The 53220-nt window shown below is 70.7% G+C and carries 64 protein-coding genes and 1 tRNA gene (1 of these 65 only partly in view); 35 read left to right on the top strand and 30 right to left on the bottom strand.

Features of this window, described 5'->3' with window-relative positions; genetic code table 11:
• A protein-coding gene (locus tag VEA98_RS13495) for a deoxyguanosinetriphosphate triphosphohydrolase (RefSeq protein ID WP_324815414.1) crosses the window boundary here: on the bottom strand, positions 1-719 show its 5' portion. It extends 511 nt beyond the left edge of the window; 719 of the gene's 1230 nt are visible here — the first part of the coding sequence; the start codon lies at positions 717-719; its stop codon lies beyond the left edge, outside the window.
• Between the two features lie 10 nt (positions 720-729).
• Here VEA98_RS13495 and erpA point away from each other — a divergent pair, with 10 nt between their 5' ends.
• Positions 730-1107, top strand: coding sequence for an iron-sulfur cluster insertion protein ErpA (gene erpA, locus VEA98_RS13490; RefSeq protein ID WP_324815412.1), 378 nt, complete (start codon positions 730-732; stop codon positions 1105-1107).
• Between the two features lie 249 nt (positions 1108-1356).
• Here the strand turns inward: erpA and VEA98_RS13485 are convergent, their stop codons facing one another.
• The 4 genes from VEA98_RS13485 to VEA98_RS13470 all read right to left on the bottom strand — a co-directional run bounded on the left by VEA98_RS13485 (position 1357) and on the right by VEA98_RS13470 (position 4583).
• Positions 1357-3144 (bottom strand): hypothetical protein, encoded by a 1788-nt coding sequence (locus VEA98_RS13485; RefSeq protein ID WP_324815409.1) that lies wholly within the window; start codon positions 3142-3144, stop codon positions 1357-1359.
• Positions 3145-3157: 13 nt separating this feature from the next.
• Positions 3158-3628, bottom strand: coding sequence for a hypothetical protein (locus tag VEA98_RS13480; RefSeq protein ID WP_324815407.1), 471 nt, complete (start codon positions 3626-3628; stop codon positions 3158-3160).
• Between the two features lie 89 nt (positions 3629-3717).
• The gene (locus VEA98_RS13475; RefSeq protein WP_324815403.1) at positions 3718-3963 is read right to left on the bottom strand and encodes a hypothetical protein; all 246 of its coding nucleotides are present in this window, start codon (positions 3961-3963) and stop codon (positions 3718-3720) included.
• Between the two features lie 86 nt (positions 3964-4049).
• Positions 4050-4583, bottom strand: a complete 534-nt coding sequence (locus tag VEA98_RS13470; RefSeq protein ID WP_324815400.1) for a DUF3828 domain-containing protein — start codon at positions 4581-4583, stop codon at positions 4050-4052.
• A 674-nt stretch (positions 4584-5257) separates the two neighbouring features.
• On the opposite strand from VEA98_RS13470, the gene VEA98_RS13465 reads away from it, so the two are divergent.
• Genes VEA98_RS13465 through VEA98_RS13455 form a run of 3 tightly spaced genes read left to right on the top strand, consistent with a single transcriptional unit; the run spans position 5258 to position 7159 of the window.
• Positions 5258-5548 carry a metalloregulator ArsR/SmtB family transcription factor gene (locus VEA98_RS13465; RefSeq protein WP_324815399.1) on the top strand — a complete coding sequence of 97 codons (291 nt, stop codon included), beginning with the start codon at positions 5258-5260 and terminating at the stop codon, positions 5546-5548.
• On the top strand, positions 5545-6207 hold the full coding sequence (locus VEA98_RS13460) for an SdpI family protein (RefSeq protein WP_324815397.1): 663 nt from the start codon (positions 5545-5547) through the stop codon (positions 6205-6207). Before VEA98_RS13465 ends, VEA98_RS13460 begins: the two co-directional genes overlap by 4 nt.
• 25 nt (positions 6208-6232) lie before the next feature.
• On the top strand, positions 6233-7159 hold the full coding sequence (locus VEA98_RS13455) for an alpha/beta hydrolase (RefSeq protein ID WP_324815394.1): 927 nt from the start codon (positions 6233-6235) through the stop codon (positions 7157-7159).
• On the opposite strand, the gene VEA98_RS13450 is transcribed toward VEA98_RS13455, so the two are convergent.
• Genes VEA98_RS13450 through VEA98_RS13440 form a run of 3 tightly spaced genes read right to left on the bottom strand, consistent with a single transcriptional unit; the run spans position 7156 to position 9682 of the window.
• Complete coding sequence (locus VEA98_RS13450; protein ID WP_324815392.1) at positions 7156-7335, bottom strand: hypothetical protein; 180 nt, start codon at positions 7333-7335, stop codon at positions 7156-7158. The two genes, VEA98_RS13455 and VEA98_RS13450, sit on opposite strands and share 4 nt — an antisense overlap.
• 52 nt (positions 7336-7387) lie before the next feature.
• The gene (locus VEA98_RS13445; protein ID WP_324815389.1) at positions 7388-8719 is read right to left on the bottom strand and encodes a dihydroorotase; all 1332 of its coding nucleotides are present in this window, start codon (positions 8717-8719) and stop codon (positions 7388-7390) included.
• Between the two features lie 9 nt (positions 8720-8728).
• Positions 8729-9682, bottom strand: a complete 954-nt coding sequence (locus VEA98_RS13440; protein ID WP_324815386.1) for a glycosyltransferase family 9 protein — start codon at positions 9680-9682, stop codon at positions 8729-8731.
• 83 nt (positions 9683-9765) lie between these two features.
• On the opposite strand from VEA98_RS13440, the gene VEA98_RS13435 reads away from it, so the two are divergent.
• Entirely contained in the window at positions 9766-10554 is a 789-nt protein-coding gene (locus VEA98_RS13435) for a folate-binding protein (RefSeq protein WP_324815384.1), read from the top strand.
• 6 nt (positions 10555-10560) lie between these two features.
• Here the strand turns inward: VEA98_RS13435 and VEA98_RS13430 are convergent, their stop codons facing one another.
• A complete protein-coding gene (locus VEA98_RS13430; RefSeq protein ID WP_324815382.1) occupies positions 10561-10971 on the bottom strand; it encodes a DUF6491 family protein in 411 nt (136 codons plus the stop codon).
• Between the two features lie 158 nt (positions 10972-11129).
• On the opposite strand from VEA98_RS13430, the gene VEA98_RS13425 reads away from it, so the two are divergent.
• The 4 genes from VEA98_RS13425 to VEA98_RS13410 all read left to right on the top strand — a co-directional run bounded on the left by VEA98_RS13425 (position 11130) and on the right by VEA98_RS13410 (position 13952).
• Positions 11130-11780: a cyclase family protein gene (locus VEA98_RS13425; protein ID WP_324815380.1), complete on the top strand. Its 651-nt coding sequence runs from the start codon at positions 11130-11132 to the stop codon at positions 11778-11780.
• A gap of 100 nt (positions 11781-11880) precedes the next feature.
• Positions 11881-12609, top strand: a complete 729-nt coding sequence (locus VEA98_RS13420; RefSeq protein ID WP_324815378.1) for a hypothetical protein — start codon at positions 11881-11883, stop codon at positions 12607-12609.
• A gap of 75 nt (positions 12610-12684) precedes the next feature.
• Entirely contained in the window at positions 12685-13272 is a 588-nt protein-coding gene (locus tag VEA98_RS13415; protein ID WP_324815375.1) for a DNA-3-methyladenine glycosylase I, read from the top strand.
• Positions 13273-13349: 77 nt separating this feature from the next.
• Complete coding sequence (locus tag VEA98_RS13410) at positions 13350-13952, top strand: ribonuclease HII (RefSeq protein ID WP_324815547.1); 603 nt, start codon at positions 13350-13352, stop codon at positions 13950-13952.
• Here VEA98_RS13410 and VEA98_RS13405 read toward each other — a convergent pair.
• From VEA98_RS13405 to VEA98_RS13370, 8 genes are all read right to left on the bottom strand, one after another.
• On the bottom strand, positions 13949-14212 hold the full coding sequence (locus VEA98_RS13405) for a hypothetical protein (protein WP_324815373.1): 264 nt from the start codon (positions 14210-14212) through the stop codon (positions 13949-13951). The two genes, VEA98_RS13410 and VEA98_RS13405, sit on opposite strands and share 4 nt — an antisense overlap.
• 46 nt (positions 14213-14258) lie before the next feature.
• Entirely contained in the window at positions 14259-15299 is a 1041-nt protein-coding gene (locus VEA98_RS13400) for a DNA adenine methylase (RefSeq protein WP_324815371.1), read from the bottom strand.
• Positions 15300-15315: 16 nt separating this feature from the next.
• The gene (pyk, locus tag VEA98_RS13395) at positions 15316-16755 is read right to left on the bottom strand and encodes a pyruvate kinase (protein ID WP_324815369.1); all 1440 of its coding nucleotides are present in this window, start codon (positions 16753-16755) and stop codon (positions 15316-15318) included.
• Positions 16756-16861: 106 nt separating this feature from the next.
• Entirely contained in the window at positions 16862-17440 is a 579-nt protein-coding gene (locus VEA98_RS13390) for an alpha-ketoglutarate-dependent dioxygenase AlkB (RefSeq protein WP_324815367.1), read from the bottom strand.
• Positions 17440-18417 carry an ATP-dependent DNA ligase gene (locus VEA98_RS13385; protein WP_324815364.1) on the bottom strand — a complete coding sequence of 326 codons (978 nt, stop codon included), beginning with the start codon at positions 18415-18417 and terminating at the stop codon, positions 17440-17442. The genes VEA98_RS13390 and VEA98_RS13385 overlap by 1 nt, the downstream gene beginning before the upstream one ends.
• Positions 18414-18986, bottom strand: a complete 573-nt coding sequence (locus tag VEA98_RS13380) for a DNA-3-methyladenine glycosylase (protein WP_324815361.1) — start codon at positions 18984-18986, stop codon at positions 18414-18416. Before VEA98_RS13380 ends, VEA98_RS13385 begins: the two co-directional genes overlap by 4 nt.
• A gap of 38 nt (positions 18987-19024) precedes the next feature.
• Positions 19025-19109, bottom strand: a tRNA-Leu gene (locus VEA98_RS13375).
• Between the two features lie 6 nt (positions 19110-19115).
• Positions 19116-20546, bottom strand: a complete 1431-nt coding sequence (locus VEA98_RS13370) for a M20/M25/M40 family metallo-hydrolase (protein WP_324815358.1) — start codon at positions 20544-20546, stop codon at positions 19116-19118.
• Between the two features lie 150 nt (positions 20547-20696).
• Here VEA98_RS13370 and VEA98_RS13365 point away from each other — a divergent pair, with 150 nt between their 5' ends.
• Positions 20697-21473 (top strand): META domain-containing protein, encoded by a 777-nt coding sequence (locus tag VEA98_RS13365; RefSeq protein ID WP_324815355.1) that lies wholly within the window; start codon positions 20697-20699, stop codon positions 21471-21473.
• A gap of 3 nt (positions 21474-21476) precedes the next feature.
• Here VEA98_RS13365 and VEA98_RS13360 read toward each other — a convergent pair whose 3' ends face one another.
• On the bottom strand, positions 21477-21713 hold the full coding sequence (locus VEA98_RS13360) for a DUF3297 family protein (RefSeq protein WP_324815353.1): 237 nt from the start codon (positions 21711-21713) through the stop codon (positions 21477-21479).
• 141 nt (positions 21714-21854) lie between these two features.
• Here VEA98_RS13360 and VEA98_RS13355 point away from each other — a divergent pair, with 141 nt between their 5' ends.
• The 12 genes from VEA98_RS13355 (at position 21855) to VEA98_RS13300 (ending at position 31365) form a co-directional block, all read left to right on the top strand.
• Positions 21855-22370 (top strand): hypothetical protein, encoded by a 516-nt coding sequence (locus VEA98_RS13355; protein WP_324815350.1) that lies wholly within the window; start codon positions 21855-21857, stop codon positions 22368-22370.
• A gap of 47 nt (positions 22371-22417) precedes the next feature.
• Positions 22418-23266, top strand: a complete 849-nt coding sequence (locus tag VEA98_RS13350) for an aldo/keto reductase (protein WP_324815347.1) — start codon at positions 22418-22420, stop codon at positions 23264-23266.
• Positions 23263-23508, top strand: a complete 246-nt coding sequence (locus VEA98_RS13345) for a helix-turn-helix transcriptional regulator (RefSeq protein ID WP_324815344.1) — start codon at positions 23263-23265, stop codon at positions 23506-23508. Before VEA98_RS13350 ends, VEA98_RS13345 begins: the two co-directional genes overlap by 4 nt.
• Positions 23509-23571: 63 nt before the next feature.
• The gene (locus VEA98_RS13340) at positions 23572-25101 is read left to right on the top strand and encodes a UbiD family decarboxylase (RefSeq protein ID WP_324815339.1); all 1530 of its coding nucleotides are present in this window, start codon (positions 23572-23574) and stop codon (positions 25099-25101) included.
• A 136-nt stretch (positions 25102-25237) separates the two neighbouring features.
• Entirely contained in the window at positions 25238-25570 is a 333-nt protein-coding gene (locus tag VEA98_RS13335) for a hypothetical protein (RefSeq protein ID WP_324815336.1), read from the top strand.
• Positions 25571-25754: 184 nt separating this feature from the next.
• Positions 25755-26306 (top strand): hypothetical protein, encoded by a 552-nt coding sequence (locus VEA98_RS13330; protein ID WP_324815333.1) that lies wholly within the window; start codon positions 25755-25757, stop codon positions 26304-26306.
• A 48-nt stretch (positions 26307-26354) separates the two neighbouring features.
• Positions 26355-28190 (top strand): M14 family metallopeptidase, encoded by a 1836-nt coding sequence (locus VEA98_RS13325; RefSeq protein WP_324815330.1) that lies wholly within the window; start codon positions 26355-26357, stop codon positions 28188-28190.
• Positions 28190-28597, top strand: a complete 408-nt coding sequence (locus VEA98_RS13320; RefSeq protein WP_324815328.1) for an MAPEG family protein — start codon at positions 28190-28192, stop codon at positions 28595-28597. The genes VEA98_RS13325 and VEA98_RS13320 overlap by 1 nt, the downstream gene beginning before the upstream one ends.
• Before the next feature lie 40 nt (positions 28598-28637).
• Positions 28638-29993, top strand: a complete 1356-nt coding sequence (locus VEA98_RS13315; RefSeq protein ID WP_324815325.1) for a TldD/PmbA family protein — start codon at positions 28638-28640, stop codon at positions 29991-29993.
• Entirely contained in the window at positions 29990-30823 is an 834-nt protein-coding gene (locus VEA98_RS13310; RefSeq protein WP_324815322.1) for a 3'(2'),5'-bisphosphate nucleotidase CysQ, read from the top strand. Before VEA98_RS13315 ends, VEA98_RS13310 begins: the two co-directional genes overlap by 4 nt.
• Positions 30820-31074 (top strand): DUF4170 domain-containing protein, encoded by a 255-nt coding sequence (locus VEA98_RS13305; protein WP_324815319.1) that lies wholly within the window; start codon positions 30820-30822, stop codon positions 31072-31074. The genes VEA98_RS13310 and VEA98_RS13305 overlap by 4 nt, the downstream gene beginning before the upstream one ends.
• Positions 31075-31140: 66 nt before the next feature.
• The gene (locus tag VEA98_RS13300; protein ID WP_324815316.1) at positions 31141-31365 is read left to right on the top strand and encodes a hypothetical protein; all 225 of its coding nucleotides are present in this window, start codon (positions 31141-31143) and stop codon (positions 31363-31365) included.
• Positions 31366-31368: 3 nt separating this feature from the next.
• Here VEA98_RS13300 and VEA98_RS13295 read toward each other — a convergent pair whose 3' ends face one another.
• Entirely contained in the window at positions 31369-32034 is a 666-nt protein-coding gene (locus tag VEA98_RS13295; protein WP_324815314.1) for a fused DSP-PTPase phosphatase/NAD kinase-like protein, read from the bottom strand.
• Positions 32035-32116: 82 nt separating this feature from the next.
• The gene (locus VEA98_RS13290) at positions 32117-32866 is read right to left on the bottom strand and encodes an MBL fold metallo-hydrolase (RefSeq protein ID WP_324815311.1); all 750 of its coding nucleotides are present in this window, start codon (positions 32864-32866) and stop codon (positions 32117-32119) included.
• Positions 32867-32974: 108 nt separating this feature from the next.
• Here VEA98_RS13290 and VEA98_RS13285 point away from each other — a divergent pair, with 108 nt between their 5' ends.
• Genes VEA98_RS13285 through lpxK form a run of 5 tightly spaced genes read left to right on the top strand, consistent with a single transcriptional unit; the run spans position 32975 to position 38455 of the window.
• Entirely contained in the window at positions 32975-33571 is a 597-nt protein-coding gene (locus VEA98_RS13285; protein WP_324815309.1) for a TetR/AcrR family transcriptional regulator, read from the top strand.
• A 31-nt stretch (positions 33572-33602) separates the two neighbouring features.
• The gene (locus VEA98_RS13280) at positions 33603-35444 is read left to right on the top strand and encodes an ABC transporter ATP-binding protein (protein ID WP_324815307.1); all 1842 of its coding nucleotides are present in this window, start codon (positions 33603-33605) and stop codon (positions 35442-35444) included.
• The gene (locus tag VEA98_RS13275; protein WP_324815304.1) at positions 35441-36127 is read left to right on the top strand and encodes a lysophospholipid acyltransferase family protein; all 687 of its coding nucleotides are present in this window, start codon (positions 35441-35443) and stop codon (positions 36125-36127) included. Before VEA98_RS13280 ends, VEA98_RS13275 begins: the two co-directional genes overlap by 4 nt.
• 1 nt (position 36128) lies before the next feature.
• Positions 36129-37424, top strand: coding sequence for a 3-deoxy-D-manno-octulosonic acid transferase (locus VEA98_RS13270; RefSeq protein ID WP_324815303.1), 1296 nt, complete (start codon positions 36129-36131; stop codon positions 37422-37424).
• Positions 37421-38455, top strand: coding sequence for a tetraacyldisaccharide 4'-kinase (lpxK, locus tag VEA98_RS13265; protein WP_324815300.1), 1035 nt, complete (start codon positions 37421-37423; stop codon positions 38453-38455). Before VEA98_RS13270 ends, lpxK begins: the two co-directional genes overlap by 4 nt.
• 106 nt (positions 38456-38561) lie before the next feature.
• Here lpxK and VEA98_RS13260 read toward each other — a convergent pair whose 3' ends face one another.
• A complete protein-coding gene (locus VEA98_RS13260) occupies positions 38562-39878 on the bottom strand; it encodes a metal-dependent hydrolase family protein (protein ID WP_414642183.1) in 1317 nt (438 codons plus the stop codon).
• A 122-nt stretch (positions 39879-40000) separates the two neighbouring features.
• Here VEA98_RS13260 and VEA98_RS13255 point away from each other — a divergent pair, with 122 nt between their 5' ends.
• Positions 40001-40702 carry a murein L,D-transpeptidase catalytic domain-containing protein gene (locus VEA98_RS13255; RefSeq protein WP_324815298.1) on the top strand — a complete coding sequence of 234 codons (702 nt, stop codon included), beginning with the start codon at positions 40001-40003 and terminating at the stop codon, positions 40700-40702.
• A gap of 110 nt (positions 40703-40812) precedes the next feature.
• Here the strand turns inward: VEA98_RS13255 and VEA98_RS13250 are convergent, their stop codons facing one another.
• The 3 genes from VEA98_RS13250 to purD all read right to left on the bottom strand — a co-directional run bounded on the left by VEA98_RS13250 (position 40813) and on the right by purD (position 43919).
• The gene (locus tag VEA98_RS13250; protein ID WP_324815295.1) at positions 40813-42129 is read right to left on the bottom strand and encodes a sorbosone dehydrogenase family protein; all 1317 of its coding nucleotides are present in this window, start codon (positions 42127-42129) and stop codon (positions 40813-40815) included.
• The gene (locus VEA98_RS13245; RefSeq protein WP_324815293.1) at positions 42126-42563 is read right to left on the bottom strand and encodes a DUF2231 domain-containing protein; all 438 of its coding nucleotides are present in this window, start codon (positions 42561-42563) and stop codon (positions 42126-42128) included. The genes VEA98_RS13250 and VEA98_RS13245 overlap by 4 nt, the downstream gene beginning before the upstream one ends.
• 63 nt (positions 42564-42626) lie before the next feature.
• Entirely contained in the window at positions 42627-43919 is a 1293-nt protein-coding gene (gene purD, locus VEA98_RS13240) for a phosphoribosylamine--glycine ligase (protein ID WP_324815290.1), read from the bottom strand.
• Positions 43920-44113: 194 nt separating this feature from the next.
• Between purD and VEA98_RS13235 the strand changes: the two genes are divergently transcribed.
• Positions 44114-44338 (top strand): hypothetical protein, encoded by a 225-nt coding sequence (locus tag VEA98_RS13235; RefSeq protein WP_324815288.1) that lies wholly within the window; start codon positions 44114-44116, stop codon positions 44336-44338.
• A 99-nt stretch (positions 44339-44437) separates the two neighbouring features.
• Here VEA98_RS13235 and VEA98_RS13230 read toward each other — a convergent pair whose 3' ends face one another.
• The gene (locus VEA98_RS13230) at positions 44438-44944 is read right to left on the bottom strand and encodes a response regulator (protein WP_324815286.1); all 507 of its coding nucleotides are present in this window, start codon (positions 44942-44944) and stop codon (positions 44438-44440) included.
• 115 nt (positions 44945-45059) lie between these two features.
• Here VEA98_RS13230 and xseA point away from each other — a divergent pair, with 115 nt between their 5' ends.
• The 4 genes from xseA to VEA98_RS13210 all read left to right on the top strand — a co-directional run bounded on the left by xseA (position 45060) and on the right by VEA98_RS13210 (position 48259).
• The gene (xseA, locus tag VEA98_RS13225; protein WP_324815284.1) at positions 45060-46535 is read left to right on the top strand and encodes an exodeoxyribonuclease VII large subunit; all 1476 of its coding nucleotides are present in this window, start codon (positions 45060-45062) and stop codon (positions 46533-46535) included.
• Between the two features lie 48 nt (positions 46536-46583).
• On the top strand, positions 46584-46784 hold the full coding sequence (locus VEA98_RS13220; protein ID WP_324815282.1) for a DUF2093 domain-containing protein: 201 nt from the start codon (positions 46584-46586) through the stop codon (positions 46782-46784).
• A complete protein-coding gene (locus VEA98_RS13215) occupies positions 46781-47614 on the top strand; it encodes a M23 family metallopeptidase (protein WP_324815277.1) in 834 nt (277 codons plus the stop codon). Before VEA98_RS13220 ends, VEA98_RS13215 begins: the two co-directional genes overlap by 4 nt.
• 114 nt (positions 47615-47728) lie before the next feature.
• The gene (locus VEA98_RS13210) at positions 47729-48259 is read left to right on the top strand and encodes a response regulator (protein ID WP_324815275.1); all 531 of its coding nucleotides are present in this window, start codon (positions 47729-47731) and stop codon (positions 48257-48259) included.
• On the opposite strand, the gene VEA98_RS13205 is transcribed toward VEA98_RS13210, so the two are convergent.
• Together VEA98_RS13205 and VEA98_RS13200 are read right to left on the bottom strand one after the other, a co-directional pair.
• Positions 48256-49098, bottom strand: coding sequence for a lysophospholipid acyltransferase family protein (locus tag VEA98_RS13205; RefSeq protein WP_324815542.1), 843 nt, complete (start codon positions 49096-49098; stop codon positions 48256-48258). The two genes, VEA98_RS13210 and VEA98_RS13205, sit on opposite strands and share 4 nt — an antisense overlap.
• Before the next feature lie 79 nt (positions 49099-49177).
• Complete coding sequence (locus VEA98_RS13200) at positions 49178-49948, bottom strand: SDR family oxidoreductase (RefSeq protein WP_324815271.1); 771 nt, start codon at positions 49946-49948, stop codon at positions 49178-49180.
• A 107-nt stretch (positions 49949-50055) separates the two neighbouring features.
• Between VEA98_RS13200 and VEA98_RS13195 the strand changes: the two genes are divergently transcribed.
• On the top strand, positions 50056-51324 hold the full coding sequence (locus VEA98_RS13195) for an EAL domain-containing protein (RefSeq protein ID WP_324815268.1): 1269 nt from the start codon (positions 50056-50058) through the stop codon (positions 51322-51324).
• 70 nt (positions 51325-51394) lie between these two features.
• On the top strand, positions 51395-51571 hold the full coding sequence (locus VEA98_RS13190) for a hypothetical protein (protein WP_324815266.1): 177 nt from the start codon (positions 51395-51397) through the stop codon (positions 51569-51571).
• Between the two features lie 22 nt (positions 51572-51593).
• Here the strand turns inward: VEA98_RS13190 and VEA98_RS13185 are convergent, their stop codons facing one another.
• The 3 genes from VEA98_RS13185 to VEA98_RS13175 all read right to left on the bottom strand — a co-directional run bounded on the left by VEA98_RS13185 (position 51594) and on the right by VEA98_RS13175 (position 52465).
• Complete coding sequence (locus tag VEA98_RS13185; RefSeq protein WP_324815263.1) at positions 51594-51725, bottom strand: hypothetical protein; 132 nt, start codon at positions 51723-51725, stop codon at positions 51594-51596.
• Between the two features lie 114 nt (positions 51726-51839).
• Positions 51840-52076 (bottom strand): hypothetical protein, encoded by a 237-nt coding sequence (locus VEA98_RS13180; RefSeq protein ID WP_324815261.1) that lies wholly within the window; start codon positions 52074-52076, stop codon positions 51840-51842.
• 44 nt (positions 52077-52120) lie between these two features.
• Positions 52121-52465, bottom strand: coding sequence for a glycine zipper 2TM domain-containing protein (locus tag VEA98_RS13175; protein WP_324815259.1), 345 nt, complete (start codon positions 52463-52465; stop codon positions 52121-52123).
• Between the last annotated feature and the right edge of the window lie 755 nt (positions 52466-53220).

Here is a 53220-nt window from a genome sequence, read left to right as displayed (position 1 = left end):
TCCTCCAGGGTGAACAGCCCCGCCTGCACCCCGTCGTCGACGTCGTGGTTGTTGTAGGCGATGTCGTCCGCCAGCGCCGCCGCCTGCGCCTCCAGCGAGGCGAAGCTGTCCAGCCGCAGGTCCCAGTTCGGGGCGTAGTCGGCGATCGCCTTCCACGCCGGCTCGTCCAGCCGGTGCGACACCGGGCCGTTGTGCTTGACCACCCCCTCAACCGTCTCCCAGCTCAGGTTGAGGCCCTCGAACTGGGGATAGCGATGCTCCAGCTTGGTCACCACGCGGAAGGTCTGGACGTTGTGGTCGAAGCCGCCCCACGGCTCCATCCGCGCCTGCAGCTCGTCCTCGCCCGAGTGGCCGAACGGCGGATGCCCCAGGTCGTGCGCCAGCGCCACCGTCTCGGCCAGGTCCGTATCCAGTCGCAGCGCATGCGCCAGCGACCGCGCGATCTGCGCCACCTCCAGCGAATGCGTCAGCCGGGTGCGGTAGTGGTCGCCCTCGTGGGCCACGAAGACCTGGGTCTTCTCCTTCAGCCGGCGGAAGGCTGTGGCATGGATGATCCGGTCGCGGTCGCGGGCGTAGGCGTTGCGCGTGCGGCTGATCGGCTCGGGCGTCAGCCGGCCGCGGCTGTGCTCGGGGTATTCGGCGTAGGGCGCGCGTTCGGGGACCAAGGTCGGTTGCTCATTCGCTCGCCGGGCCTTTGCGATCGCCCGTCCGCGCCTCATATAGAGCCCCGTGAGCAGCGTCCAATCCGCCCCCGCCTTTCAGATATCGCCGGCCACCGGCGGCCATGGCCTCAGCCTGTCCGAAACCGCCGCCCGCCGCCTGGCCAAACTGGCCCAGGCCGAGGGCCGTCCCGTCCTGCTCCGCGTCGCCGTCGACGGCGGCGGCTGCTCCGGCTTCCAGTACCGTTTCGAACTGGTCGAGGCCGCCGAGCCCGACGACATCCGCATCGAGGCCGACGGCCAGGCCGCCCTCGTCGACCCCGTCTCCCTCCCCTTCCTCAAGAACTCCGAGATCGCCTTCGTCGACGACCTTGCCGGCGCCCAGTTCGTCGTCCGCAACCCCAACGCCGCCTCCAGCTGCGGCTGTGGCGTCAGCTTCTCGATCTGAAGGCGGCCGCAACCCAACCCCGTCATCCTCGGGCTTGACCCGAGGATCAGACTATCCGGTGCTCCGTCGAGCGTCCCACGGTCACGCTCACTGGGCCGTCACCGACGCCCAGCCCGCCCCTCCCTCTGATCCGCGGATCAAGTCGGGGGATGACGGCGCGGCTGAAAGCGGCGGAACGGACACTGTGTAGGGCTGCAACGGGTGGAATGCGGTCGTTCCGGAATATGCCGAAGTGCCGGCCGGCGGGTTTCAGGACGCCGCAACTTGGCGCGATCCGGCCCGAAGAGGACGGGGACTCTTCAGACGCCTGAGCTCGGCCTCAAGACGGTCGATCTCAAGGGCGTGGAGATCCATGCCGATGCGTTGCGCCGCGCCTGCCAAGGCTTCGCGCTCGTCCGGTCGGTAATCCTCGCCGGACGGTTTGGCGCCAATGAGCACGAAGCCGCGGATTTCGGTCCGCAGGATCATTGGCAGGACCAGAGCGGCGCCGAGCCTCTCAGGCAGGTCGTCGTGGAGGATCTCGCGATCGGCTCTCAGCCGCACCATCACGGAATGGTCCGGCTCGACGCGCGAGGGCAGGTCATGGCCTGCCTGGAGGCGGGCGGATCCATCGTCGGCCACAGCGTAGACACCGACCAGGGCGCCGCCCGTGTATCGTGTGAATTCCGCGAGCGCGGTCTGCGTGAGGGCGTCGGCGCGGGTCACAAAGGCGGCGTCCTTGAGGAAGCGGCCGAGCCGGGCATCATTGTCGCGCCATGAGCGGAAAAACAGGGTCTCCACGCCCTTCTCGACCCAGTCGCGCACCCTGTGGAAGACGAGGAACAGGCCGAAGGCGATCCCCGCGCTCATCAGGATGTTGGCCTCGCGCATCTCCGCCGGGACGATTTGCTCCGCGCCCCACTCCAGGAAAAAGAAGGCGAGCAGCAGGGTGGTCGACAGGACGCCGTAGATCAGGGTGCGGTTCACCGCGAAGCCCAGGTCCACGACCCGATGGCGCAACATGGCATAGAGGAAGATCCCGACGCCTGCTGCCGAGGCCGCCAAGCCCAGGGCCGCGACAGGATTCCCCAGCGAAAAATCGTTGCCAGTCATATTAATGAAGAGCCCGATGAAGAACTTTCCGAAGAAATAGAGGCCGAGCGCCGCCGCCAAGAAGCCGAAGCGGGTGCGGTCCTGGGCGGTTGTTTCGGAAGCCGCCTTGATGAGCAGACCGCAGGCGACGATCGGACCGACCCAGTAAAGAAGGACCAGCGACGCCAGGTGCCCGAGGACGGGGACGTCGCGGAAGGCGTGCGCTGTGTAGACCTCCGCAAGCCAAACCCCCGCGTGGGCCGCCAAGTAGAGGGCGAATATGATCCGCCAAGGGGCTTTCACGGCACGTCCGGTGACGTTGGCGCGCTGGACCAGGGCGAAGGCGAGCATGCCGGCGGGAGCCAGCATCATGATCAGCGACCAGACCAGGCTGATCGGGAACAATGGCTCCAGCAAGTTTTCCCACTCATAGGGGAAGGATCCGGGCATCCCCATCGTCACCATGGCGGCGCCGAGCAGCACGCCGGACGCCTGCCGCGCGCGGGTCGCTATCAAAGCACCGGCCAAGACCATGAAGAGCCCAAGCAAGGCGTTCGCGAGGACTTGGGCGCTCCACAACGATGTCGTGGAGGGGGGCAACCGCATGACCGCGCGGATGGTCCGACCCTCCCTGACGATCGATAGTCCGAGCAGTTCTTCGCTTCGGAAGGCTCCGCGTCGAAGGTCGCCAGGACGGTCGAACCGAATGGCATCTCCGACGCGGACGCCCGCAGTGTGCAGTGGGCGGTCGGGCGCGGCCTTGACCACGCGGACGTATCCGGGCGGGGCCGTGTCATCCAGCTTGATGTTGTCCCCTACGGAGCCGTAACTGAGGCCGGTGTTGATTGGCAGCGCCCCTAGCCCGAACATCGTGCTGTGCGCGCCCACCAAGGCGGCCAAAACGAGCACTAGCGCCTTCCAGCGCCGGAGGCGGGGCGACGTCGTCCGTAAGTTGTCGTCGCCCATGCCGCCCCCCGTGTCAAAAGAGCAGTGTTACGGCGAACCCGCCGCAGTGGAAAGGCGGGGCGGTCATTCCAAGGGGACCTGGGGTTGTTCCCTCGTCGCAGGCGGTCGGGGCGTATTCAGAGAAGAAGTTCAACCTGACGGTCGTGGGCCACAGCCGCCCACTCGGGTCACGGCAGGCGCGTGCTGCGATTTCCACGGCATACCGACGGGTGTCTTCCTCTACGAGCCCGGCGATGACGTACAGGCGGAGCAATTCTCCCTCAATCCGCAGGTCGGCGCCTTCCGAAAGCAGGGCCGGCGTCGAACCATTGTACTCGAGGGTTTCGCGCCCCACGCGCTCGCGGAGACGGACGGAATCCGTGGTGATGCGCAACTCCCACCCGTCGCCCTGGGCTTCATAGAGGACGGGATCGAGCCCGGCGTCCGTTGTCGCACAGGCAGCGACGAATACTGCTCCCAATGCCGCCCATCCCGTGCGCTTCACGACGATTGCTCCGCCCGCTCTCGAGGCGAGCCTGGATGGACCTAACGACTTCCGCAAGGTGTCGGAAGCCGACCGTCACCCAAGGGTGGTTAGCCGACCTGACGCTGTCGAGGTTTCGCTACCAGTTTGTTGAACAAGGCGGCGACGCCCCATCCCGCGAACAATCCCGCCAGGCAGGTCGCCAGAACGGCTCCGGTGAACTTGAGACCTTCGTGTGGCTCGCACCCCTGTTCCCAAAAGCAGTCGCCCAGAAAGAGCTCGATCATGGGGGTTCCGAGCAGGAACGCCGTGAAGAGGCCCGCGGCCACGCCGAGCACGACGCCAACAATCTTCATCAGGCTTCTCCCCGATCGGCGGAGGGCGCAGCATCCGTCACGGCCCGAAACTCCGCAATGGGCCGAAAGCGGCCTTCCAACGCCGTCTACCCCCGCGCCCGCGCCTCCGCGATCCAGCCGTTCAGCCGCTCCACCATCGGCTCGTACGGGAACTCGCCCATCGACTCATAGTGCTGGTCGTCGATGCGCCACTGGCCGCCTTCGAGCACCAGATTGTAGGTCTTGCGATGCACGTCGTTGCCCGGCTCGGCGAACCCCTGCACGACGGCGACGTCGGCGCGACCCTCGCCGGCGGCGACCGCGGTCACCGACTGCAGCACCGGCGTGCCGTCCTGGCAGTCGCAGAACGGCTGGGCGTCGAAGAAGCCGATTTCATCGGCCGGCGTCAGCCGCGCGGCCTCGGCCATCAGGCGCCTCGTGCGCGCCGACCACACCGGCAGCGCCTCATAGCTTTCCGCCCCGGTCCCCGGCCCCCCGTCCTCGTACAGCGAGCGCACGAAGGCCTCCGGCGTCACCGCGGCCGGGGCGGCGGCGACCTCGGGCGCCTCGGTCCTCGCGGCGGGCGCGGAGCAGGCGGCCAGCGCCAGCGCGACGGCCGAGGGGATCAGGGTGCTGCGCATGGTCGTCCTGTCATGGATCGCCGGGAACGGCGTTCGCCCAGGCTCACACGCCGCGCGCCCCTCCGCAATGATCCCGCCCGCATATCCTGCGGCCGGCTGGTTCATCACCAGGACCCCGAAGAAAGCACAAGGGACACGAAGGGACCGAGCCCGGCCGCCTCGTTCCGCGGGCCCTTGCCCGCCTTCCCTCCGACGGCGCTTCCCCGCCGGGGAGCCGCTGACCCTCCGGCCCCGTCGTGTCCTTCGCGCCCTCTTCTTTGTATCCTTCGTGATGAACCTCGGCTCTCACCCATGACGCTGTGCTGACAATCGGCGAATCCATAGTCGGGTTCGGCCGACAATCTCACGCCACATCAACGACATCGCCGATTCCCGATCCCGTCTTCCCGCCGCATCAGATCGCGGGCGCATACTGTCGGCGAGTCCCCGCCCCGGTCTTTGACAATCCAATCCCGCCCCGGCCCGCACCACGGCCTGAACTCGACCGGGGCTACAGACGGATCGGACGCTACGGACGCTTCGGACGCTACGGACGCTTCGGACGCTTCGGACGCTTCGGACGCTTCGGACGCTTCGGACGCTTCGGACCCGATTTTTTCGAATAACACCCGGGTAGAAACCGCCCCGTCCGAAACTTCTTGCTATTAGCCGTCTTCCTAATTAGGCTTCTCCCTATGAACACTCTGTTCAAGGCCCTGTCGCATCCGGTCCGGCGCCGCATCATCGAGATGCTGCGCAAGGGACCGATGGCGTCGGGCGACATCGCCGCCGCCTTCGACATGAGCTGGCCGACCATCACCGGCCATCTCAACGCCCTGAAGGAAGCCGGCTTGGTCTCGCCCGAGCGCGACGGCGCCTCGATCCGCTACCGGCTCGAGATTTCCGCCGTCGAGGAGGCCCTCGCCTTCCTGCTCTCCATGACCGGCGCCCGCGCCCCCGATCCCGACAAGGAGGACCCCCGATGACCCTGTCCGCCGCCGACCGCGCCACCGTCGCGGTCACCCTGATCATCGTCGCCGCCGGCGCCGCCGTCTTCCTCGCCGGCCCGCTGGAAGTGATGCCCTACCATTTCGGCCCCGACGGCGAGGCCGACGCCTGGGCCGGGCGCGAGGCGATCGGCGCCGGCGTCGTCGGCCTCGGCCTGCTCACCGGCGTCCTCGCCGGCGGCATGGGCGCCGCCGCCGGCCGGGCGGGGGACCCCGCCCGCGCCCGGGCCCTGCGCTTCGGCCAGGTGCTGATCCTGCTGAGCTTCTTCGGCCTGACCCTGTTCTTCGGGGTGGCCAGCCTCAGCGGCCTGACCTCCCTGGGCGCCGCCGTCCCCATGGCCGCCCTCGCCGCCCTGTTCCTGCTTATCGGGGCCGTGCTCGGCCGCGTCGGGCCCAATCCGATCGCCGGCGTGCGCACCCCCTGGTCCTACAAGAGCCGCCTCGCCTGGGACCGTTCCAACCGCCTCGCCGGCCGGCTGTTCTTCCTGATCGGCCTCGTCGGCCTCGCCGCCGCCCCGGTCGCGCCCCAGCCGCTCGGCTACCAGGTCCTGGTCGGCGCCGTCCTCGTCGCCGCCCTCCTCTCGGTCATCGAGAGCTGGCGCGTCTGGCGCACGGATCCCGACCGCCAGCCCTTCTGAACCCTTCGCCTCCAAGGAGACCGCCATGCTCAGCCTGATCCTCGCCGCCGCCCTCGCCGCCGGTCCCACGTCCTCGCCGGTGTCGCTGGCGTCCGAGCCCGCGCCCCTGCAGGGAAGCCTGCTGGTCCCCGAGGGCGAGACCCGCGCCGCCGCCCTGATCATCGCCGGCTCCGGCCCTACGGACCGCGACGGCAACAGCCCGCTCGGGGTCTCCGCCTCCAGCTATCGCCTGCTGGCCGAGGGCCTCGCCGCCCACGGCGTCGCGACCGTCCGGACCGACAAGCGCGGCGTCGCCGCCAGCGCCTCATCCCTGATCTCTGAAGCCGAACTCGAGTTCACCGATTACGCCGATGACGCCCGCGCCTGGGCCGCCGAGACCGCCCGCCTGACCGGCCAGCCCTGCGCCTGGCTGATCGGGCACAGCGAAGGGGCCCTCGTCGCCCTGACCGCCGCCTCCCGGGCCGACGACTCCATCTGCGGTCTGGTTCTGCTCTCCGGCGCCGGCCGGCCGATCGGCGCCGTGCTGCGCGAACAGCTGGCCGGCGCGCCTGAACCCTTCCTCGGCCAGGCCATGACCATCCTCGCCGAGCTCGAGGCCGGCCGTCCCGTTGCGGAAGTACCGCCCCAGCTGGCCGCGCTGTTCCGGCCATCGGTCCAGCCCTACATGATCTCATGGCTGCCGCTCGATCCGGCGGCGCTGGTCGCGGCCTACGACGGTCCGGTGATGATCGGCCAGGGCACGACCGACATCCAGGTTGGCCTGACCGACGCCCGCGCCCTGGCCGCGGCGCGGCCGGATGCCCGGCTGACCATTTGGGAAGGCGTCAACCACCTGCTCAAGATCGCGCCCGCCGACCGCGCCGCCAACGCCGCGACCTACCGGGACCCGAACCTGCCGCTGGCGCCGGGCGTAGTCGACGACGTCGCCGGCTTCATTCTCGAAAGGCGCTAGTGGCGGCGGTCGCCGCGGTCGCCCTGGCCCTTGCCGGCGTCCGACTTGGCCTGCCGCTTCTGGTCCTGCGCCGACGACTTGCCGACATCGACCATCTCAGTGAACCGGCCCTCGTCGTCGCGGCGGGCGTAGCGCTTGTCGCCGGGATTCGGCTCGATCAGTTCGCGTTTGCTCATGGCGTAACTCCTTCCGTGAAAAGAGAATCCGGCAGGAGTCATCCGGTTCCCGTCAGGCCAGCGTCTCCTGGAACCGCACCGGCCGGCCGTGGGCGCTGCCGATCAGGTCGCCGTCGCGCATCACCACCCGGCCGCGCACGAGGGTCGCCATCGGCCAGCCGGTCGCCTCGAAGCCGTCGAACGGCGTCCAGCCCGCCCGCGTGGCCATGTCCTCATGCCGGATGACCCGCTTCGCCTTCAGGTCGACCAGCGTCAGGTCGGCGTCATAGCCCTCGGCCATCCGCCCCTTGCCGGCGATGCCGAACACCCGGTTGGCCCCATGGCTGGTCAGGTCGATGAACCGGTCCAGGCTCAGCCGTCCATTGGCCACATGCGTCAGCATCACCGGCACCAGCGTCTGCACCCCCGGCATGCCCGACGGCGAGGCCGGATAGGGCCGGGCCTTCTCCGCCAGCGTATGCGGCGCGTGGTCCGAGCCCAGCACGTCCGCCACGCCCTGCTCGATCCCCCGCCACAGGCCGGCGATATGATAATTGTTGCGGATCGGCGGGTTCATCTGCGCCAGACCCTTCAGCCGCTCATAGGCCTCGTCGCCGTCCAGCGTCAGGTGCTGCGGCGTCAGCTCCATCGTCGCCACATCCTTGTGGTCAGCCAGGAACTCGACCTCCTCGGCCGTGGTCACGTGCAGCACGTGGATGCGCGCCCCCGTCTCCCGCGCCAGCCGCACCAGCCGCCGCGTCGAGAGGATGGCGCTCTCGGGATCGCGCACCTCCGGATGGCTGGTCCAGTCGCCCGCCCGCGCCAGCGGCCGCCGGTCGGCCAGCCGGTATTCGTCCTCGGAATGGAAGGTCGCCCGCCGCTTCACATGGCTCAGCACCTCGCGCACCCCGTCGTCGTCGGCGACCAGCAGGGTCCCCGTCGAGGCGCCCATGAACACCTTGACCCCGCAGCACCCCGGCAGCCGCTCCAGCTCGCCCAGGAACCGCGCATTCTCGTGCGTCCCGCCGATGTAGAAGGCGTGATCGGTCCACATCCGGTCCCGCGCCCGCGCCAGCTTGTCGGCCAGCGCCTCAGGGTCCGTCGTCGCCGGCTCGGTGTTCGGCATCTCGAACACTGCGGTCACCCCGCCCAGGGCGGCGGCCCGGCTGCCGGTCTCGAGGTCTTCCTTCCACTCCAGCCCCGGCTCGCGGAAATGGACCTGGGTGTCGATCACGCCGGGCAGGACCGTCAGCCCCGCCGCGTCGACCGTCTCGCCCGCCGAGGCCCGCGACAGGTCGCCGATGAAGGCGATCCGGCCATCGATCACCCCCACATCGGCCATGCCGCGCCCGGCGTGATTGGCCACCTCGCCGCCGCGGACGATCAGGTCGTATGTTTGGGTCATGGCCCGGCCCTATACCCGCTCGGCCAGCACCTTGCGAGCCGCCTTCAGCACCCGCTCCGCCGGCAGGTCGTTCATGTGCTCGATGGCCTGATCCAGCCGCGGATCGATCTTGCGATACTCATCCACCGAGCGCGGCCCGCGCACGGCTGCCCCGCCCCACGGTCCCCGCTCGACCTCGTCCGACGGGCCATAGGCCGCCACCACCGGCACGCCCGACGCCACCGCCAGGTCCGTCCACAGCGAGTCTCCGCCCAGATACAGGGCGCAGCGGCCGATCGCCGCCACCGCCTGCAGCGGGCTCAGCCGCCCCTGCAGCTCAAGGGTGCGGCGGCGCGGCAGCGACAGGCGGATGACATGGGCCGCATCGCGGTCGGCCTCGGACCCGACCACCAGCACCCGCCCGCCCTCCAGCGGACCGCCCTCGCCGACCAGCGTCGAGGCCACCTTGGCGAACCGTTCGGCCGGCCAGCGCCGCCCCATCCATTCCGCCCCCGGCCCGACCGCCAGCAAAGGCCCCGCCTCGGCCGGGATCAGCGCCTCCGCGGAGGCCTCCGTCGCCTCGGACACGAACAGCTTCGGGGCCGGGATTTCATCCAGCTGCAGCACCCGCGCCGCCAGCTCGACCGCGTGAACGCCCGGCTCGCGCTCGCCGCGCACGGCCCGCTTCTGCCGCTTCAGCTTGCCCGACAGGGCCGAACCGCGCAGGTCGACCACCAGTCCCCAGTTCGTCGCCCGCACCTGGTTCCACAGGCCGATCCAGTCGAGCCGGCTCTCCTTCTCCAACACGATCAGCCGGTCCAGCCGCGGCGTGTCGGCGAACAGCGGCGCGCTGGCGGGCGATCCGACCACGGTGAACCGCGCCTGCGGCATGGCTTCCACCAGATAGGCCAGCACGCCCGAGGACAGCACCGCGTCCTGCGCGCCCGCCTCGGCGATGTACAGGATAGGAAAACGGCCCGTCATGACTGGACCGTATACGGATTCTCGCGCTCCAGCAGTGGCGAACAGCTGTGGCCCACAAGCGCCCGCCGCCCTATCTAGGCCGTATGACCTGCCGCATCGCCCGCCTCGAAAGCCGCGCCCTGATCCGGGTCGCCGGTCCCGACGCCCGGCCCTTCCTCCACAACCTGCTGACCCAGGACGTCGAGACCCTGTCGGACGGCGAACTCCGCTTCGGCGCCCTGCTCTCCCCACCCGGGCGCCTGCTGTTCGACCTGTTCCTGATCGGCGAAGCCGACGGGGTCCTGCTCGACGTCGCCGCCGACCGCCGCGAGGCGCTGCTGCAGCGCCTGTCGATGTACAGGCTCCGCGCCCAGATCGCCGTCGAGGCCGACGAGCGCCCCGTCTTCGCCTCGTGGCCAGACGCCGCCGACGGCTTCGCGGCCGACCCGCGTGCGCCGGGGCTGGGCGGCCGCCGCTACGGCGGCGAGGTCTCCCTGAACGCTGCCGAGACCGACTGGCAGACCCATCGCCTCGCCGTCGGCGTGCCCGACCCGGCCGCCGACGCTCCCGCCGACAAGACCTATCCGATCGAGGCCAATTTCGACCTGCTGAATGGCATCGACTTCCAGAAGGGCTGCTTCGTCGGCCAGGAGACCACCTCGCGCATGAAGCGGCGCGGCAGCATCAAGAACCGCATGCTGCCCCTCGTCTTCGACGGCCCGCCCCCCCCCTTCGGCGCCGAGGTGCTGAACGGCGATCTGCGCGCCGGCGAGGTGCTCAGCGGCCTCGACGGCGCGGCCATGGCCCTGCTGCGCCTGGATCGCCTTGACGGCCCGCTCACCGTCGACGGTCGGCCTGTGTCGGTGCGGCGGCCGGGCTGGCTGTCGGACTGAACCCGCTCAGGGCTGCAGACGGTCCGGCAGGGCGGCGACCTGTTCAGGCGTCAGCTTGCGAGTGACCCGCACCGCGCAGACGACGCCCGCAGTCCCGGCCCCTGAGGGCATGAAGCGGCCGCTGTCGCCGACGCAGAACTGGTCCGAGGCGCCGTCGGGCCGCAGGTTCAGGCTGTTCGCGAAGTTGAATCCGGGACAGCCGGCGGTGGCCAGCTCGAACACTTCCGAGACCCGGGCGCGAACATAGATCGGACCGCTGTCGTCGCCGCGGAAATTGTGAACCTCCGAGGCCGCGAAACAGGGCCGCCCGCCTTCCGCCGCGTAGGAGGACGGGCCCGGCGCCGGGGACGGCGCACAGGCGGCGACGGCGGCGAGGCCGAGGCTGGCCAGGGCGGTGCAGGTCAGAGGCTTGGCCATGGTGTTTTTCCGTTGAGAGTTCGACCGGAGGTTGGACCAGATGCAAACTAGACGCCCAACATCGCAAGAATACCAGCGGTTCCGCACCGCGCCCGCTGCAGGAGACGCCGGGCGGGCGATAGCCTAGGCTCCGGGTCCCGCCGCCGCAGGAGCGCCCCGTGCCGCTGATCGACCTCAGCCACACCATCGAAGCCGGCATGATCACCTACAAGGGCCTGCCCGCCCCGCTGATCTGCGACCATCTCAGCCGCCAGGCGTCACGCGCCAACTACGACCCCGGCACGGAATTCCAGATCGGCCGCCTTGAGATGGTCGGCAACACAGGCACCTATCTGGACAGCCCCTTCCACCGCTATGCCGATGGCGAGGATCTGAGCGACCTCGGCCTTGAGCGCCTGGTCAGGCTCCCCGGGATCGTGATTCGGGCGGAGGGCCTGCAGGCCGTCGACGCCGACCACTTCCGGGACCGCGACCTGCGCGGCCGGGCGGTGCTGGTCCATACCGGCTGGGCCCGTCACTGGCGCACCGACGCCTATTTCGAGGACCACCCCTTCCTCACCGAAGCCGCCGCCGCCGTCCTCGTCGAAGCCGGCGCGGCCCTGGTCGGCATCGACTCCCACAACATCGACGACACCCGCACCCGCGCCCGCCCCGCCCACACCCTGCTGCTGGGCGCCGGCGTCCCCATCTGCGAGCACATGCGAGGGCTTGAACGACTGCCCGACCAAGGCTTCCGCTTCACCGCCGCCCCTCCGAAGATCAAGGCGTTCGGAACCTTCCCGGTGCGGGCCTTCGCCGAGATCGACTGAGGCGGCGACCGCGCTCCGGCGAGCGGCGCCGGACGGCGGGCCGGAACAACCGCGACCGTCCGACATTGAGGCTGGCGAGCTTCAACCACGAGGGCTGTCCATGACCGACACCACAATTTACCCGACGCACGCGCATCCGCCGCACAACCTGATCTCATGGCCGGCGGTGCTGGCCGGCGCGATTGTCGCCGCCGCTGTCGGAGCCATGCTCAATCTGCTGGGCATCGCCCTCGGCGCGGCCTCCTTCAACCCGTACGATCTCGACGGCGGCGACGCCTCCGACTTCACCGCCGCGGCCGGCATGTGGATGGCCATCGCCAACTCCATCGCCCTCTTCGTCGGCGGCGTGGTGGCCAGCCGGGCGGCGAAATACTCCGATCACCACAGGGGCGGGCTGCACGGCGTCAGCGTCTGGGCCGTGGCCTTCCTGCTGGCCCTGGTGATCACGGCCTCCGGGCTCGCCGGCGGCGCCGCGGCCATCGCCGGCGGCGAGGCGAGCGAGCCTCCGACGCCTCGTGAAGTGGTGATCACCGACGGCACGGTCGGGCCGAACGGCGCCGTGGAGGGTCAGGTGATCCTGCCGCCGCAAGCTCAGGAAGTGGCCGACGAGACCGCCGACGCCACGGCCACCCTGGCGCTGTGGGGCTTCCTCACCATGCTGCTGGGCGCCGTCGCCGCGGTCCTCGGCGGCATGTACGGGACCCGCAACCACCGCTGGATGACCAAGGCCGGCATCGGCGGCGACGGCCGCGACCACGACCACGGTCGCGTCGTCGAACCCGCCGCGGCGGCCGAGCCGCACCGGGTCTATCCGACGCCGCGCACCTGACGATCCGTGGGCGGCGCCGGACCGGCGCCGCCCGTCTCGCGCGACGGCGTCTGGTCCCTGCGCTAGCCTGCAGCGATGACCGACTCAGCCCACCGCTGCGCCTGGTGCGGGACCGATCCGCTCTACGTCGCCTATCACGACGAGGAGTGGGGCGTGCCGGAGTACGACCCCCGCGCCCTGTGGGAGAAGCTGGTGCTGGACGGCTTTCAGGCTGGCCTGGCGTGGATCACCATCCTGCGAAAGCGCGAGGGGATGCGTGACGCCTTCGACGGCTTCAATCCCGTGAAGGTCGCGGCCTATGGCGAGCCGGACATCGAGCGTCTCCTCGGCGACCCCCGCATCATTCGCTCCCGCGCGAAGATCAACAGCGCCATCAAGGGCGCGAAGATCTGGCTGGAGATGCAGGAGAACGGCGAAAACTTCAGTGAATGGCTGTGGTCCTTCGTGGGCGGCGCCCCGATCCAGAACCACTGGCCCGACAGCGGCGCCCGCCCTGTCGCCACGCCGGAGTCCGAAGCCATGGCAAGGGCGCTGAAGAAGCGTGGCTTCACCTTCTGCGGCCCCGTGATTGTGTATGCCTTCATGCAGGCTGTGGGCATGGTCAACGATCACGGGATCGAGTGCTTCCGTCACCGGCAGGTTCGTGCGATGGCGGCCGGGTGAAGTCCCCCACGAAAAAGCCGATCAAGGGCAAGGCCGCCGCCAAGGCGCCGCCGAAGGTCGCGCGCGCCTTCCCGACGCTGGCGCTCGAGACCGTGCTGATCCAGTCGTGCGGCGGCCCGGTCTGCGGCGTCGACGAGGCGGGGCGCGGGCCATGGGCCGGGCCGGTCGCGGCGGGCGCGGTGATCCTGAACCAAGCCGATCTGCCCGAGGGCGTAGACGACTCCAAGGTGCTGACCGCTGAACGGCGCGAAATCCTCGAGATTGAGATCAAGGCCCGCGCCGTCGCCTGGGGCGTCGGCTTCGCCTCGGTCGAGGAGATCGCCGAACTCAACATCCTGCACGCCACCGGCCTGGCCATGTGCCGCGCCATCGAGGCCATGGCGGTGCAGCCCGTCGCCGCCCTCGTCGACGGCAACTACCGCTTCAAACTGCCCTGCGACGTGCAGACCGTGGTCGGCGGCGACGGCCTGTCCCTGTCGATCGCGGCGGCCTCGATCCTCGCCAAGACGGCGCGCGACCGGCTGATGATCGCCATGGACGCCGAATACCCCGGCTACGGCTTCGCCTCGCACAAGGGCTACAACGCTCCGGTGCACCAGCAGGCGCTGAAAGACCTGGGCCCCTGCCCCGCCCACCGCCGCGGCTGGGCCCCGATCCGGGCCCTGCTCGAACAGGCCTAGATGTGCAGGGCGCCGCCGAGGAAGGCGCCCGTCAAGGCCGCGACGAGGCCGCCGAGCACGACAGTGACCCAGCCGGGGACGCCATCGACCATCTCCGACAGCGTCGGCTCGGGTTCCGACACGCCATCATTGGCGACGCGGGTGTCGAAGCGCGCGGGCGACGGCGGTCGCCAGGCCACGGGCTCGAAGGCGTCCACCGAGCGGCCATAGGCGCGATGGGCCTGCAGGCGGCGGGAGGGGGTGATCGTCATCTGTTCCATGCCCGACACAACGAGCCGGACTCGGGGGCGTTCCGTACGCTCGCGCTCACGCCGCGTCGGCGAGATTGACGCGGCGGTCGCTGACCACGAACAGGTATTCGACGTTGCGCAGCCGACCCACCGCCCCGACTTTCTCGCCCTTCGGATTGTGGATGCCGATGCGCGCTCCGACGTAGCGCGGACGGGCGATCTCGATGACCTGCACCTCGCCCCGGCCGGACAGCATGCCGACCAGTTGGTCCCGCCCCAGATAGCCCTCGTCGTTGAAGGACACGATCAGGTTCGGCGCCTTCACCCCCTCGATCACCGCCTGCAGGGCCGGGGCGATGCCCGGCCGGCTGTTGAAAGCGCTCTTGCGGGTCCGGACGTCGATCCGCTTGTTGGCCACGCCGTAGGTCTCGGGCTTGTCCCACAGCACCAAGCTCTCCCAGCAATGGTAGTTCCCGAGGTAGGAATGCTGGTTGTAGGGCGGATCCAGATAGACGAGATCGACCTCGACCGACGGGGCCAGTTCGACCGCATCGGCCCGGGTCGCCCGGCACGGTCCCGCCGCCACGCCGGGCAGCACATCCGGCATGCGCAGCTCCAGCGGCTTCAGCGCCCGGCTGGCCCAGGACTTCATATAGGCCATCTGCAGACCGGCGGTGGAATCGACCCGGTCCGCCGCCTCCATCAGGCTCACGAGCGCGATGGCCTCCAGCTCCGGCTCCAGCGCCATGGCCGCGATCCGGTCGCGCATGGCGTCGATGCGCGCCCCGTTTTCCGGCGTGAAATAGCGGGCGTCCTCGCAGAAGGTCTTCGTGAACCAGCCTGCCTCTGGCGTCACCGCCCGCAGCTCCGCCAGCACGGCTTCCGCCTTCTCCAGCCACCGCTCCCTGTCGGCCTGCACATAGGCGGTGGCCAGCACATGGGCGTAGGCGTTGTGGTCGTTGGACCAGACCCGGAAGCCCTGCTTCTTCAGCGCATGGCCGACGCGCGCCGACCCCGAGAACAGGTCGCACACCGTCCCGCCGTCGGGCAGCACGCCCGAGATCGCCCGGACGATCTCCGCCAGCAGCGCGCGCTTGGAGCCGATGTATTTGATCATGCCGACCTTCGCGGGGTCAGCCCGTGCGGCCGCGCCCCTTCATCGGAACATGCGCCAGTCGCAGCAGATTCGCAGCCCCCGGCGCGCCGAACGGCGTCCCGGCGAGGATCAGCAGCCGCTGCCCCGGCTCCGCCAGACCGAACTCGACCGCCTTCTCGACCGCGTCGTCGGTGACCTCCTCCAGCGAGGCCGGCTCCCGGCTCAACCGCGGCTCCAGCCCCCAGACCAGCGCCAGCCGCCGCGCCGTTTCCGGCTTGGGCGTCAGCGCCAGCACGGTCTGCAGCGGCCGTTCGCGCGACATCCGCCGCGCCGTGCCGCCGAGGGTGGTGAACACCACCACGCAGGCCGTCGACTGCGCCTCCCCGGCCTTCCGGGCCGCGGCGACCAGGGCGTCGACGTCATGCTCGTCCATGCCCGCGTGCTCGGCGTCCATCAGGCCCGGCCACAGCGGATCGTTCTCCACCCGCTCCATGATCCGGTTCATGATGGCGACCGACTCGAGCGGATAGTCGCCCGACGCCGTCTCGGCCGACAGCATCAGGGCGTCGGCGCCCTCATAAACGGCGTTCGCGACGTCGGAGGCCTCGGCCCGCGTCGGGGCCGGCGAGGCCGTCATGGATTCCAGCATCTGGGTCGCCACGATCACCGGCACGCCGCGCTGGCGGGCGGCGCGGATGATCCGCTTCTGCGCCACCGGCACCTCTTCCGGGTCCAGTTCGACGCCCAGGTCTCCGCGCGCCACCATCACCCCATCGCAATAGTCGAGGATGCTCTCCAGTTCGTTCAGCGCCTGCGGCTTCTCGATCTTGGCCAGGCAGGCCGCCCGCCCCTTCACGATCTGCTTCAGCTCGGCCATGTCCTCGGCCTTCTGCACGAAGCTCAGCGCCACCCAGTCGACGCCGATGCGCAGGGCGAAGGCCAGGTCCTCGCGGTCCTTGGGCGTCAGCGCCGAGACCGGCACCACCGCTTCGGGCACCGCCACGCCCTTGCGGTCCGACAGCTTGGAGCCGCTCTCGACCGTCACATCGGCCCATTCGTCGGTGCGCTCGCCGACCCGCAGCCGCACCCGGCCGTCGTCGAGCAGCAGCAGCATGCCGGTGCGCAATGCCCTGAATATCTCCGGATGCGGCATCTGCACCCGCGTCGCGTCCCCCGGCGTCGGGTCCAGGTCGAAGCGCATCTGGTGCCCTGGCCCGACCTCGATCTCGACGTCTTTGAACTTGCCCAGCCGCAGCTTCGGCCCCTGCAGGTCGGCCAGCACGCCCAGCGGCCGCTTCAGCGCCAGCTCCGCCCCGCGCACCGCCTTCAGCGCCGCCGCGTGATCCTCGTGCGAGCCGTGGCTGAAGTTCAGGCGGAACACGTCGACCCCGGCCTGGGCCAGGGCCTTGACCGTGCCGGGCGCCCGGCTGGCGGGTCCCAAGGTCGCGACGATGCGGGCGCGCCGGGCTCTTTTCATCGAATATCCATACGGCCGGAAAGGGGAAGGCTTCCCTTGTGCCCATGAAAGCGCGTCCGGTTAAGGCCGGTTCGGCGCCGGACACACAAAGTTATGCGCGGAGGCCTCAACGCAGGGTCCGGAAGGTCACCGAATAGCGCAGCCGCTCCCCCGGCGCGATGCTGTGCTGCCAGTCCTGCCGCGCCGCCCCGTCCAGCAGATAGGCCGAGCCCGGGGCCAGCGGCAGCGAGGCCCGCTCCCAGCCCGCGGCGACCCTGCGCCGGAACCGCATCGTCGCCTCCGACCCGAACGACAGCCCGATCACCTTGTCGAACTCCGGGCGGTCGCGGTGCCAGCCGATGCCGGCCCCCGGCGCATATTCGGTGACCATGGCGTGATGGATCGCTTCCGGCTCCAGCCCCGCGAACGCCGCCGCCGCCGCCCGCGCCGGCAGCAGGAAATCCGGGATGGGCTCGGCCGACTCCAGCCGGCTGGCCGAGAAGTCATAGCGCCCGCCGTAGGACACGATCCGCCGGTGGCCCTTGAAGCCGTGGAAGTCGAAGGCCTGGAACGGGAGGTCCGCAAAGGCCGCGACCAGCCTCCCGGCCTTGTCCGCAGGGATCACCCCCTCCGCGTAGCGCAGTCCGTCAGGCAGCGAGGCCCGCGCCTTCCCGAACAGGTCGAACTGATCCGCCGCTGTCGGCATCACGCCTCCAGCTGCTCCATCCGGCACTGCGCCGGCGCCTTGTCCGGCCGGAAGCGCAGCAGCTTGGTCCCGTGCCGAAAACGCTGGTCCGAGACGTGATCGAAGCCGACCTCCACCACCAGCTCATGACGCAGCGGCTCCCATTCGCCCGACCGCTCCGTCGCCCACCGGCTCGGCCCGCCGGGCGACCGGCCGGTGAACCCCGGCCCGCCGCGCAGGGCCTCCAGCCGCCGGGTCAGCGCGTCCTTGTCCAGTCCCGCAAAGCCCGAGGTGAAGCCGACGTGGTTCAGCCGCCCCGCGTCATCATAGAGGCCCAGCAGCAAGGACCCCACGCGCCCGCCCCCGCTGGCATAGCGGAAGCCGCCCACCACGCAGTCCGCCGAGCGCAGCCGCTTGACCTTCACCATGGCCCGCTCGCCCTCGAGGTAGGGTCCGTCGCGCCGCTTGGCGACCACGCCCTCCAGCTTGCCATCGTTCAGCCAGGACTGCGCCAGTTCCGCATCGTCCGTCCCCGGCGACAGCGTCAGCCGCGGACCGCCGAACCGTTCCACGAACGCCTCCAGCCGCCCATGCCGCTCCCGGTGAGGCAGGCCTCGCAGGTCCGCCCCGTCCACATTCACCAGCATGTCGAACAGGGCGAAGGTCGCCGGCGTCTCGGCCGCCAGCTTGCGTATCCGCGACTCCGCCGGATGCAGCCGCTGCTGCAGCACCTCAAAGGCGAACCGGTCCCCGTCCTGGGCCAGCAACTCGCCGTCCAGCCCGAACGTCTCCGCCTCGACCCGCATCAGCCGCTCGACCACCTCGGGGAAGAACCGCGCCAGCGACTTGCCCGACTTGGCCAGCAGTTCCACCCGCCCCTCCGCCTTGAAGGCGAGGCAGCGGAAACCGTCCCATTTGGGCTCGTACCACCAGCCATCTTCGGCCGGCAGCGCCCGCTCCGACCGCGCCTCCATCGGCGTCGCCGACATCCGGTTCATGCCGTCACCGCCACGGCCGGGAACGGCCGGCTCAGAAAGCGCGATCCCGCCAGGCCGAACCGCCACGGCGTCTCCGCCCCCTTGCTGATGCCGATGCGTACGCCCTGCACCAGCGCCGGCGGCTGCACATGCAGTCTCAGGGCGAACGGCGCCTCGTCCAGCGGCCGGCCGTTCAGCGTCCCGTCGATGCCCAGCGCCTCGCACAGCTTGCCCGGCCCGGAACACAGCGCCCGGAGCGGCATCGGCCCCCTCCGCTCGCGCATCCGCTCCACGCCCGTGCGCGGCTCGATGGCCCGGACCAGCACCGCGCTGCCCGGCTGGCCCGCATCGCAGACCACGTTGAAACACCAGTGCAGGCCGTAGATGCGATAGACATAGGCCCGCCCCGACGGCCCGAACATCGGGGCATTGCGCGCCGTCGGCCCGACGAAGCTGTGCGACGCCGGGTCGAACACGTCGTAGGCTTCGGTCTCGACGATCACCCCGCCGACGCCGTCGACTTCCAGCTCGGCGCCAATCAGGGTCCGGGCCACCGTCTCGGCCGGTTGTTCGAAGAGGGTCTGCGGCATGTCATGCCAACGCCGCAGCGCCTCTCCCGGTTCGGCGATGGTGCGAGCGGCGGGGGTCGAACCCGCATGACCGAAGTCGAGGGATTTTAAGTCCCTTGCGTCTACCAGTTTCGCCACGCTCGCATGAGGTCAGTGCGCCGCCGCTTCCGCCGGACGCATGGCCCGGAAATCGACGTCCGAGTCCGCGATCAGCCAGACCAGCGCGGCCCAGGCGGCGACGTTCTGGTTCAGCTGCTCCGGGTCGATCTTGTCCAGGGTGTCGTCAGCCGTGTGGTGCAGGTCGAAATAGCGGCTGCCGTCCTGATTGAGGCCGAACACCGGCACCCCGGCTCCCGCCAGCGGCCCGATATCGGCCCCGCCGTGCAGCTCCGGATCCGGCGAGGCCAGCACGCCGATCGGATACAGCACCCGGTTGGCGATGCGTGCGAAGTCGCTGTTCTGCGCCCCCGGCGGCAGGCCCAGGGCATAGACCCGGTCGGCGCCGAAATCGCTCTCGCCGGCGATCACGTGCTTCTCGACCGCCGCGCCGATGCCGCGCAGATAGGCCCCGCCGCCGTTGCCGGTGTCGGTGGGCTGCGCAACCTCCTCAGAGCCGTACAGTACGACGCGGACAGTCCGCGCCGGCCGCCGGCCGCTCTCGGCGATGGCCTTGGCCGCGGCCAGGGTGATCGCCCCTCCGGCGCCGTCGTCGATCGCGCCGGTGCCGAGGTCCCAGCTGTCCATGTGCGAGCCCAGCACGATCACCTCGTCCGGCCGCGAACGCCCCGTGATCTCGCCGACGACGTTCTGCGACGTCGTCTCATAGGTGTGGGCCGTCGAGGACAGGCGCAGGGTGATCTTTTCGCCCATGCCGATCAGCCGCGACAACTGGTCCGCGTCGGGCGCCGCCAGGGCGAAGCCGGGCGCCGGCACGACGCCGTCGATGTAGCGGGTCGTCCCGGTGTGCGGCATGCGGTGCTCGTCCGAGCCGACCGAGCGCATGATGAAGGCCACGGCCCCCTTGGCCGCCGCTGCGCCCGGTCCGGCGCCGCGGATGCGGGTCAGCGGTCCGTAGCCGGCCCCGCTCTGCATCCGCACCATCTGGCCCGCGTCGACATAGGCGATCTTGCCCGCCAGCGATCCGGCCGGCGCGGCGTTCAGGTCCTCCAGCGTCTCAAAGCGCACCACCTCGGCCTCGATCACCCCGTTGGTGCCCGGCGAATGGCCCAGCGCCGCCGCGACCAGCCGCTGCGGCCGCGCCCCGACGATGGCGACGCTCTCCTCGCCCCGCTCCCAGCCGACCAGCGGGAACTCCTCTATACGCACGTTCTGGAAGCCCTGCGCCCGCATGTAGTCAGCGGCCCAGGCCGAGGCGTCCTGCTCGGACTTCGATCCCGCCGGCCGCGCGCCGAAACGGGTGGTCAGCTGGGTGACGTAGTCCATGGCGATGTTCCGCTCCATCGCCGCGTCGCGGATGGTCTCGGCCCGCTGGATGGTCGCGGCGTCCTGCGCCATCGCGGGCGCGGCGGCGAGGGTCAGCGCCAGGGAGGTGGCGGCGAGAAGACGGGCGGACAGGCGCATGTTGGCTCCGGGACTCGAAAGGAGCCAGAACCTAGACCGCGCTCGCCCGGGGGAGAAGCGGCCTCGACCGGAGTTTTCGCCGCCGGCTCATAAGCAGCGCTGGTCCCCCCCGACATGAAACCGCCGCCTTGCTCGTTCGCTGTGTGGGTCATGCGTGTCTTGCTGATCGCCCTGTGTCTCGCCGCCTGCAGTCCTTCGGCTCCACCGGCGGAAGCGCCCCGGCCTGCAGCGACTCCCGCCGCCGAGGCGCCGGCTCCGGCCGACATCCGCGGCGAGTGGAAGCTGACGGCCATGAACGGGCGACCGGCGCCCGCGCCCGACGACAGTGACTCGATCCACCACATCACCATGTCGGTCGGGGACTTCACCTTCCGGGCGCGGTCCCAGTGCATCGCCTTCTGGAGACGCTACGAGCGGAGCGGGGACCGCCTCGTCGTCACCATGGCCAATCCCGGTGCGATGTGCGCCCGCGGGCTGAGCGACTGGGAGCGGGAGTTCGACCGCACGCTTTCAGCGGTGACGCAGGCCGAACGGAGCAACGGAACCCTGCGGCTGACCGGGCCCGGCGCCGACCTGACCTTCGAGGCCGCGCCGGCCCTGCCGCGAGAATCGATCACCGGCCGCTGGCGGCTGCAGTTCTTCCACGGCGCGGCGCCGCCCGCCGGCGCGGGGCCGGTCGAGCTCACCATCACCGACGGACGTATCGAGGCGAACGCCTGCGTCTTCTCCGGCTGGCGCTACCGTCAGGACGGCCCGCTGCTGGAGGTGACCCCGGACACCGGCGCCGTCTGCGAGCGCACCACCACCGCGTTCGAGGACCGGTTCGGCGACTTCATGGACCGCGTCATGCGCGCCACGCTCCTCCCGGACGGCTCGCTGATCCTCGACAGCCCGCTGGAGCAGGTCGAGTTCGACCCGATCCGGTGAGGCTCACTCGCCCTTGATATAGGGCTCCACCGGGCCCTGCAGCTTGATCGTCAGGGCCTTGCCGCGGCGGTCGACGCGGTTGCCGACGGCGAGGCGGACCCAGCCCTCGGAGACGCAGTATTCCTCGACATTGGTCTTGTCCTCGCCCTTGAAGCGGACGCCGACGCCCTGCGCCAGCAGGTCGGCGTCGTGGAACGGGCTGTCGGGGTCGACGGACAGGCGGTCGGGAAGGTCGGTCATGGTCAGGCGCTCGGCGAAGGACAGGCCGCGCCTTTAGCCGAGGACGGCCTCCGCTCCAAGAGAGGTTCAGCCCGCAGCGTTGCTGATCGTTAAGTTGACGCCCCCGCCCCTCGGGTTCCTCCTCCGCGCCGGGAGGACCTCATGATCCACGCCATCCTGTTCGCGGCGCTGCTGCAGACCGCACCGGCCGCCGCCCCCTCGCCCCCGCCGCCCGTCGACTGCACCGACGCCGACCACAGCGCCTTCAACTTCTGGGTCGGCGACTGGGACGTCAGCGCCACCGGAACCGACACGGTCGTCGCCCGCAGCACCATCTCCTCCACCGCCGGCGGCTGCGCCATCGAGGAGGACTATCACCAGACCGTCGGTCCCGGCGGCGTCCCAGCCACCTATCACGGCGTCAGCTTCAGCGCCTTCGACGCCCGCGGCGGCGTCTGGCGCCAGTTCTACATGGACAGCGGCGGCTCGGTGACCGTGTTCGAAGGCGGCGTGCGCGACGGGGCCATGGTGCTGCAGGCGCCCGCGCGCGGCGGCGCGGTGCAGCGCATGACCGTCTCGCCCGAACGCGACGGCTCGGTCCGCCAGCGCGGCGAATCCTCCACCGACGGCGGCGCGACCTGGTCTCCCGGCTACGATTTCACCTATCGCCGCCGTTGATCGGCCGACCGTCGCGCCTAGGTAAGCGGGCCAGTCCGGAGCCCGCCATGACCGACCAGCCCGCCCTCACCGTCGACGGAAACCGCATCCCCCTGCTCGGCTTCGGCACCTGGATGCTCGAGCCCGACGACGCCCGGCGCATGGTCGCCGAGGCCCTGCGCATCGGCTACCGCCACATCGACACGGCGTGGATCTATCGCAACGAGGCCGCCGTCGGCGACGGCATCCGCGACGCCATCGAGGCCGGCCACGTCGCGCGCGACGACCTCTGGCTGACCACCAAAATCTGGGTCGATCATTTCCACCGCGACGACCTGCTGAAGCAGGGGGAGGAATCCGCCGCCAGCCTCGGCTTCACCCCCGACCTGCTGCTGCTGCACTGGCCGAAGACGTCGCCATCCTTTGCCGAGACCCTCGGCGCCCTGAACGAGGCGCAGGCGCGCGGCCTGACCCGCAGCATCGGCCTGTCCAACTTCCCGTCCGCCGAGTTCCGCGAGGCGCAGTCGCTGTCGAAGGCCCGGCTGGTCACCAACCAAGTCGAATACCACCCCTACCTCAAGCTGACGAAGCTGCTGCAGGCGGCGAAAGAGCTCGGATCCGCGATCACCGCCTGGTCGCCGCTGGCCCAGGGCAAGATCGTCGCCGACCCAACGCTTAACGAGATCGGGCGCGCCCACGGCAAGACCCCGGGCCAGATCACCCTGCGCTGGCTGATCCAGCAGAACGTCATCGCCATCCCGCGCACCGCGAAGGAATCCCGCGCCGCCGAAAATTTCGACATCTTCGACTTCCAGCTCTCGGGCGAGGAGATGGACCGCATCCACGCCCTCGCCCGGCCCGACGGCCGCCTCGGCGACTGGATCGATCCCGCCTTCCAGTGGGACAATGAGTGGTGACCGTCCACGGCTTCCCTGACTCCGATCCCGAACAGGTCGCCCTCGGCGCCCGGCTCAGGCGCTGGCGCAGCGAACGCGCCACCGATGTCGAGACCCTCGCCGAGGCCATCGGCATGACCGCCGCCGACCTGCGCCTCGTCGAGGCCGGCCGCGCCCGCATGACCAGCGCCCAGGTCTCCGCCGCGACGCGCGTGCTCGGCCTGCCGATCTGGGCCCTGACCTCGGACACAGCCGCGCACTGACCGCCTCGGCGGGTGACAGCGCCGCTTCCTCCGCCTAATCCAGCGGTCAGTCTGGAGCGATCGATGGCCTACAAATCCCTGCGCGACTTCATCGCCATGCTGGAATCCGCCGGCGAGCTGGTGCGCGTGTCGGAGCCCGTCTCCACCCATCTCGAGATGACCGAGATCCAGACCCGGCTGCTGCGCAACGGCGGCCCGGCGGTGCTGTTCGAGAAGCCCGTCATGCCCGACGGCTCGATCAGCCCCATCCCCTGCCTCGCCAACCTGTTCGGCACGGTCAAGCGCGTGGCCATGGGCGTCACCCTCGACAAGAAGGCCCGCACCACCGCCGGGGAACTGCGCGAGGTCGGCGAACTGCTGGCCTTCCTGCGCAACCCGACGCCGCCGCGCGGCCTCGGCGACGCCATGGAGATGCTGCCGCTGGCCCAGACGGTCATGTCGATGCGGCCCAAGGTGGTGAAGTCCGCCCCGGTGCAGCAGGTCGTGCTCAAAGGCGACGACATCGACCTGACCTCCCTGCCGGTGCAGGGCTGCTGGCCCGGGGAGCCGGCGCCGCTGATCACCTGGGGCCTCGTCGTCACCAAGGGGCCGTCGGACGACCGCGAGGACGACTTCAACCTCGGCATCTACCGCATGCAGGTGCTGGGCAAGGACCGCGCCATCATGCGCTGGCTGGCGCACCGCGGCGGCGCCCAGCACTACGCACGCCACAAGAAGGCGGGGAAGACGGAGCCCCTGCCCTGCGCCGTCGTCCTCGGCGCCGATCCCGGGACGATCCTCGCCGCCGTCACCCCGGTGCCGGACACCCTGTCCGAATACCAGTTCGCCGGCCTGCTGCGCGGCGCCAAGGCCGAGCTGGTCCCGTGCAAGACCGTCCCCCTGATGGTCCCGGCCCAAGCCGAGATCGTCGTCGAAGGCCACGTCCTGCTCGACGAGCACGCGCCCGAGGGCCCCTACGGCGACCACACCGGCTACTACAATTCTGTCGAGACCTTCCCGGTCTTCCAGGTGACGGCCATCACCATGCGCCGCGACCCCATCTATCTGACCACCTTTACCGGCCGTCCGCCGGACGAGCCGTCGGTGCTGGGCGAGGCGCTGAACGAGGTCTTCATCCCCCTGCTGCGCGCCCAGTTCCCCGAGATCACCGACTTCTGGCTGCCGCCCGAGGGCTGCAGCTACCGTATCGCCGTGGTCTCGATGAAGAAGGCCTACCCCGGCCACGCCAAGCGGGTGATGCTCGGCGTCTGGAGCTATCTGCGCCAGTTCATGTACACCAAATGGGTCATCGTCGTGGATGACGACATCGACGCCCGCGACTGGAAACAGGTGATGTGGGCCATCTCGACCAAGATGGACCCGGCGCGCGACATCACCCTGATCGAGAACACCCCGATCGACTATCTCGACTTCGCCAGCCCCGAGAGCGGCCTCGGCTCCAAGATCGGCCTCGACGCCACCGACAAATGGCCGCCGGAGACGAAGCGCGAATGGGGCGAGGAGATTCGCATGGACGAGGCGGTGGTCGAGCGGGTGTCGGAAATCTGGGACCGCCTCGGATTGCCCGGTGACGGAACGCCGATCTGGAAGTAGCGGCGGGCCCGATCAACGCCCGTCAGGAGCGAAGAGGGCCTCCTCGCGCTCCATTTCCGAATGTGTCCAAAAAGCGCTTTTCAGATGACGAATCTGTAATCTACAATCGGGGTTCGCGTCCTTCCCGGAGTCGCCCATGAAACGCACCCTCGTTGTCGCCCTCGCCTTGGCCACGGCCATGCCGGTCATCACCCTTCCCGTGGCGGCGGATGCGCAGGTCCTGACGGGACGCGGCGCACCGCGTCGCTCGGCTCCGCCCCGGCCCCGTCTCAGCCAGGCCGAAGAGAACCGCCTGTATGACGCCCAGGACCTGGTGATGGACCTCGACGGTCAGATCGCCGACATCCAGGCCGCCGCCGAGGCTCAGGGCGGGCTCACCCCGGCCCAGCAGGCCGAGATCACCGAACTGACGCGCCGCCGCGAGGAAGCCCAGCGCACCGTCGAGCGCCTCGAAGCCAAGCGCGGCTAAGGCAGTCGTCCGGATAGACGCCGCAGGCCGTTCGGCCGCGCGGCCTTGTTCGACGTCGACGCCGCCCCGACGGTCCGCCCCACCACCCGAATGCAGGCGCCTCATCGCCGGCGGTCGGCGATTGCAGGTGACGGGCGGCTGGCGCACACCTAGTGTTCATCGAACACAGGTTGGGGGAGGCGTGGTGACCGCGTTCGAATTCTTCTTCGGCTTCTTCAGCCTGATCATGGGTCTGGCCATGGCCTCGGTCGCCTCAGGCCTCGCGGACGTGCTGCGAAGCCGCAAGGTCGTGCCGATCGGCTGGCTGACGCCGCTCCTCGCCCTGCTGATCCTGCTCGATATCTCGACCTACTGGGTGACGGGCTGGAACCGGCTGCAGGACATCCAGATCAACTACGCCAGCATCTACACGGGCCTGGTCATCGCCCTCGCCTATTTCCTCGCCGCGGCCATGGTCTTTCCCCGCAACGCCTCGGAATGGACGTCGCTGGACGACTATTACGACGGTCACAAGCGCTGGGTGATCGGCGGCGTCCTGTTCAGCAACGCCCTTGGTCTCGCCTCCCGCGTCGTGCTCGGCGACCGCCTGGACGGCTCCGGTCCGACAGAGATCGTCCTGCTGGCGCTGTTCTTCGGCCTGCTCGTCGCTCTGCTGTTCGTCCGCAACCGCAAGGTCAACGCCGCCCTGCTGGCGCTCCACTGCGTGGTCAACGTCGCGCCCGCCTTTCTGATCTGACGGCGCTGGCGGCTTGAAACCGCGCGGCGAATGGCCGAGGACGCTTCCATGCGCTCCGCCCTGATCCTCGCCGCCCTCGCGGCCCTCGTGTCGAGTCCCGTCATGTCCCAGTCCGCGTCCCCCTCCGTCCCCAACGCCGCCCCGTGGGACCAGCCCTTCCTGCCGCCCGCGCCGGAGTGGACCGGCGCCAGCCGCGCCCTCCTGCGCGACGCCGCCGACCCGTGGGTGACGGCCTTCGAGGCCGACGCCGACCACGACTTCAGCCCGACCTACGCGGACACCCGGGCCTGGTTCGACCGCCTCGACGCGGCCTCGGACCTGATCCGCATCGAACAGTTCGGCGTCTCGCCCGAGGGACGGCCGATCTATGCCGTCATCGCCTCGAAGGACGGCGCGGCCTTCGACCCGTCCAAGCCCGTTCTGCTCGCCCAGGCCGGGATCCATCCGGGCGAGATCGACGGCAAGGACGCGGGCATGATGCTGCTCCGCGACATCGCCTTCTACGGCAAGGACGACCTGCTCGACCGCGCCAACCTGATCCTCATTCCCATCCTCTCGGTCGACGGGCACGAGCGCGCCTCCGCCTACAGCCGCCCCAACCAGCGCGGCCCCCGCATCCAGGGCTGGCGCAACACCGGGACCAACCAGAACCTCAATCGCGACTACCTGAAGCTGGACCAGCCCGAGATGCGGGCCGTCCGCGGCCTGATCCTGAAATACCGGCCGGACCTCTACGTCGACATCCACGTCACCGACGGCATGGATTACCAGTACGACGTAACCTACGGATACAACGGCGAAAACGGTATCTACTCCCGCTCGCCCGCCACCGCCGCCTGGCTCGACGCCGCCTTCAAGCCGGCCGTCAACGCGGCTCTGGAGGCGCAGGGCCACATTCCCGGCGAGCTGGTCTTCGGCGTCGATGACAACGACCCCAGGGCCGGCCTGTCCGACGGCGGCCTCGGCGAGCGCTTCTCCAACGGCTGGGGCTCCGCCGCCCACGTCCCGACCATCCTGATCGAGAACCACAGCCTGAAGCCGCACGAGCAGCGCGTGCTCGGCGCCTACGTCTTCCTCGAACAGGCCCTGCGCACCCTGGCCTCGAACGGAGCCGATCTGCGCGCCGCCGTCGCCGCCGACAGCGCCCTGCGCCCGGCCGAGATCCCGGCCAATTTCGAGCAGGACGACCAGCCCTCCACGACCCGCGCGTTCAAGGGCATCCGCTACGAGATGTACGACAGCCCCGCCTCGGGCCGCCGCGAAATCCGCTGGCTCGGCGAGGCGGACTCCGAGGTCTGGAACCTCCCGTTCTACTCGTCCCACCCGACCCTGACCCTGCGCCGGCCCGAGGCCTACTGGGTGCCGTCGTACCGCACCGACATCATCGAGCGGCTCGCCGCCCACGGCGTCGTCATGGAGGCCCTCGACGCCCCGCGCACCGTCTCCGTCGAGATGCTGCGCCTCGACGACCCGACGCTGGCCACGCGAGCCAACGAGGGCCACGTTCCCGTCACCGTCAGTTCCGTCACGCCCGAGCGCCGTGACTGGACCTTCGCCCCCGGCTCCGTCCGCGTCTCCACCGACCAGCCGCTCGGCGACGTCGTCGTCCTGCTGCTGGAGCCGCAATCGTCGGAGAGCTTCTTCGCGTGGGGCCTGTTCCCCGAGGTGCTCAGCCGGGTCGAATACATCGAGGGCTACGCCATCGCCCCGCTCGCCGAACGGATGCTGGCCGCCGACCCCGCCCTGAAGGCCGAGTTCGAAGCCAGGCTCGCCGCCGATCCGGCGTTCGCCGCCGACGGCGACGCACGATTGCAGTGGTTCTACGAGCGAACCCCGTTCTATGATGACCGCTACCGGCTCTATCCGGTGGGACGCGAGACCTGATGGACCTGACCATGACCGCCGTCGAGGCCGCCGGAGTCTGGAGCGGCCTGCTGATCCTGCTGCTGGTCGGCCTCGCCTTTCGCGTGGTCGCCAACCGCCGCAGGCACAGGGTGCTGTTCGGCGACGGCGGCGTTCAGCAGATGACCGTCGCCACCCGCGCGTTTGGCAATGCGGCGGAATACATCCCGGTCGGCATCGGCGCCTTGATCCTGCTGGCGCTCGTGGGCTGCGCGCCCTGGGTGATCCACGTCCTGGGCGGGGTCTTCCTTGCAGGCCGCCTGATCCACGGCGTCGGTCTCAGCCACGGCAGGGGCCCGGGCCCCAGCCGCATGATCGGCATGGTGCTGACGCTGCTCGTCCTGATCGTCGCCGCCGGCATGCTGGTGGTCTGTCCGCTTCTGCCCTGACGGCGGTTGCGCCTGTGCGGCGGCCCGGCCATATCGGGGCATGACCTCCCCGCGTGACTCCGCCGCCTCCCCTGACATCCTCAATGATCTGGTCGCCGCCGCATTGAAGGCCGGCGCCGACGCCGCCGAGGCCGTGTCCGCCGAGCGCGCCGCCCTCTCCGTCGGCGTCCGCAACGGGGCGCTGGAGGATGTCGAACGCGAGGAGAGCCGCGATCTCGGCCTGCGCGTCTTCATCGGCCGGCGCCAGGCCACCGTCTCCGCCTCCGACCTGTCGGACGCCACCCGCGCCCGGCTCGTCGAACGCGCCGTGGCCATGGCCCGGCTGGCGCCCGAAGACCCCTACGCCGGCCTGGCCCCGCAGGACCGCCTCGCCCGCGGCCCCTTCCCCGATCTCGATCTGTTCGACCCGTCCAACCGCAGCGCCGCCCAGCTGGAGGCCGTCGCCGCGGAGACCGAGGCCGCCGCGCTCGCCGTGCCCGGCGTCGCCCGCTCTGAGGGCGGCCACGCCGCCGCCTCCTCCAGCCGCTGGCGTCTGGTCACCTCGCACGGCTTCGACGGCGCCTATCACGGCTCGGCCTTCTCGCTCGGCGTCGGCGTCATCGCCGAGAAGGACGGCGCCATGGAGCGCGGCGGCGAGCATCGGTCCGCGCGCCATCTGGCCGACCTGCCCTCGCCCGTAGACATCGGCGCCGAGGCCGGCCGCCGCGCCGTCGCCCGCACCGGCCCGCGCAAGATCGCCTCGACCACCGCGCCGGTGATTTTCGAGAACCGTCTGGCCATGCAGATCCTGTCGCCCCTGATCGGCGCCGTCTCCGGCCCGTCGATCGCGCGCGGCACCTCCTTCCTCAAGGACCGGCTCGGCCAGTCCGTGCTGCCGAAGGGCGTCAATCTGATCGACGATCCGTTCCGCCCGCGCGGCCTCGGCTCCACCCCCTTCGACGACGAGGGGGTGGCGGTGACGCGGCAATCAATCATTGACGACGGCGTCCTGACCACCTGGCTGCTGAACAGCGCCGCCGCCGCCCAGCTGGGCCTCGCCTCCACCGGCCACGCCTCGCGCGGCCTCGCCGGCCCGCCCGGGGTCTCGACCCACAGCCTGCATCTCGAACCGGGCGAGCGCGACCTCGACGGCCTCATGGCCGACGCCGGCGCCGGGCTGCTGGTGACCTCCATGTTCGGCCCCTCGCTGAACGCGAACACCGGCGACTGGTCGGCCGGCGTGTCCGGCTTCTGGTTCGACAACGGCGCCCTCGCCTACCCCGTCAGCGAGATCACTGTGGCCGGCAAGCTGACCGACCTCTACGCCCGCATGCAGCGCGGTTCGGACCTCGAGTTCCGCGGCGCCAACAACAGCCCGTCCCTGATGTTCGACGCGGTCGCCATCGCCGGCAAATGAGCGACCCCGTTCGAGACCTCACCGCCGACCTCGAGCTGATCCGCGCCGCCGCCGTCGCCGCCGGCGATCTGGCCCTGGCCGAGCGCGAGGCCGGGCTGAAGATCTGGTCCAAGCCGGGCGGCTCGCCGGTGACCTCAGCGGACATCGCGGTCGACGCCCTGCTGCGCGACGCCCTCCTCGGCGACCGACCGGACCACGGCTGGCTGTCCGAAGAAACCGCCGACACGCCCGACCGCCTGTCCGCCCACCGCATCTTCGTGGTCGATCCCATCGATGGAACCGTCGCCTATATGAAGGGCAAGCCGTGGTGGTGCATCCCCATCGCCGTGGTCGAGGAGGGCCGCCCGGTCGCCGCCGTCATCCATGCCCCGGCCCTCGGCGAGACCTTCACCGCCGTTCTCGGCGGCGGCGCCTTCCTCAACGACCGCCCGATCACCGCCTCCGACACCGCCGATCTCGACGACGCCTCGGTGCTGGCCGACGCCCGTCTGATGGAGGGGCCGCACTGGCCCGAGCCGTGGCCGGCCATGCGCTACGAGAAGCGCAACGCCATCGCCTACCGCATGGCCCTGGTCGCCGCCGGCGCCTTTGACGCCGCCATCGCCCTGACGCCCAAATGGGACTGGGACGTCTGCGCCGGGGCCCTGATCGTCGAGGAGGCCGGCGGCCGCGTCAGCGACCATCACGGCGGCCCCTGGCGCTTCAACCGGTCCGATCCACGCCAGAACAGCCTGGTGTGCAGCGCCCCGGCCCTTCACCCGTTGATCGTGCGCCGCACAGCGCCTATTCCGCTCGCGCCGCGCCACCTCACGCCCACGGACGCCTCATGACCCAGACCGCCGACGCCGAAGCCCCGCAACTCCTCCACCTCGTCATCGGCGGAGAGCTGCGCCACCTCGACGCCCCGGTGTTCCGCGACCTGTCCAGGGTCGAGTTCGTCGGCGCCTATCCGAACTACGAGGAGGCCCGCAAGGCCTGGAAGGCCCGGGCCCAGGCCACCGTCGACAACGCCCACATGCGCTATTTCATCCTGCATGCGCACCGGCTGATCGATCCCCGCGGCGACGCCCACGAGCACTGATCGGGAACCGCCGCCGGGCCTGACGCGCTTTCCACCTGTGCCGTCGCGCTGTCCCGGGAGAGACCCATGCTGACCCCCGCCCTCATCGTCCTGGCGATCATCGTGCTGGGCGTCGGCATCGTCGTCTGGGCCACCCGCCGCAAGCCCGAAGGCCCGCCCGCCGGCCCGCGCGAAAGCGACACCGGCTGGAACGATCCGATCACCCCGGCGGCCACGCCGACCCCGCGCGAGACCTTCACCCACGGCGACGCCCCCTCGGCGGCCTCGCACGAACCGCGTCCCCCGGCCTGAGGCCTACTCCCGCCTGAGCAGCTTCTCGGTGACCAGCGTGCCCCACCACTGCGCCTTGAACTCGGCCCGGATCGCCTTCGGGTCGTAGGCGTCGCTGTCGATCCAGTCGATGAAGCTGACCCCGGTCGGCTCCACCTCCTTGAGGTATTTCTCCAGCGTGTAATCCAGCACCCCGGTCAGGCCCTCGCGGTGGTGCAGGTATTTCTTGTCCAGCTGCCGGATCGCCTCCGAGATCGGCTCGCCGAGATGGAAATGCCGGTACAGCACCGCCATCATCCCGGCCCGGTCCGCCCCCGACTTGCAGTGGATCAGCACCGGATAGTCGATGGTCCGGAACAGCTCCCGGGCCCGGTGGATGCGGTCCTTCTGCGGCGGATCGCGCGAATCCAGCGGCGCGTCGATCAGCGTCAGGCCCAGCCGTTCGCAGGCATCCTTCTCCAGCGCATAATACGCCTCATCCCGCGCCCCGCGCAGGTTGATGACCGTCCGGATTCCCCGATCCTTCCAGTACGCCAGCTGCCGTGGCGACGGCTGGTTGGTCCGCACCAGATCGGGGCCCAGCCAGTGGGCGTTCATGAACCACCGCCGCAGGAAGGCGTGGTCCTTCCACACATAGTCCCAGTGCGCCTTGAACCGGCCGGCGCGGGAGGTGAGGTCGTAGCGGGACATGAAAGGGGAGATAGCGGGTCGGAACCCACGCGTCATCCGTCCTCCGCTGTCCTGCCTGCCCGCGAGCGCGCGGGGGCCGGGCTCAGGCGAACTCGACCTCGAACGCCCGCAGCCGCTCGCGCGTCCGCCGGTCATAGTCATCGGCCAGTTGGCGGAGGGCCGACGCCCCGTCCCCGCTGAAGGCCGGGCCGTGCATCAGGGCGAGGGTTCGTGGGGCCAGCCTCGCCAGCCTGCGGATCGTCGCGCCCATGCCGGGGTTCAGGGCCGAGTATCCGAACACGTCCTCCGCCGCGATGGCCGGTCCGACGATGTCCCGCTCCACCAGCGGCGGCGCCTCGCCCTGCTGGGTGAACAGGTCGCCGCAGAACAGGGCCCCCGTGGACTCCTCGTAGAGGACGCCCGCGTCCCAGCCGTGCGGCGTGTGCGGAGTGTCGATGTAGCGGACGCGCTTGCCGCCGCCCAGGTCGATGACCTCGCCATCGTCGAGAGCGCGCGCCGGGCGATCGGCCACGTCGTTCAGGGACACGTCGCAGCCGACCTGGCCGTGGGCGACTTCGGCCCGGGGCGCCGCGGCCAGCCATTCGTTCATCGCGCCGCATTCATCGGCCTCGAAATGCCCGAAGGTGATCCAGCGCAGGCTCGCCGGATCGATGACGCGCGCCGCCGCCTCGCGCACCAGCGGGAACATCCGGCGCGGGCCGGTGTGGAACAGCAGCGGCTCGTCGCCGACCACAAGGAATTGGTTGAAGCTCAGTCCGAGCGGACCGACCGCCGAGACGAAGGTCGACAGGCGGTAGATGCCGTCGGCGATTTCGGTGACGCGGGTTTCCATGGGCTCCTGGTCCTTTGCGCTGGCCGCTTATTTCAGGCTACGGTGCCGTGTATCGAAATGACCGGCGGCCGTCAATATGGCTGCGCATACCTGCTCAGTGAAACTCTTATGACCCGCGGCTACACCCTCAAACGACGTGCTGAGCAGCAGGCGCAGACGCGCCTGAAGATCGTCGAGGCGGCGGTCGATCTGCACGGCACGGTCGGGCCGGCGAACACCAGCCTGAGCATGGTCGCCGAGCGCGCCGGGGTTCAGCGCAACACCCTCTACGCCCACTTCCCCGACCTGCGCAGCCTGCAGATGGCCTGCTCGGCCCTGTCGCTCGAGCGCAGTCCCCCGCCCGACGCCGCCGACTGGGGCGGCGTGGCGGACCCGGCCTTGCGGCTTCGTCACGGGCTGACGGCGGTCTACGCCTGGTACGGCGACAACGCCGAACTGCTCGGCTGCGTGCTGCGGGACGCCGAGCGCCACGTCCTGACCCGTGAGATCGCGGACCTGCGCTTCGGCCCCGTCGCGGCCGGCTGGCGCGAGACGCTGGGCGAAGGACTCGTCGGGCCGCAGCGCTCCCTGCTGCATCTGGCGCTGGACTTCCACGGCTGGCGAGCCCTCGTCGCCGGTGCGGCCATGAGCGCCGAGGCCGCGGCCAACCTCATGGCCCACGCCATCGAAGCCGCCCGGACCTGCGAGCGCGCGTCTCCCGCTTGACTTCCCCCCCGTCCCGTCCGACCTCGGACCGATGACGACGCCCGCGCCCGCCGCCGACGAGAAGGAGCCGCTGCGCCCGCTGCTGGCCCGCATCTGGCGCGACTACCTTTCGCATCACCGCACCCCGCTGTTCGCCTCGATCGCCTGCGCCGCCATCGTCGGCGTCATGGCGGCCACAGTGCTGCAGCTGCTCGAGCCGGCCATCGACGGCCTGTTCCTCGGCAAGCCGGTGACGATCTGGAAGATCTTCACCGTGCCGCCGGGCCAGGCCCTGACCGGCATTCCCCTGATCATCATCGGGGCCGGCGTGATCTGGACCGCCGCCGCCCTCGGCCAGGCGGCGCTGGTCAACCGGCTCGGCCACGGCATCGTCGGCGACATCCAGGTGCGGCTGTTCGGCTCGATGATCCGCGCCGACCTCGCCCGGCTGCGCAGCCAGCACTCCGGCGGCTTCGTCTCGAGCGTCCTGTTCGACGCCAACCTGGTGCGCGAGGCCTTCACCAACGGCGTGGTCAACTACACCCAGCACGGCCTGACCCTCGTCGCCGTCATCGCCTACATGGCCTGGACCGACTGGCGGCTGACCGCCATCGTCCTGCTCGGCGCGCCGGTCATCGCCTGGGTCATGCGCCGCTTCGGCAAGCGGATGCGCAAGGCCACCACCGGGGCCATGGTCGAGACTTCCAACCTCTCCACCGCCCTGATGGAGAACCTCGACGGCGTCCGCCTGATCAAGATCGAGAACCGCGAGGCGGCCGAGGAGGCGCGCGTCGGCGAGGTGGTCGGCCGCCGCCAACGCCACGTCATCAAGAGCGCCGACTCCCGCGCCTTCGCCGGCCCCTTCTCCAACCTGGTGGCCATGGTCGTGGTCGCCGCCGTCATGGCCTACGCCGGCTGGCGCGCCCGCGACGGAGGCATGACCGTCGGCGCCTTCGCAGCCTACATCGGCCTGCTGATGGCCGCCGGCCAGTCGCTGCGCCAGGTCACCAACCTGCAGACGGTGATGTCCGAGGGCCTCACCGCCGCCCGCCGCCTGTTCGGGGCCCTCGACATCGAGCCGGAGATCCGCGAGGCGCCCGACGCCGCGCCCCTGCCGCACGGTCCCGTCACCGTCGCCCTCGACCACGTCAGCTTCGCCTACGCCCCGGCCTCGGACACTGTCGCCCCGACCCTGTCTGACGTCTCCCTGACTGTCGCCCCCGGGGAGACCGTAGCCCTCGTCGGTCCTTCGGGCGGCGGCAAGAGCACCATCCTCAGCCTCCTGCCCCGCTTCTACGACGTCACCGCCGGCGCCGTGACCGTCAACGGCCGCGACGTCCGCGAGCTGAGGCTGCACGACCTGCGCTCGCGCATCGCCCTGGTCACCCAGGAGCCCTTCCTGTTCGACGACACACTCGCCGCCAACATCGCCTACGGCCGCCCCGGCGCGACCCAGGCCGAGATCGAGGCCGCCGCCGCCGCCGCCGCCGCCCACGACTTCATCACCGCCCTGCCCGAGGGCTACCGGACCCGCGCCGGCGAGGCGGGCCTGCGCCTGTCCGGCGGCCAGCGCCAGCGCGTCGCCATCGCCCGCGCCTTCCTCAAGGACGCCCCCATCCTGCTGCTCGACGAGGCCACCTCGGCCCTCGACACCGAGAGCGAGGCGCTGGTCCAGGCCGCCCTCGAACGCCTGATGGAAGGTCGTGCGACCCTGATGATCGCCCACCGCCTGTCGACCGTCCGCAACGCCGACCGCATCTACGTCGTCGAGGCCGGGCGCATCGTCGAGACCGGCTCCCACGCCCAGCTGGTGAAGAAGGGCGGCCTCTACGCCCGGCTGGCGAAGCAGCAGTCGCTGGACGGCGACCCCGTCACGGTCGCGACCGTCGCATGAGGCCGCTGCGCAATCCCGTCATCCAGAGCGTCCTCGCCTGGCTGCTCGCCGCCTGGATGCGCGTCTGCTTCGCCACCATCCGCTGGACCCACGAGAACCAGCCGGTCGCGGAAGAGGTCTGGAAACAGGGCGGCGGCGTGCTCGCCGTGTTCTGGCACTCGCGCATCGGCCTGTCGCCGGCCTGCTGGCCGCTGGACCGGGCCACGCCCGCCAAGGCCCTGATCTCGCTGAGCGCCGACGGCGAATTCATCGCCAAGGCCGTCGCCCGCCAAGGCTTCCCGGCGGTGCGCGGCTCCTCGGCCAACAAGGACAAGGCCGACCGCGCCAAGGGCGGCAGCCAGGCCCTGCGCGACGGCCTGCGCCAGCTCAAGGCCGGCGCCCTCGCCATCACCCCGGACGGCCCTCGCGGCCCGGCCCGACAGATGGCCGAGGGCCTGCCGCTGATGGCCAGACTGTCGGGCGTCCCGGCCCTGTTCATCGGTCTGAGCTGCAACCCCGCCATCCGGTTGAGCAGCTGGGACAAGGCGGTCCTGCCCCTGCCCTTCGGCAGGGGCGCGATCGTCTGGGACCTGGCCCGCTATCCCGAGGGCGGCGACATCGCCGAGGTCACCGCCGACTGGACCCGGCGACTCGACGCCGTCGAGGCGCGCGCCGACGCCCTCACCGGGCTGGAGCGGGTCTGACGTGAGCCTCGCCCTGATCGCATACCGGCTCCTGACCCGCCTGATCGAGCCTCTGGCCCCGCGCCTGCTCGACGCCCGCGCCAAACAGGGCAAGGAAGACCCGGCCCGGGTCGACGAGCGCCTCGGCCTCGCCTCCCTGCCCCGACCTGTCGGCGACCTCGTCTGGCTGCACGGGGTCAGCGTCGGCGAGGCCCTGTCCCTGCTGCCGGTGGTCGAGCGCCTGCGCGACAAACGCCCGGACCTGACCGTTCTGGTCACCTCCGGCACCCTGACCTCGGCGACCCTGCTGGCCAAACGCCTGCCGCCCGGGGTCATCCACCAGTTCGCCCCCGTCGACACGCCCGGCGCCGTGCGCGCCTTCCTCGACCACTGGCGGCCGACCGCGGCCGTCTTCGTCGAGAGCGAACTGTGGCCCAACCTGATCCTCGAGGCTCGCCGCCGCGGCGTGAAACTGGTCCTCGCCAGCGCCCGCATCACGGAGAAGACCGCCGACGGCTGGCGCCGCTTCCCCGCCGCCGCCCGCGAGATCGTCTCCGCCTTCGATCGCATCCTGCCGCAGGACGAGGCCTCCGCCGGGCGTCTGGAGAGCCTCGGCGCCCGCATCGACGGTCATGTGAACCTGAAACTCGCCGGGGCCGCTCCGCCGCATGATCCGGGCGCCTTCACCCGCCTCAGCGCCGCGATCGGGGACCGGCCCGTGGTCGTCGCCGCCAGCACCCACGACGGCGAGGAGATCGCCCTCGTCCGCGCCCTCGACAAGCTGGCCGACCGCCTGTGCCTGATCCTCGTGCCCCGCCATCCGGAGCGCAGCGCCGCCATCGCCGCCGCCCTGACCCGCGACGGCTACCGCTTCGCCCTCCGCTCCGACGGGCGGGAGCCAGACCGCGACACCGACCTCTACGTCGCCGACACCCTCGGCGAGATGGGCCTGTTCCTGCGCCTCGCCGATGTCGTGGTCATGGGCGGGAGCTTCTCCGCCGCCCTGGAGAAGCCCCCCGTCGGCGGCCACAACCCGCTCGAACCCGCCCGCCTCGGCAAGCCCGCCGTCACCGGCCCCGACATGTCCAACTGGGCCGCCGTCGCCGACGCGCTCGTGCAGGCCGGGGGCCTCGCCGTGGTCGACGCCCCTTGGGACCTCCCCGCGGTCCTCGCCCCTCTCCTCGCCGACGACAAGGCCGCCCGGGCCATGGGCGAGCGCGGCCGCCGGGCCGCCGCCGAAGCCGGTTCCGGCCTCGACCGCCTGTGGGACGCCCTGACGCCGCTGCTCCCCGCCGCGCCTCCGCGGATCGGCCGATGAAGCTCAACACCCCCCGCTGGTGGTACGACCGCGAGCGTCGCCACGCACCGATGACGCGGATGCTGCTCAAGCCGCTGTCGTGGATCTGGGCCGCCGCCACCGCCCGCCGCATCGCCCGCGCCACGCCGGTCGATCCGGGCGTCCCCGTCATCTCCATCGGCAACCTGACCGTCGGCGGCTCCGGCAAGACCCCGGTCGCCCGCGAGGTCCTGCGCCTGCTCCGCGCCGCCGGCGTTGACGCCCACGCCCTGTCGCGCGGCTACGGCGGCTCTCTGGAAGGCCCGACCCGCGTCGATCTAGCCGTCCACACCGCCGCCGAGGTCGGCGACGAGCCGCTGATGCTGGCGCTGGACAGCCCCGCCTGGATCGCCCGCGACCGCGTCGCTGGCGCCCGCGCCGCCGCCGACGCCGGGGCCCAGGCCCTCGTCCTCGACGACGCCCACCAGAACCTGGCCCTGAAGAAGGCCCTCAGCCTGATCGTCGTCGACGGCGAGACCCGCAACGACGAATGGCCGTTCGGCGACGGCTCGGTCTTCCCGTCCGGGCCCATGCGCGAGCCGATCAAGGCCGGCCTCGCCCGCGCCGACGCCGTGGTCATCCTGCTCCCCGCCGACGCCCCCGCCGCCGATCCCGAACTGGTCCAGACCTTCGCCGCCCTGCCGGTCTTCATCGCCCGCCTCCACCCCGCCGCCCCGCCGCCGCCCGGCCCGCTGGTCGGGTTCGCCGGCATCGCCAAGCCGTGGAAGGTCGAACGCTCCCTCAAGGCCGCCGGCGCCGACCTGAAGGACTTCGCCCCCTTCCCAGACCACGCCGCCTTCCGCGACCAGGACCTGCGCTTCCTCGCCGACCGCGCGGCGCAGTTCGGCGCGCAGCTGATCACCACCGAAAAGGACTGGTCCCGCCTGCCGCCGGAGTGGCGGGAGCGCGTCGTCAGCTGGCCGGTGGCGGCGGTGTTCGAGGACGAGGCGGGGATGTCCCGCTTCCTTCTCCCCTTGCGGGAGAAGCTGGCCGAGCGCAGCGAGGTCGGATGAGGGGTCTCTCCGGCCGAGTGTGACTGACGAGACGAGGACGGTCGGCCCGGTGCGACCCTTCATCCGTCAGCCTTCGGCTGCACCTTCTCCCTCAAGGGGAGAAGGATCAGTCCTCCCGATAGACCACCCCGCCCCGCATCACGAACCGCACCCGCTCCAGCTCGGTCACGTCCGCCAGCGGGTCTCCCGCCACCGCGATCAGGTCGGCCGGCATGCCCGGCGCGATCCGCCCCGCCTCCGCTTCGATCTTCAGGTGCGCCGCCGCCCCGACCGTCGCCGACTGGATCGCCTCCAGCGGCGTCAGCCCGGCCCTCGTCAGCAGGGCGAACTCCCCGGCGTTGTCGCCATGCGCGGACACCCCGCTGTCCGTCCCGAAGGCGATCCGCACCCCGCCCTCATGCGCCCGCCGCGCCATCTCCAGCATCAGCGGCCCGGCCTGCAGCGCCTTGGTCGTCTGCGCCGGCGTCAGGAAATTGTCCGGCCCCGAAGCCACCCGGGCCACGAAATCCCCCGCCATCAGGGTCGGCACCAGCCACACCCCCTCGCGCCGCATCAGCCGGATCGACTCGGCGTCCAGATAGGTCCCGTGCTCGATCGAGTCGCCGCCGGCCCTCAGGAAGCTGTTGATCCCGTCGGCCCCGTGCGCGTGGGCCGTGATCTGTCGTCCCATCCGGTGCGCCGCGCCGACGATGGCGGCCAGCTCCTCGTCCGAGAACTGCTGGCCCAGCCCCGCCGCCGTGTTCGACAGCACCCCGCCCGTGGCCGTGATCTTGATGATGTCGGCGCCCGAGCGCACCTGCAGCCGCACCGCCCGCATGCAGTCCTCCGGCCCCGAGCAGACGCTCTCCGGCGACAACAGGTGCATGACGTCCTCGCGGAAGCCGTTGATGTCGCCATGCCCGCCGTGGATCGACACCGACTGGCCCGAGGCGATCACCCGCGGTCCCGGCACGTCGCCGCGCCGGATCGCGTCGCGCAGGGCGAAAACGGCCTCGTTGCTCCCGCCCAAGTCGGCCACGGTGGTGAAGCCCGCCATCAGCGTCCGCCGGGCGTAGCGCGCGCCGACCATGGCCTGTTCGGCGTTGGACTGGGTGACCTCCTCCAGCCGCCCGTTCGGGTTCTGCTGGCCGGTGAGGTGCACATGGCTGTCGATCAGCCCCGGCAGCACGAAGGAGTCGCGCAGATCGACGATCCGCCCCTCCCCGACGAAGCCGTCGCGGATTTCCACGACCTGGCCGCCCCTGATCACGAGAGTTTTATCGCGCAGGATGGAACCATTCGCCGGGTCGGCCAGAAGCCGCCCCACTTGCACGAACGTGGTTCCCTCGGCGGGGGAAACCGGTGCGAGGGCGGGCGTTTGCGCCGCGGCCGCGCCCGACAGGAATATGGCGGTCGCCGCCAACAGCGCTGTGATCGACTTCACGAAACCCTCCCCGAACGGCTTGTTCACCTTAGTCCGCCTACGATCCGCGCCAAGGCTCAGGTTGCTACGCGGGTCACGATTTGAAACAACCCGTGACTTCTTGAACGTGCGAGGGGCGTCGCATGCAGTTGGCGAGACGTGGATTCATTCTGGGCGGCGCGGCTCTGATGTCGGGGTGCGCCACCGCGGCGGCCCGGCCGGTCGCCGGCCTCGCCCAGGTGCAGGTCCCGCCGACCCCGACGATCCAGGTCGGACGCGCCCCCGAGATCATCACCTCCCAGCTCAACTCCACCCGCCCGCTCGATCCGCGCGGCTCGGTGCGCCAGGAGCTGATGGACCGGGCCATGGCCGCTCTCGACATCCATCAGGGCAGGATCACCCGTCGCGACCGCATGTACCTGGTCGACTTCAAGAAATTCTCCGGCGACGAGCGGCTCTACGAGGTCGACCTGCACGGCGGCGCCGTCACCCTGATGCGCACCAGCCACGGCCGCGGCTCCGACCCGGCCCACACCGGCTTCGCCCAGCAGTTCTCCAATACCCCCGACAGCTACATGTCCTCGGTCGGCGCCTACGCCACCGCCGGCGCCGGCTTCGGCGCCCAGCAGGGGCCGAACGTCCTGCTCGACGGGCTGGAGTACACCAACAACCTGGCCCGCGAGCGCGCCATCATCGTCCACGGCGCCGACTACGCCGACCCGGACTTCCTCGCCCGCGAAGGCAAGCTGGGCCGCAGCTACGGCTGCTTCTCCGTCGCCCACCACGACCTGCCGGTGCTGCGCGAGCGCATGGGCGAGGGCCGCCTCCTCTTCGCCTGGGCCTAGAGCGAAATCGGTTGAGTTGGACGCAGTCCAACTCGGCTCAGATTTCGCTCCAGCATTGAGCCTGGACCATTTTTTGGATTCAGGTCGATCCGACCTGAAGCAAAAATGGTCTAGGGCGCGGGCCTGGGCGCCGCCGCGGCGCGAGGCGCGATCCGCCAGACCGTGTTCGACAGGTCATCCGCGACCAGCAGGATGCGCCGCGCCGGATCGAACACCACGCCCACCGGCCGGCCCCTCGCCTGGCCCTGATCGGTCAGGAACCCCGTGACGAAGTCGACCGGTTTGCCGCTCGGCCGCCCGTTCGCGAACGGCACCCACACCACCCGGTAGCCCGAGATATCCTGCCGGTTCCAGCTGCCGTGCTGGCCGACGAAGGCGCCTTCCGAGAAGGCCCCGCCGAACCCGCCGTCCCGCGCGAAGGACAGGCCCAGCGCCGCCACGTGCGACCCCAGCGCATAGTCCGGCCGGATCGCGGCGGCCACCAATTCGGGCTTCTGCGGCCGCACGCGCGGATCGATGTTCTGGCCCCAGTAGCTGTAGGGCCAGCCGTAGAAGCCGCCCTCCCGGACAGAGGTCAGGTAGTCGGGGACCAGCTGCGGGCCGATCTCGTCGCGCTCGTTCACCACCGCCCACAAGGCGCTCGTCGTCGGCTCGATCGCCAGCGCGGTCGGGTTGCGAATGCCCCGCGCCACCGTCCGACGGGCTCCGGTCGTGCGGTCGATGGCCCAGACCACCGCCCGTTCCTCTTCCAGCGCCAGCCCGCGCTCGCCGATATTGCTGTTCGAGCCGATGCCCACATACAGCGTCTGGCCGTCGGCGCTTGCCGCCAGTGACTTGGTCCAGTGGTGGTTGATCTGCGACGGGAGCTTCGTCACCTCCTCCGCCGCGGCGGTGATCCGCGTCTGGCCCGGCTGGTACGGGAAGCGCACCAGGGCGTCCTGCTCGGCGACGTAGAGATAGCCTTCCACGAAGGCGAGACCGTACGGCGCGTTCAGATTGTCGATGAAGACGCTCCGCACCTCCGGCCGCCCGTCGTTGTCTGCGTCGCGCAGAAGCGTGATGCGGTTGCCGCTCGCGACCTTGGTGTTGCCCTGCTTCTTGATCACCCCGGCGATGACGTCCTTGGGTCGCAGCGCCGGCGCCCCGCCGCCCCGCCCCTCGGCCACCAGGATGTCGCCGTTCGGCAGGACCAGCATCTGCCGCGGAATCTGCAGGTCCGTGGCCATGGCCGTGACTGTATAGCCCGTCGGCACGGTCGGCAGGGCGTCGCCCCAGCCGATCGGCTTGGCGATCTTCATCGGCGGCAGCAGCGTCTGGCGAACGCCCGGCAGGTCCGGCTCTGGCCCGGTCTGGTCCAGCCCCGGGTCGCTGCGCCCGCAGGCCGCCAGCGCCAGCACGGCGACGGCGCATGTGATCGAGCGGATCATCGGATCACCTCCCGGTCCAGCCGGCCGGAAAAGGCGATCACCCCCGCCGCCAGCGCCAGCAGGGTGCAGATCAGCGACAGCGTCACCCCGAACGCCCCGACCGAAGTCCAGGCGTCCTGGCTGTGCTTGAAGGCGTTGATCAGGCCGAGCACCCACATCACAGCGACCACCGCCGCGTAGACCATCCGTACGCGGCGCGCAGGCGTCCGCCACGCGAACAGCAGCCGGATCAGGCTCCACGCCAGCACCGCTCCGCCGCCGACGAGGGCGCCCGCGATCAGCCAGCTTGAGAAATTGGTCCACTGCACCTGCGCCGTGCGCAGATAGGCGATGTCGGTGATCAAGGCGGTGGTGAACAGGGCGATGGGAAAGGCCAGCAGGATGCCGTGAACCGCGCCCTCCGCCGCCGACGCCCCCGCTCGAAGACTTTGCATCCCGGTCGCTCCCTGCCGCTCCAACCTTTGCAATGCGCGGGCGCGAACAAGGTTCAGTGTGCGTCAACCCCCGGCGGAGCCCTGCTCCCGCTCCATCGCCCGCCAGCCGATGTCGGTGCGGTGGAAGCCGCCCGGCCAGTCGATCTTCTTGATCGCGGCATAGGCCCGCTGGCGCGCCTCGGCGATGTCCTTGCCCCGGGCGCAGACGTTCAGCACCCGCCCCCCGGCCGCGACCAGCTGCCCGTCCTTCTGCCGCCGGGTCCCGGCATGGAACACCTGCACGTGCGGGCCGAAATTCTGCTCGGCCCCGCGGATGATCGACCCCTCCAACGGACTGTCGGGATAGCCGCTGGCGGCCAGCACCACGCAGATCACCGTCTCCGGCAGGAACTCCGGCGGCGCGACCCGGCTCAGGTCGCCGCGCGCGCAGGCCAGCAGCAGGGGCACGATGTCCCCCTCCAGCCGCATCATCAGCACCTGGCATTCCGGATCGCCGAAGCGGGCGTTGAACTCGACCACCTTGGGCCCGGCCTCGGTGGCCATCAGCCCGGCGTACAGCACCCCGCGATACGGCATCCCCTCGCGCGCCATGCCGGCGATCACCGGCTGGACGATGTCCCGCTCCGCCGCCTCGACCAGCGCCGGCGTGAACACCGGGGCCGGCGAATAGCTGCCCATGCCGCCCGTGTTCGGCCCCAGGTCGCCGTCATAGGCCCGCTTGTGGTCCTGCGCCCCGCCCAGCAGCAGCGCCCGCTGCCCGTCGCAGACCGCGAACAGCGAGCCCTCCTCGCCGTCCATGAACTCCTCGATCACCACCCGCGCCCCGGCCGTGCCGAAGCGGCCGCCCAGCATCCGCTCGATCTCGCCCTCGGCGTCGCGGCTGTTGGCGCAGATGGCCACGCCCTTGCCCGCCGCCAGCCCGTCGGCCTTGATCACATAGGGCGGCTTGAACACCGACAGGGCCTGCCGCGCCTCGTGCAGCCGCTCATAGACGCCGTATCCCGCCGTGGGGATCTCGTGCCGCTCCATGAAGGCCTTGGAGAAGGCCTTGGAGGTCTCGAGCTGGGCCGCCTTCTTGGTCGGTCCGAAGCAGGGAATTCCCGCCGTGGCCAGCCGGTCGGCGAGACCCGCCTCCAGCGCCGTCTCCGGCCCCACCACCACCAGATCGGCCTTCATCTCGCGCGCCAGGGCGCACAGGCCGTCGGCGTCGGTGACCTTCAGCGCGACCCGCTCGCCCAGCTTGTCCATGCCCGGGTTGCCGGGCGCGATGACCAGCCGCCGCACGAGGGGCGACTGGGCGATCTTCCACGCCAGGGCGTGCTCGCGTCCGCCCGATCCCACCAGCAGGATGTTCATCCCCCGCGCAATGACCGCACCCGCGAAGGCGGTCAAGCGTTCCGCCGCCATCCAGGCCCCGCACAGCCCCGAAAAGCCCGGCTTCGCTCGCGCGGATGTGAGGGAGCTCGCGCCGTCCGGTTAACCCATGATGTTGCCTGCCGCGCCGCTTTGTGGCTGATTTGGCGTCCAATCCTGATCGACGGAGGCGTGCCATGGGCGTGTTTCTGCAGTCGCTGAGGGACGGGGGGCCGTCCCACGCGGTGGAGAAATCGGACGAAGGCTTTGTCGTGCTGCCGCGGCGAAGGGGCGATCGCGCCGCCTTCAACCGGCTGGCCCGCGAGGTGATGGAGCATTCGGGCGACGATTACGTCGCCCTGCCCCGCTACGACGGTCCCTCGAACTACGACCGCGTCTTCATCATCCCGCTCGAGGGCTGAACGGCGGTCCTTGGTCGCCGGCGATGATCCGGGGCGATTGCCCCCGGCAGGGCCTGCCGCGCCGGCGCCCTTGTGCGAAACGCCGCCTCGCGGGCGGCTCTAGTCGATATCGATGGTCAGCCTCTGGTCCGTCGCGCGTCGGCGCTCCGCGCCATCCGGCCGATTGATCCGGCGACGATCGGGTCCGAAATAGCCGTCGAGCTTCACGAACGGACGGGGCTTGAGGATCAGCATTTCCAACCGGCCGATCAGCGCCTTGGCGGTCACGGGCTTGACGAGAAACTCGGACACCCCGGCGTCCCTCGCCTCATAGATGCGGCGCCGGTCTGCATGGCCGGTCAGCATGATGATGGGAACGAACGGGTCCCGGGAATCCGGACTGTTGCGGACGAGCCGGACGAACTCGGTGCCGTTCAAAGGGGCCATCTTGTAGTCGACGACGACGACGTCCACCGGCTCGGACCGCAGAACGCCCAACCCCGAGGCCGCATCACCCGCCTCCAGAATGTTGCGGACGCCGACGCCTTCGAGAACCGACGCCGTGATCGCCCGCATCTGCGGACTGTCATCCACGATCAGAATGGAGAGGGCGGCAAGTCCGGTCATGGAGCACCCATAGAAGACCTGTCTTAAAGGCCCGTAACCCGGGCCGTTCGGGTTTGATGTCCGCCCCACAGCCGCCGGCATTCCCCCCGCGCCGCCCTGCCGCTACCATTCCCCCATGAGCGACGACTCCTACGTCTTCGAGGGCCCGGCCGACGAACCGGCGGCGCCGCGCGACAACAATCCGCCCCTGTCGATTTCCGAGCTGTCGTTCGCGCTGAAGCGCACGCTCGAGGACCGCTTCGGCCATGTCCGGCTGCGCGGCGAGATCTCCAAGGTCAACCGCCACGCCTCCGGCCATGTCTATCTGACCCTCAAGGACGACAAGGCCTGCATCGACGGCGTGGTCTGGAAGGGTCAGGCGCGCGGCCTCGGCGTCCAGCCGGAAACGGGGCTCGAGGTCATCGTCACCGGCAAGATCACCTCCTATCCCGCCCGCTCCTCCTACCAGATCGTCATCGAGACCATGGAGGCCGCCGGCGCCGGCGCCCTGCTGGCCCAGCTGGAGCGGCTTAAGGGCAAGCTCCAGGGCGAGGGCCTGTTCGACCCGGCCCGCAAACAGCCGATCCCGACCTTCCCGACGGTCATCGGCGTCATCACCAGCCCGACCGGCGCCGTGATCCGCGACATCCTGCACCGCATCGCCGAGCGCTGGCCCTGCCATGTCATCGTCTGGCCGGTCGTGGTCCAGGGCGAGGCCGCCTGCGGCCAGGTGTCCAACGCCATCCGCGGCTTCGACGCGCTGAAGCCCGGCGGTCCCATCCCCCGCCCCGACCTGCTGATCGTCGCCCGCGGCGGCGGCTCGGTCGAGGACCTGTGGTGTTTCAACGACGAGGGGCTGGCGCGCACCGTCGCCGCCGCCCGCATCCCGATCATCTCCGCCGTCGGGCACGAGACCGACACCACCCTGATCGACTTCGTCTCCGACCGCCGCGCCCCCACGCCCACCGGCGCCGCCGAGATCGCCACCCCCGTGCTGGCCGACCTGCGCGCCGCCGTGCTCGACCTCGACCGTCGGCTGGTGCGCGCCGGCGGCCGGCTGATCGAGGAGCGCCGCACCCGTCTGCGCGCCGTCGAACGCGGCCTGCCGGCCCGGCCCGAGGACCTGCTGGCCCTGCCGCGCCAGCGGCTGGACCACGCCGGCAGCCGCCTCGGCTCCGCCCTGCACCGCAATGTCGCGGTCCACGAGCGCCAGCTGATCACCGTCGCCGGCCGCCTGTCGCGGGGGGTGCTCGACCGCGCGCTGGAACGCCGCCGCGACCGCCTCGGCGCCACCTCGGCCCGCTTCGCCCCGACGATGGCGCGCCGGCTCGATCACGACCGCACCCGCCTCGCCGCCCTCGCCCGCGCCCTGTCCAGCCTCGACCCGAAGCGGCCCAAGCCGGGCTTCGCCCGCGTCGAGGACGACGCGGGGGCCATGATCGCCGCCGCCGCCGCCCTCCGGCCGGGCCAGACCGTTCGCCTCGTCTTCGCCGACGGCTCGCGCGGGGCCCGCATCGACGGCGACGGCGACAGCCCCCCGCCCGCCCGTCCCAGACCGGCGCCGCCGCCCCGGCCCAAGGCGCCGCCGCCCGGGCAGGGCGACCTGTTCTGACAGGCGAAAGCCTTGGCGCCGTCGCGGCCGCCGGGCTAGCCTCGACCCATGACCGAGCCTGACGCCGAACCCGCCACTCTCCACTTCGCCGATGGCGAGTTCGCCGTGCTCAAGCGCGGCCGTTTCGTGACCTGCGCCGTCAGCGGCAAGCCCATCCCGCTGGAAATCCTCCGCTACTGGTCCGCGACGCGCCAGGAAGCCTACGCCGGTCCCGGCGAGGCCCTGCAGCGGATGATCCCGGCCCGATGATCCCCGACCGCCGCGCCCTCCTCGCCGGAGCCGCGGCCCTCGCCGCCGGCGGGCCCGCCCGGGCCCTTCAGCAGGCTGGCGACCTCGACCTCTCCGGCCCCCTGGTCCAGGGCGGCCATGTGATCGGCCGCACCTGGCCGCGCGCCCTGGTCTTTGTCGACGGCGAGGCTTTGACCGCCGCCTCCGCCAGCGGCGCCTTCTTCGTCGGCTTCGACCGCGACGCCCCGTCCAGCACCGAGATCGAGGTCCGCGCCGGCGGCCGTTCCGCGCGGCGGACGCTGCAGATCGCCCCCGGCGACTTCCCCAGCACCCGCATCGACGGCCTGCCGCCCGCCACCGTCCAGCCCTCCGACCCGGCCCTGCTGGCCCGCATCGCCCGCGAGGTCGAGCTGAAGACCGAGGGCTTCGCCAGCCGCCTCGACGCCGACCAGTTCCGCGACGGCTTCGTCTGGCCGCTTGAGGCCTTTCGGGTCACCAGCCGCTGGGGCGCCCAGCGCGTCCTCAACGGCACGCCGGCCCGGCCTCACTACGGCATCGACCTGGCCGCGCCGGTCGGGACCGTGATCCGGGCCCCCGCCGACGGCCGCGTCACCCTGGCCGAGCCCGACCTGCATTTCGAGGGCGGCCTGACCCTGATCGACCACGGCCAGGGCCTGATCACCGCCTATCTGCACCAGTCCCGTCTCGAGGTCCGCGCCGGTCAGGACGTGCGCCGCGGTGATTCGCTCGGAAAGGTCGGCATGAGCGGCCGCGCCACCGGTCCGCACCTGTGCTGGCGCATGAAATGGCGCAACCGCAACATGGACCCGTCGCTTCTCGTGACAACCTGACAGCGTGTAAGCGATTACTCTGTTTCCTGATCAATGGTCAGTCATGGACCGGTAAGCAATCGGCCCCTAGGATTCAGCATTCACGCGCCGCAGGGCGCCTTTTCGGCCACTCCCATGACGTCCCTCGCCGCCCTTCAGATCCTGCTCGTCGACGATAATCCGCACATGCGGACGATCGCCTCGGCCGTGCTGAAGTCGGCCGGCATCAAGAAGGTGCTGGAGGCCGGGGACGGCGGCGCGGGCCTGCAGATGCTGCGCGACCACGCGGTCGATCTGGCCATCGTCGACTACAACATGTTCCCGCTGGACGGCGTCGAGTTCACCCGCCTGGTCCGCAACAGCCCCGACAGCGCCAATCCCTACCTGCCGATCATCATGATGACCGGCCATTCCGGCAAGCAGCGCGTCTATGAGGCCCGCGACGCCGGCGTCACCGAATTCCTCGCCAAGCCGATCACCGCCAAGGGCGTGCTCGACCGCATCCAGTCGGTGATCTGGAAGCCCCGGCCCTTCGTCAAGACCGAGGGCTATTTCGGCCCCGACCGCCGCCGCGCCTCGCCGTCCCATTTCCGCGGTCCGTTCCGGCGCGCCACCGACGCGGCGCGCGAGCCCGCCACCGACGCCTCCAGCATCGTCACCGTCTAGGCGTCCTCCGCCCTCAGCGCGGCGTAGACCCGGTCGGGCCAGCGCTTGTGGACCCAGAACCAGTCCACCGGGCTCTCGCGCACCCGGTCCTCGATGAAGCGGGTGATCGCCTGCACCCCGCGCGCGATGTCGGCCGGCCGGTCGCCGGTCTTCTCCAGCGCGATCGGTTCGTAGACGGTCAGGCGGAAGCGCACCCCCGGCAACCGCACCACCGACATCGGCTGCAGCACCGTCCCGAACCTCAGGGCCAGCCGGCTCGGCCCCGGCGCCGCATTGACCGGCTGGCCGAAGAACTCGACCTCCGGCCCTTCCGAGAATTTCTGGTCGTTCATCAGGGCCACGGACTCGCCCCGCGCCATCCCTTCCAGAAGTTCCCTCGCGCCCTCGCCGCCCTTCGGCGCGAACAGCTTCACCCCGTAGCGCGCCCGCGCCGCGATGATCTGGGCGTCGACATAGGGGTTGTTGGCGGCGCGATAGGTGATCTGGCAGGGCACCCCCGCCCCGACGATGGTCGCCGCCAGCGTCTCGATATTGGCGAAATGGCCGCCGACGAAGACCACCGGCCGGCCGCTGTCCCGAATGGCCTCCAGCCGCTCGCGCCCGACCACCTCGATGCGGTCCTCGGCCACCAGCCGCTCCATCACCGCCGTCTCCGCAAAGGCGCGCCCGGTCTGCTCCCACTGCGCCAGCGCCAGCGCCTCGCGCTCGGCCGGGGTCATCTCCGGAAAGGCGATGCGCAGGTTGCGCAGCACGGTCCGCTGCGTCCCCGTCCTCGGCCCCAGCGTTCTCAGCAGCCAGCCGCCCAGCCCCGACGCCCGCTCGACCCCGAGCAGCCGCATGAAGCCGACGAAGCCCGCGAAGCCCGCAGCCTCCAGCCGCCAGATCAGGTCCTGGCGGAACGACACCCGGTTCGCGCCCTCACCAGGCAACGGTGATCCCGCCGTCCACCACCAGCGTCTGGCCGGTCATGTAGCTCGACGCCTTCGACGCCAGATACACCGCCGCCCCGGCGATCTCGTCCGGCTGGCCGATGCGCTTCAGCGGGGCGGGGTCCGTCACCTGTTTCAGCAGCTCCGGGTTCTCCCACAGGTATTTGGCGAAGTTGGTCTGCACCAGGCCCGGGGCGATGCAGTTGACCCGCACGTTCGACGGCCCCCACTCCACCGCCAGGTTGCGGGCCAGCTGCATGTCGGCCGCCTTGGAGATGTTGTAGGCGCCGATCAGGGCGTTGCCCCTCAGGCCGCCGATCGACGACACGATGATCACCGACCCGGCCTTCCGCTCCAGCATCTGCGGCGCGACCATCTGGATCAGCCAGTGGTTCGAGACCACATTGTTCTGCAGGATCTTGCCGAACTGCTCGTCGTTGATCCCCGCCATCGGCCCCGCATAGGGGTTGGTCGCGGCGTTGCAGACGAGGATGTCGATCCGCCCGAAGGCGGCGTTGGTCTCGTCGACCAGCCTCTGCAGCTCCTCCTTGGAAGCGATATTGGCGGTGACCGCGATGGCCCGGCCCTCGCCATGCTTCGCATTGATCGCGCCCGCGACCTCCTCGCACGGCCCCGCCTTGCGCGACGAGATCACCACCCGGGCCCCGTGCTCGGCCAGCCGCTCGGCAATGGCCTTGCCGATGCCGCGCGAGGAGCCGGTGACCACGGCGACCTGGCCGGTCAGATCGAACAATTCCATCGTTAACCTCGAAGCCTGGGGAGAATCCGTGCACGAACGCTAGGCGAACTGCCGTGATACCCCGATACTCGGGCGATTCCATCCGGGAAGGCGGAACAACCGTTTCCATGCGCGCCCTGACTCAAGGCTTCCTGTTCTTCGGCTACCTGTTCCTGTCCATGACGGCGGGCGCCTTCGTCTGGCGCGCCGGTCTCGGGGCCGGGGCGGGCGCGGCCGCCGGCATCGCCACCCTGGGCCTGCTGGCGGCGATCCACACCCTGGTCTCCGGCAAGGCCGAGCGCGCCGCCCTGAAGAAGGAGATCGACCAGGTCCGCGACGCCCACCGCCTGCTCGCCGACGCCATGGAGTCCACCCAGGGGGCCCTGACCGAACTGGCCCAGGCCATCGAGAGCGGCGCCCTCTCCTCGACCGAGCAGCTCTCGGGCGAGGTGCGCATGCTGGAATCCCTGATCCAGCAGATGAGCGAGTCGATCGACCAGCGCATCGCCCAACCGGCCGCAGCCAACCCCTACGAAGCCCGCCACCAGCAGCAGTCCAACGCCCTGCTCCAGACCATCCACGAGGCCCTCGCCGAGAACCGCGTCGATCTCTACCTGCAGCCGGTCGTCTCCCTGCCCCAGCGCCGGACCATCTTCTACGAGAGCTTCACCCGCCTGCGCGCCGCCGACGACCGGGTGATGATGCCGGCCGAATACCTCTCCGTCGCCGAGGGCGAGGGCCTGGTCCCGGCCATCGACAACCTGCTGCTGTTCCGCTGCGCCCAGATCGTCCGCCGCCTCGCCCGTCAGGACCGCAAGGTCGGCGTCTTCTGCAACGTCGCCCTGTCCTCGCTCGGCGACGAGACCTTCTTCCCGCAGTTCCTCGACTTCCTCAGCGAGAACCGCGACCTCAACCAGGCCCTGATCTTCGAACTGGGCCAGGCCACGTTCGACGCCCGCGGCGCCGTCGAGGCCCGCAACATGGCCAAGCTGGCCGACCTCGGCTTCCGCTTCTCGATCGACAAGGTCCAGACCCTCGACCTCGACTTCGCGGATCTTCAGCGTTCCGACGTCAAGTTCATGAAGGTCGCCGCCGACCTGCTGATCGAGACCCTGCTCGACACCGACGCCGCCTCGGCCCTGCCGGCCCTGCGCGACATCTCCGCCGCCGACTTCGCAGGCGTCACCCGCCGCTACGGCATCGAGCTGATCGCCGAGAAATGCGAGACCGAGCGCCAGATCGTCGACATCCTCGAACTCGACATCTCCGTCGGCCAGGGCCACCTGTTCGGCGAGCCCCGCGCCATCAAGGAAGCCGTGCTGGCCGAGACCGACCCGCCCGCCGACTTCATCCGCTCCACCCTGCGCAGCGCCGACCACCGGCGGCGGTTCGGCTAGGCGGACGGACCCCGTTCGGCCCAGACGCGTTTCATCTCCGGAACCCGCCCGGGGCGCCGGAGGAGATCAGATGGCCGACATGGAAGCCCAGGTCGCGGAGGCGCTGCGGAGCGAGCTGCAGCGCCAGGCCGAGGCCGGCGAGACGCTCATCGTCACCGAGGTCGAAGGCGGCCTGACCGTCTATGGCCTCGTCGATCTGGAAGCCCTGGCCATGGCGGCCGTCGGCGCCGTGGCGGGCGGCCCCTAGGCCTCGCGCACCGGGCGCCTCGTCACTTCCCCGCCGGCGCCAGCCGGTGCGCGCCGCACAGGTCGCAGAATTCCCCGCCTTCGCGCCGGCGGTCCGGCCGCCAGCGGTGGCGTTTGCATTTCAGGCGTCTGACCAGCTTCCGGATCCAGCGCATTCACGTCCCCCCTCGGTCACCGCGGAAAGCGCCCGGGCGCGCGCCGGTCGTCTCCCCCGGCGCCAAGTTGCACGGGGAAGTAAACGATTTCCTGCGCGTCGGGCCAGCGGCGGCTCAGTAGGCGGGCGCCTTTTCGGGCGCGGTGGTCCCTTCGGCCCCGGCGGCGGGGGCCGCGCCGGTCGCCGGGGGCGTGGGGGCGTCGCCTGCGGTCGTGTCGCTCATGTCCGGCGTCTCCGGCATGGCCTCGGCCACGGCCTCGTTCTCCGGCTCGGGCGCGGACTCGGGGTTGTTGCAGGCGGCGAGGCCTGCGGCGACGGCGGCGGCGGTCAGAACGGTCTTGAGATGGGTCATGAAGTCCTCCGCCGCGACAACCGGCGGGCGCGGGCTCCGTTCCCTCACCAGCGCCGGTCGCCGTCGCGCCAGTACACCCGTTCGCGGCCATAGCGGCCGTCGTTGTTGTAGCCGCCGAAGCCGTAGCCGCAGGGATCGTCCTCTTCCGACAATTCGCGGCCGATCAGATAGCCGGCCGCGGCGCCGATGGCCGCCCCGGCCTCCCGGTCCTCGCTGCCCGCCACGGCCGCGCCGATGGCCCCGCCCAGCACCGCCCCGGCCGCCATGGCCCGGTTCCGGTTCTGGGCGTAATCCCGCTCGCACGCCGAGGCGTAGGTGTCGGTCGTGGCGCAGCCGGCCATCATCAGGCCGCAGGCGCCGACCGCCGTCATGGTCAACAGGCATCGCATCGCGCATCTCCCTCAGACCCCGACCCAGACGGAACACCCGGTCGCGCCTCCCCGTTCCGCCGAGGGGCGCGCGGCGCCGTCCGTCGCCTCCCCGTCGCGCAGCGATGGGGAGGGGGGATCCTGCGAAGCAGGGTGGAGGGGCGGGGCCGACGATCAACCGCATGGCGACCACTCTGCCGAGGGAGCCGCCGCCGGCAGGTTCATCACCAAGGCCACGAAGGAGGCGCGAAGGACACGAAGGGAGCGAGCCCCTTTCTTCTTTCGTCATCCCGGGACAAGGCGGCGCGCGCGAGCCCGAAGCTGTCAGGAGCGCCGCTGCTTCTCGTCTCCTCCCCGTTCGCTCGCGAATGGGGAGGGGGACCATTCCGGCGACCAGCCGGAATGGTGGAGGGGTCCGCCGATCACTCAGAGGTCGTGCTCTGGACGCCACCCCTCCACCCCTCCACCGCTTCGCGGTCCCCCTCCCCATCGCTTCACGACAGGGAGGAGACGGACCGGCATGACGCTGTGCTGACAATCCGGGAATCCATAGTCGGGTTCAGCGAGCCAATATCCAGCAGGATCAACGACATGACCTGCTGCTAAGCCCCCTCTCCTGCGCACAGCATCCGGGAGGCGCATAATTGACCCATCCCGTCGGTGGGGAGGGCGTCGGATCCACGCTCCTCGATGGCGGCGGGCTGTGGTCGAGCGATGAAGCCCGGGGGCGGAGACTCCGGGGGTCCTCGCGGAGGTCGATGGATGGCCTCTGCTTG

Source organism: Brevundimonas sp., from assembly GCF_035627055.1.
Taxonomy (GTDB): Bacteria; Pseudomonadota; Alphaproteobacteria; order Caulobacterales; family Caulobacteraceae; genus Brevundimonas.
The sequence above is the reverse complement of the archived record's forward strand: the minus strand, read 5'-3'. Positions and strand labels throughout refer to the sequence as shown.

Coding starts and splice junctions, on each gene's coding strand:
- VEA98_RS13295 (WP_324815314.1), bottom strand. CDS start 32,034: ATGTCCCGCTACGACCTCACCTCCCGCGCCGGCCGGTTCAAGGCGCAC.
- VEA98_RS13450 (WP_324815392.1), bottom strand. CDS start 7,335: ATGAGCAAACGCGAACTGATCGAGCCGAATCCCGGCGACAAGCGCTAC.
- VEA98_RS13380 (WP_324815361.1), bottom strand. CDS start 18,986: ATGCCGCAGACCCTCTTCGAACAACCGGCCGAGACGGTGGCCCGGACC.
- VEA98_RS13340 (WP_324815339.1), top strand. CDS start 23,572: ATGGCCTACAAATCCCTGCGCGACTTCATCGCCATGCTGGAATCCGCC.
- VEA98_RS13185 (WP_324815263.1), bottom strand. CDS start 51,725: ATGCGCTGGATCCGGAAGCTGGTCAGACGCCTGAAATGCAAACGCCAC.
- VEA98_RS13325 (WP_324815330.1), top strand. CDS start 26,355: ATGCGCTCCGCCCTGATCCTCGCCGCCCTCGCGGCCCTCGTGTCGAGT.
- VEA98_RS13460 (WP_324815397.1), top strand. CDS start 5,545: ATGACCCTGTCCGCCGCCGACCGCGCCACCGTCGCGGTCACCCTGATC.
- VEA98_RS13430 (WP_324815382.1), bottom strand. CDS start 10,971: ATGGCCAAGCCTCTGACCTGCACCGCCCTGGCCAGCCTCGGCCTCGCC.
- VEA98_RS13190 (WP_324815266.1), top strand. CDS start 51,395: ATGGCCGACATGGAAGCCCAGGTCGCGGAGGCGCTGCGGAGCGAGCTG.
- VEA98_RS13455 (WP_324815394.1), top strand. CDS start 6,233: ATGCTCAGCCTGATCCTCGCCGCCGCCCTCGCCGCCGGTCCCACGTCC.
- VEA98_RS13420 (WP_324815378.1), top strand. CDS start 11,881: ATGACCGACACCACAATTTACCCGACGCACGCGCATCCGCCGCACAAC.
- VEA98_RS13210 (WP_324815275.1), top strand. CDS start 47,729: ATGACGTCCCTCGCCGCCCTTCAGATCCTGCTCGTCGACGATAATCCG.
- VEA98_RS13285 (WP_324815309.1), top strand. CDS start 32,975: ATGACCCGCGGCTACACCCTCAAACGACGTGCTGAGCAGCAGGCGCAG.
- purD (WP_324815290.1), bottom strand. CDS start 43,919: ATGAACATCCTGCTGGTGGGATCGGGCGGACGCGAGCACGCCCTGGCG.
- VEA98_RS13305 (WP_324815319.1), top strand. CDS start 30,820: ATGACCCAGACCGCCGACGCCGAAGCCCCGCAACTCCTCCACCTCGTC.
- VEA98_RS13405 (WP_324815373.1), bottom strand. CDS start 14,212: ATGGAACAGATGACGATCACCCCCTCCCGCCGCCTGCAGGCCCATCGC.
- VEA98_RS13175 (WP_324815259.1), bottom strand. CDS start 52,465: ATGCGATGCCTGTTGACCATGACGGCGGTCGGCGCCTGCGGCCTGATG.
- VEA98_RS13470 (WP_324815400.1), bottom strand. CDS start 4,583: ATGCGCAGCACCCTGATCCCCTCGGCCGTCGCGCTGGCGCTGGCCGCC.
- VEA98_RS13180 (WP_324815261.1), bottom strand. CDS start 52,076: ATGACCCATCTCAAGACCGTTCTGACCGCCGCCGCCGTCGCCGCAGGC.
- VEA98_RS13230 (WP_324815286.1), bottom strand. CDS start 44,944: ATGACCGGACTTGCCGCCCTCTCCATTCTGATCGTGGATGACAGTCCG.
- VEA98_RS13475 (WP_324815403.1), bottom strand. CDS start 3,963: ATGAAGATTGTTGGCGTCGTGCTCGGCGTGGCCGCGGGCCTCTTCACG.
- VEA98_RS13205 (WP_324815542.1), bottom strand. CDS start 49,098: ATGCGGCTGCTCGGGGTCGAGCGGGCGTCGGGGCTGGGCGGCTGGCTG.
- VEA98_RS13355 (WP_324815350.1), top strand. CDS start 21,855: ATGATCCACGCCATCCTGTTCGCGGCGCTGCTGCAGACCGCACCGGCC.
- VEA98_RS13245 (WP_324815293.1), bottom strand. CDS start 42,563: ATGCAAAGTCTTCGAGCGGGGGCGTCGGCGGCGGAGGGCGCGGTTCAC.
- VEA98_RS13195 (WP_324815268.1), top strand. CDS start 50,056: ATGCGCGCCCTGACTCAAGGCTTCCTGTTCTTCGGCTACCTGTTCCTG.
- VEA98_RS13385 (WP_324815364.1), bottom strand. CDS start 18,417: ATGAACCGGATGTCGGCGACGCCGATGGAGGCGCGGTCGGAGCGGGCG.
- VEA98_RS13370 (WP_324815358.1), bottom strand. CDS start 20,546: ATGCGCCTGTCCGCCCGTCTTCTCGCCGCCACCTCCCTGGCGCTGACC.
- VEA98_RS13200 (WP_324815271.1), bottom strand. CDS start 49,948: ATGGAATTGTTCGATCTGACCGGCCAGGTCGCCGTGGTCACCGGCTCC.
- VEA98_RS13390 (WP_324815367.1), bottom strand. CDS start 17,440: ATGCCGACAGCGGCGGATCAGTTCGACCTGTTCGGGAAGGCGCGGGCC.
- VEA98_RS13215 (WP_324815277.1), top strand. CDS start 46,781: ATGATCCCCGACCGCCGCGCCCTCCTCGCCGGAGCCGCGGCCCTCGCC.
- VEA98_RS13315 (WP_324815325.1), top strand. CDS start 28,638: ATGACCTCCCCGCGTGACTCCGCCGCCTCCCCTGACATCCTCAATGAT.
- VEA98_RS13445 (WP_324815389.1), bottom strand. CDS start 8,719: ATGACCCAAACATACGACCTGATCGTCCGCGGCGGCGAGGTGGCCAAT.
- VEA98_RS13280 (WP_324815307.1), top strand. CDS start 33,603: ATGACGACGCCCGCGCCCGCCGCCGACGAGAAGGAGCCGCTGCGCCCG.
- VEA98_RS13440 (WP_324815386.1), bottom strand. CDS start 9,682: ATGACGGGCCGTTTTCCTATCCTGTACATCGCCGAGGCGGGCGCGCAG.
- VEA98_RS13415 (WP_324815375.1), top strand. CDS start 12,685: ATGACCGACTCAGCCCACCGCTGCGCCTGGTGCGGGACCGATCCGCTC.
- VEA98_RS13255 (WP_324815298.1), top strand. CDS start 40,001: ATGCAGTTGGCGAGACGTGGATTCATTCTGGGCGGCGCGGCTCTGATG.
- pyk (WP_324815369.1), bottom strand. CDS start 16,755: ATGAAAAGAGCCCGGCGCGCCCGCATCGTCGCGACCTTGGGACCCGCC.
- VEA98_RS13465 (WP_324815399.1), top strand. CDS start 5,258: ATGAACACTCTGTTCAAGGCCCTGTCGCATCCGGTCCGGCGCCGCATC.
- VEA98_RS13235 (WP_324815288.1), top strand. CDS start 44,114: ATGGGCGTGTTTCTGCAGTCGCTGAGGGACGGGGGGCCGTCCCACGCG.
- VEA98_RS13365 (WP_324815355.1), top strand. CDS start 20,697: ATGCGTGTCTTGCTGATCGCCCTGTGTCTCGCCGCCTGCAGTCCTTCG.
- VEA98_RS13485 (WP_324815409.1), bottom strand. CDS start 3,144: ATGGGCGACGACAACTTACGGACGACGTCGCCCCGCCTCCGGCGCTGG.
- xseA (WP_324815284.1), top strand. CDS start 45,060: ATGAGCGACGACTCCTACGTCTTCGAGGGCCCGGCCGACGAACCGGCG.
- VEA98_RS13275 (WP_324815304.1), top strand. CDS start 35,441: ATGAGGCCGCTGCGCAATCCCGTCATCCAGAGCGTCCTCGCCTGGCTG.
- VEA98_RS13220 (WP_324815282.1), top strand. CDS start 46,584: ATGACCGAGCCTGACGCCGAACCCGCCACTCTCCACTTCGCCGATGGC.
- VEA98_RS13250 (WP_324815295.1), bottom strand. CDS start 42,129: ATGATCCGCTCGATCACATGCGCCGTCGCCGTGCTGGCGCTGGCGGCC.
- lpxK (WP_324815300.1), top strand. CDS start 37,421: ATGAAGCTCAACACCCCCCGCTGGTGGTACGACCGCGAGCGTCGCCAC.
- VEA98_RS13300 (WP_324815316.1), top strand. CDS start 31,141: ATGCTGACCCCCGCCCTCATCGTCCTGGCGATCATCGTGCTGGGCGTC.
- VEA98_RS13400 (WP_324815371.1), bottom strand. CDS start 15,299: ATGATCAAATACATCGGCTCCAAGCGCGCGCTGCTGGCGGAGATCGTC.
- VEA98_RS13290 (WP_324815311.1), bottom strand. CDS start 32,866: ATGGAAACCCGCGTCACCGAAATCGCCGACGGCATCTACCGCCTGTCG.
- VEA98_RS13435 (WP_324815384.1), top strand. CDS start 9,766: ATGACCTGCCGCATCGCCCGCCTCGAAAGCCGCGCCCTGATCCGGGTC.
- VEA98_RS13335 (WP_324815336.1), top strand. CDS start 25,238: ATGAAACGCACCCTCGTTGTCGCCCTCGCCTTGGCCACGGCCATGCCG.
- VEA98_RS13310 (WP_324815322.1), top strand. CDS start 29,990: ATGAGCGACCCCGTTCGAGACCTCACCGCCGACCTCGAGCTGATCCGC.
- VEA98_RS13320 (WP_324815328.1), top strand. CDS start 28,190: ATGGACCTGACCATGACCGCCGTCGAGGCCGCCGGAGTCTGGAGCGGC.
- VEA98_RS13350 (WP_324815347.1), top strand. CDS start 22,418: ATGACCGACCAGCCCGCCCTCACCGTCGACGGAAACCGCATCCCCCTG.
- VEA98_RS13360 (WP_324815353.1), bottom strand. CDS start 21,713: ATGACCGACCTTCCCGACCGCCTGTCCGTCGACCCCGACAGCCCGTTC.